The organism is Pseudomonas sp. 91RF (assembly GCF_003576265.1).
Lineage (GTDB): Bacteria > Pseudomonadota > Gammaproteobacteria > Pseudomonadales > Pseudomonadaceae > Aquipseudomonas > Aquipseudomonas kribbensis.
The window spans coordinates 1-55,656 of record NZ_QWFC01000050.1 but is presented as its reverse complement, the minus strand read 5'-3'; the positions used below and the strand labels follow the sequence as shown (position 1 = coordinate 55,656).

Sequence of the window (55,656 nt, the reverse complement as noted above, 5' to 3'; positions counted from 1 at the left end):
TCCTCCACGCCCAGCGCGACTGGGACGAGAACATCGAACACGACCAGAAAATCCGCGTCGGCAACGAACGCCACGACGTCGTGGAAAAAAACAGCTACACGGAATTCAAGGCCGAAGAACACCACACCGTCTACGAAGACCGCAAAGTCGAAGCCCGCGCCAACGACCACCTGACCGTGGGCGTGAACCAGCACATCAAGATCGGCACCGGGCAATTCATCGACGCCGGCCAGGAAATTCACCTGAGCAGCGGGATGAAGGTGGTGCTGGAAGCTGGCGCTGAACTGACGCTGGTCGGCGGTGGCAGCTTCATCAAGATCGATGGCGGCGGCGTGACCATGAGCGGGCCGGCGATCAACATCAACTCGGGGGGTGGACCGGGGAGCGGCACCGGTGCGGCGCCGTTGATGCCGGGTGTGCTGAAACAGGCGGATGCCGATAAGGCGGGTGCTGTGCTGACGCCGGCGCAGATCAACACGCTCAAGCGTAATGCGCCGTTTTGTGAAGAGTGTGAGAAGTGTAAGGCGGGGGCATGCGCGATCTGACTGTCGAGAGATTCGCATGGACAAACCGCGCATCCGACTACGAAAAAAAGAGAAACAACTGTGACTCGCTTCGCGGTGATATTCCCGAGCAAGACCCGGCCGACCCTGACAACATTCAGCGGCTCGCCAGCGAAGCGAACACATACTGCAAAGGCACAGATCAGCAACTGAAGCAGTTGAAAGAAAAATACGCAGAAAACGAAAGCGTGCTGAAAAGGCTTTCGGGTTACGAAGAAAACATTGAAGCGGACATGAGCCAATAGGCTCACCCATCAAGGACGGTTGTTGTGGCATCTGAAAAAATCACTCCCCAGGCCTGGCTCTCCGCGCACCCGCTCAAGGCGAACGAACGTCTGTATCTGATCGTCAGTGCTGCCAGCGATGCCGAAGCGCTGAAGACCCTGTATCAGAGCGAACCGTCCGTCCAGGCCATCCCCGTCTGGGGCGGAACGCCCTATTCCACCTGGCAACCGGTGATGCCTTACGTCGCCGAACTCAAGGCCAACTCGGCCTTCCTGCCCTGGATCACCGAAACCGACGCCCTCGACTGGGGCTGGCTGGCCGTCTCCCGTTCAGAACCCAACGAAGTCTTCGAACACCTGCGCAGCCTGACCCAGGTGAAGATGCCGGACGGGACCGAAGTGTTTTTCCGGTTCTGGGATGGGCGGCATATCTATCCGATTCTTGAAGGGTTGGGTGAGAGTGCCGGGGAGGTGCTGCCGGTGTTTGAGCGGTATCTGATCAATGGGCGGAGCCTGGAAGTCGGGCCGAGGGTGGTGCCGAAGGCGAGGGATTGGCCGTGGTGGGAGGTGCCGAAGAAGTTGCTGGATCAGTTGGCGAAAGAGGATCACACGACGCTGGTCGGCAACTTGATGCAATGGCTCGAAGAAGCACGCCCGGATCTCTACAGCGCATGGCCCGAGAACAACCTGAAACTGAAAATCACCCGTTTCGTGCGTCGCCCGGATGCTCCGGACAACCTTAAAGAAGCACTGTTAAACCACCTGATTCTGGAGCAAGGCTGATGGATCGCGTTGCCTTTGTTGACAACCAACTGAACACCTTCAAGGACAGTTTGAAGCTGTATCAGGAACAGACCAAAACCTGGTACGCGAGAGCCGCCGACAAGGCCAGTCGGGCAGCCGACCTGCCTTCCCTTTTGGGCATGGAGCGAGTGATCAAGGTTGGCAACACCAGTAAGTCGGTGAGCATGACCGACGGCGACTTCTCTTCGAACGTGGCTCAATGCCCGTTGAAGGGACCGCTGCTGATCGAAAGTAAATTCGAATCGGTTTATGACATTCCCATCGGCGATATCGAAGTCGAGATCGTCGCAGTGGAAGGTGGTGCAGTCAGCAAGGTCAAACTCGATCAGCAAGGCAAGGCCAGCTGGACCGGCGGAGTACCCGGCAAGTTCTACAAAATCCGTGTTCACAACGAAGTGACGCCTGCGCAGATCGACGCTCTGTTCAGCTCCTATAGCGGCGTAACAGCAGACCTTGAAGGTTTCCTGCGCAAGGAGTGGGCCGGGTTCAAGCCGCAATGGTCGAATCTGTCGGCCTCGGGCACAGCGATGGCGATCGGCAACGGCATTCTTGAAGGTGGCTGGGAGGCCATCAAAGGCGTGTGGGATGGCATCAGTCTGGTGCTCGACATTCTGCAAGACCCCAAGAAGTTTGCAAAAGATCTCGGTGCCGGCGTCCAGGACCTGATCAAAGTCGCCGAAAGCTCGCCAGACATCATGAAAAAAGCCATGTTGCTGGCCAGCGACGAAGCCGCTTTGTTCCTGCTGGTACGCAGTGCCGTAATCTGGTTAGCAGGCTTGCCGCCAATGAAAATGGCCGGCGACGTTGCGAAGATGACCACGGCCATTGTCGTCGGCATCGCGATCGATATCGTGATTGGCGTGGTACTGACCATTGCGGCTGAAGGCACAGGGGTTATCTACCTCGCCGCACGACTGAAGAAGTACGGTGAGCTTGTCATCAATGCTGTCACCAGCTTCGTGAAGTCGCTGTTCAATATCATCAATGGCTTTATGGAGTATGTCGCGAAGTACACCGCTGTTGCGGCACGCGGGGTGACAGCCAAGGTGAGGAACGGCGTCTCTCAGCTGCGCTTCGACGGGAAAAAGAACGCAAAACTGGGTAAAGGCAAAGTCGGTGACGACGCTTCCAAACAGGCAAAGTCGCCCGCAGAAAAAAGTGCCGAGCCTGCCTCGGAAACCTGCACCAACGGATGCCCGGTATCGATGGTCACCGGCGAAGAGCTGCTGACGCTGACAGATGGCCAACTTGATGGCTTGCTGCCGTTTGAATGGACGCGCCTGTACAGAACCAGCGCCGTGGAAATCGACTGTGGCCTGGGCTACGGCTGGAGTCACGCCCTTGCCCACCGCATCGAAATCGTGGGCGATGAGGTCATCTGGACCGACCACGAAAACCGCTCCACACCGTTCCCGCTTCCAAGCGAGCAACGCCCGGCGATCACCAACAGCCTCTCGCGTGCAGCCATTTTCCTCGGCGATGACCCGTCCGAACTGGTACTAGCCCAAGCAGGTAAACGCCCATCGTTCTACCACTTCCGCTTCAACAGCAAAGGCGCAACCCTGATCGCCATCAGCGACAGCTATGGAAATCGCCTGCACGTCACACGGGACATCCACGGGCGCATCAAACGCCTCGACAACGGCGCAGGTCGTGCCCTGCTTTTACGCTACGACCGCAAACACATTGTGGCTGTGGACTATCAGCAGTTTCTTCCGGCGGACAATCTTGAGGATGCCTGGAACACCGTCCAGACGCTGATCACCTACACCTATGACACGCAACACCGGTTGATTGAAGCAAAGAACGCCGCCGGGGAAGCCGAGCGTTATCGCTACAACGATCAACACGTGATTCTGGAGCGGCAACTGGCCGGCGGCGCGAGCTTCTTCTGGGAGTGGGAGAACGAAGGCAAACTGGCTCGATGCATCCACCACTGGGCAAACTTCTCGCAGATGGACGCGCGCTACGCCTGGGATGACAAAGGCAGCGTGACCGTTACCAACGCCGATGGCAGCGAAGAGGTTTACACCCACGACGATCAGGCGCGATTGATCAGCAAGATCGATCCGGATGGTGCCGAGCACCTCAAGGCCTATAACGACAAAGGCCAATTGGTCGCAGAAAAAGATCCGCTCGGCGCCGTAATTGAATACCGGTATGACGATGATGGATTGATGACCGCTGTCATCCCTCCTGAAGATGAAGCCACCACGTACGAATACAGCAACGGATTCGTCAGCGATGTTCACCGTGGCAAAGCCAGCTGGAAGTATCAACGCAACAGACAGGGTGATGTCACTCAGCAAATCGACCCGGATGGAAATTCGACGTTCTACAGCTACGACCGTCAAGGACGTCTGCTGGAGATCCGTCACCCGGATGGCAGCCGCCACCAACTGGGCTGGAACAACCTCGGTCAATTGCTTGAGGAACGCCTGCCCGATGGTGGTCAACGCAAATACCGCTACGATGCGTTGGGCCAGCAGATTACTCGGCAAGAGGAATCTGGTGCCATCACCCAATATCAGTGGGATACCGCCAACCGCCTCGCACAAATTATCTTGCCGGGCGGCGCAACGCGCGCGTTCACCTACAACGCCTACGGCAATGTCACCGCCGAACGCGACGAACTCGGCCGCGTCACCCGTTACGAATACGCCGATAAACTGCACCTTGTCAGCCGTCGCATCAACCCGGATGGCAGCCAGCTGCGTTACCGCTACGACAACTCGCGCCTGTTGCTGACCGAGATCGAAAACGAGCGCGGCGAGCATTACCACCTCGACTACTTCCCGAATGGCCTGATCCAGCAGGAAACCGGCTTCGACGGTCGTCGCACCGCATACGAATACGACCTCAACGGCCAATTGCTGAAGAAAACCGAATTCGGTGAAGACGGTAGCGAGTTGGTAACTGAGTACCAACGCGACACCGCAGGCCGGTTGCTGGTGAAGACCCTTCCCGACGGCGAAGAAATCCACTACAGCTACGACGCCCTCGGCCGCCTGGTCAACGTCGACGACGGACACTGGCCACTCGCCTACGAATACGACCTGCAAGATCGCCTCGTCACCGAACACCAGGGCTGGGGCACCTTGCGTTATGAGTACGACAGCGTTGGCCAGCTCAAGCACTGTCGCTTGCCCGATGGCAGCAAACTCGACTACCGCCACCAACCCGGCGGTACGCTCAGCGGCATCGACCTCAACGGTTCGCGCCTGACCTCTCACCAGTTCAGCGGTGGTCGCGAACAGCAACGGCAGCAAGGCCTGTTGCTCAGCCAGTATCAATATGACGAACAGGGTCGCTTGCAGGCCCATAGCGTCAGCCAGCGCGACAAAAACCTGTTCCAGCGCCGCTACAACTACGACGCAAACGGCAACCTCGCCGGTATCGACGACAGCCGCAAGGGCAACCGCAGCTACCACTACGACCCGCTCGATCGATTGATCAGCGTGCGTGGCGCGACACCGGAAAGCTTCGCCCACGACCCGGCCGGCAACCTGCTCGGCCAGAACAACGAAGGCACAGCCAACCTCGCCAACGTCAAAGGCAACCGCCTGATGATGCAGGGTGATCGCCATTACGACTACGACGCCTTTGGCAACCTGATTCGCGAGCGCCGTGGCGCCGGACAAAAACTCGTCACCGAATACCGTTACGACTGCCAGCATCGTCTGGTCGGTGTCAGCCTACCGGGCGGTAGCGCCGCGTCCTACAAATACGACGCCTTCGGTCGCCGCATCGAAAAAACCGTCGACGGCCAAACCACCGAATTCTTGTGGCAAGGTGAACGCCTGATCGCCGAAAGCGCGGACAACCGTTATCGCACCTACATCTACGAACCCGGCAGCTTCCGCCCGCTGGCCATGCTCGACGGCGAAGGCCCGCGCAAGGCAACGCCGTTTTACTACCAACTCGATCATCTGGGCACACCGCAGGAACTCACTGACTACAGTGGCGAGATCATGTGGTCCGCGAAGTACCGCGCCTACGGTAACCTCGCAGCGCTCGACGTCAGTGAAATCGATAACCCGTTGCGATTCCAGGGTCAGTATTTCGATGCCGAGACAGGGTTACATTACAACCGGCACCGCTACTACAATCCGGGTACTGGGCGTTTTCTGACTCCGGATCCGATCAAGCTTGCGGGTGGGTTGAATAACTACCAGTACGTGCCTAATCCTACGGGGTGGGTGGACCCTTTAGGTCTGACCACAACACAAGCCCAGTGCCCAGGAAAAAAGAAAGTACCCGTAAACCATAAGCCAAGCGGAGATTTGGACTGGAATGGTGTAGATAAAAAAGGGCTCAGTCGAGCAGACCATGTGAGGAGGCATGGTGCTGATGACCCTACTCGACAAGTTCCTCATGGGGTATTCAACGAGGAACCAATATCAGCGACAGAAAATGCGTGGGCGATTGCAAAACGTGACGGCATAACCCCTTACGTAGAACAACCAGGGAATGGTAATTGGATCTACGATGTCCCTTATCCAAATGCGGGATTCAAAGGTGGCATGCCAGGAGCCGCAGATGGCCACCCGGTTCTGAACTCAATTAGAATCGTGGTTAAGGCTAATACAAACAATGTAGTCACCGCGTTTCCAATGTGAGGCTTGTATGGAAAAAATTTTTTACGCCGCAGATGCATATGTAAGTACATACGCACAAGGTGCCGACCTTCTCATTATAAAATCAGCAAACGGCACCTTATATGGCGCCTCCTTTGAATTTGACATATGTACAAAGGACATCGAAAAAGTTGCCATAAAAAAGGGTGAAATCTTTAATGAAGCCGACAAAAAATTTGAAGAAGCAGAATGGATGGAATTCACCGACGATATTGGAACCACTCCAGCCAGCTGGTTGGACATTATGGATTCAGGCCTATCCAACTTCATCTCCGGCTATCAACTTGAAAGCGAAATGACAATTCACAAATTCAAAACCTAAGCGAAAGAAGGGGACAGATTTATTATTCGCGGAAGAAAATAAATCCCCCCCTTCTCACGTTCGAGGAAAAAATGACAGCGCAAAAACATATCCCACGAAGTGTATAGCATAGGCTTGACGGGATAAGCTACGACAACATCGCGCAAGAGCTAGAATCCGAAGAACTGTCAATAAGAAAATGGATTTCAGTGCATGCCATTTACAAGTATTCCTTCACCAACGACCCAAACCAATATTACGATTTCATCCACCAATCAAAAAGCTCCCGATACGCGGCTGTAATATTTACAATCCCTACCAAAAAACGGGGACAAACTTATTTTTCGTTACACCAGTAACACTAAACATCAACCCGGGTTTAACCACCACAAAGGACTGTCTTTTGATACATCTAACACGCCTCCTAACCCTATTTCTCGCACTGATTTTTTCAGTTCACGCAACTGCCCTATCTCTACGCTCAGAGCACCGTTCCGACGGTACAGTTGCTTTATTACTGACAAATGATCCCTCTTCGCCAAGCCTCCCGAAACTCAACGATGATCCGGCGATCCGTTCCGCATTGGTTGATTTCCTCGGTTATGCAACAGGCAGCTATACAAACGACAACACAATGATCGTGCAACAGGTTCTCGAATCGCTGGATTCAGAACTTTCATCTTTTGACGAAGGAGTTCCTGCCGGAAAAACCATGATCACGGCGATGAACGACGGGAACAACGGCCTCGAGCGGGCTGCATTGCTGCTGGATGAAAAGGGTCAGCTGGTTGCGGTCGGACTGGTAAACGGACACTGCACAGTAAAATCCCGAGAAGAAGCGTTGACCTGCAATGATCTGCCGGACACGGTGTTGACTATTTTCCAGCCCAAAGGCTCGAAAAAAGATGATGCCGCTTCTCTTGTAACCTGGAGCAAACAGTTACCGCCCATGCTGGCCATCCGCGCCGAAAGTGATGACCCGGAAACACGGGCCACTGCGCAGAAAATTGCGGCTGTCGAATATGTTTCTACAGATCCGGAAAAAGGGGCGTGGACCACCTCGCAACTTCCCGCCGACTTCCCCAAACCCATGCTCTCGATGCTTCCTCAACGGGCTCACTTGATCGGAGCCGGAGCACATGGCGAATTCACGACACCCGGCATGGAAGGCACGCCCATGGAGGGGGACTGGGATGAGATGGCTGGCCGGCCTCAACATGAGTTCGAGGTGATCCTGCGTACCTATACCGACTACGCAAGCGTACTGGACTTCTACAAGCTGCAAGCCAAAGACGCCGAGATCAGCGGCAACGACAAAAAAGCACTGGTCGAAGGTTATATCGGTGGCGCGACCTACAAAGTGGAAATACGCAACAAGGAAAAAGAAGGCACCGTAATAACACTCTCAGCCTGGAAACAGGAAGTCTGATGACTAACAAGGGGCGACCCCTGTCGCCCCTTGTCGCTTACCACTTCAAAGGCTGTTTAACGCCTCCTCTGCCCCTGGAGCCGAGCGTTCAACTGCCTTGAGTATCCAGAATTTCGCCTTGGCTTTGCTCTTGGTCAAACCACCTCTGCCTTGTGCGTACATGTTTCCCAACGCCAATTGGGCCTTGCCATATCCAGCATCGGCCGCCTTGCGATAGAGACTGGCAGCCTCGCGTTCATTGCGCTTCGCTCCACGGCCCTGTTCGAACATCCGAGCCATTTCATACTGGGCGTATTCATTTCCCTGAGCCGCCGACTTGCCAAACCAATCGAAGGCACTGGCTTCATCCTTTTCGACACCACGTCCTTCAGCCAGGACTTCTGCAAAATCAAACTGTCCGGAAGCATTCCCCGTCTCGGCGAACTTACGGAACCATTTGGCTGCGGCTACATCATCCTGTGGACCCCCATCTCCTTTCTGGTAAATCATCGCCAATAGCATATAGGCATTGGGATAACCGCCCTCTGCGGACTGGTGGTAGTAGGCCAGAGCCTTGTCTATATCCTTGAGATTTTTTATCGAGCGACCACCACGATGGTAAATCTGCGCCAGTTGGAATTGCGCTTTCGCATTGCCCTGCTCAGCTGCTTTCAGACTCCAGTAAACCCCAGCGTCCTCACCTTCTACGCTCCAGTCTGAACTCAGTTCGTGGGCAAGTTCGGTTTGTGCCTCGGCATTACCTTGTTCTGCGGGTTTGCGAAACCACTCCTCAGGCATGCCAGGTGAAAATTGTTCCACCACACCGCAAAGATCCTCCTGAATGGCTTTGCCAAATTCCAGTTGTGCTTGCAGGTCGCCCTTTACCGCGTCCTCATGCAAGCGCTCCGAGTTAGGCGAACAAACCCCGCCCTTCATCGCGTCGTACAATGCTCGCGGCGGCTGTGCCCACGTGTTGCCAGCGTTGAACAGAATAAAAAACGCCACGCTGGCAGGGATAAACGTCTTGAAACTACGGTTCATTGAAACGTCCTTGTGAATCGATCAAAGTAAAAACAACTACAAACAATAGATTTACGTCACCTCAAAAGCCTCCTCTTCAACCTCATACTTAACCACCACCCGATTCCCATACAACTTCTCCCTCTCCACCAACGCCCCCACCTGCCCCTTCTCCCTCACCTCCCGCCAAATCTCATTCTCCCGAAACACCCTTCCCCCCTCCCGCACAAACCGGTGCCCCAACTCAAACACGTGATACCGATACTCCCGTTCCCGATCACACAACAACTCCCCCTCCAGTTGCGTCTCCCCCACCTTCAGCTTCAGCTGAAAGCTCCGATCCGTCGGGTTGTGCAGCACCAGGTCGATGTAGTTGTAGAAGATCGCCGCGCCGGAGCCGAACGGCAGGACGCGGCCGTCGTCCGGGAAAGGGTCGAAGCTGTGGTTGGCGCGTTCGATGACGACCAGGGGTGAGTGAATGGCCATCCAGTGGATGAGGTTGCTGAGTTGGCAGATGCCGCCGCCGATGCCGGTGCGGGCCTGGCCGAAGGACAGTTCCATGCCTTCGACGTAGCCGCGTTGGCGGGTCGGGCGGCCGACGAGGCGGCAGAAGGAGAAGTATTCGCCGGGGGCGATGGTGACGCCGTCGATGGCGGCGACGGCGAGTTTGAGGTTGATGACTTTGTTGTGTTGCAGCGCCGGGTCGGAGTCGCCGAGTTTGCGGATCAGTTTGGAGGTGTGTTTGAGGTAGCGATACGGCAAGCGCTCAGGCGTCGCGGCGGGCCGTGCGTAGCGTTTGCTCGAGCAGTGCCAGGCGATGTGGCGGAACAGTCTTTTTTGCCACACGCGCAGCCAGTAGAGGGCCGGGTGGTAGAGGGAAAGTGGTTTCATCCGTGGCGAACGGCGCGGGCCGTTGTCTTCCTTGATCTGAAAAGGGCGGCGCATCTTACCGTGGAATATCGCCGTGTGCGCTGCTCGCGCAGGCGTCGCAAGCCGTTACAAGTCGGCCGACGCCGAGCGTTTCGAAATTAAGTTTGAACTAAGGTTGCGTCCCTACCATCCGGGCCACGAAGCAGCGAGTGCGAGCGTTGATTGCCGCACACAAAGCCATTCATTTCGATGTGAGCCCAGTCCATGAGAGAGTTTGATTTCCCCTCGGCACAACAGCCCGCGTTCAGTCTTGTATTGGTCAATTACAAAACCCCGGAAATAACCCGGATGTGCCTGGAGTTTCTCCAGGAATACGTCAAGGAACAGCAAATTCCGGTGTGGGTGGTGGACAACGATTCTGCCGACGAAAGCCTGGCTTACTTGCGCTCCCTGGACTGGATCAACTTGATCGAGCGCCCTTCCCCTTGCAAAGAAGCCGGGCATATTGCTCACGGCAAGGCACTCGATCTGGCACTTGAAAAGGTTGAAACCGATTACCTGTTTTTACTGCACACCGATACTTTCGTATTCGACAGCACTGTCTTTTCAATAATGATGAAAGAGTGCATGCAATCTTTGGATACAGCAGCCGTCGGTTGTGTCGAACAGCTTGACCGGGGTGTTTTAAGAGACACCTGGCGCTTGTCTTCGCGTTACTTCAAACACTATTTCCGGCGAGCAAAACTGCAATTGGGCCTGCGTTCCCGGGAGCCAAAACCCTACCGGGAAACCCACCTGAAGAGCTTCTGCACCTTGTGGAATGCCCGGTTGATCAAGGCTCATGGTCTGCATTTTTCGATGGATGACCGGGTCCCGGGATACACGCTGCAGGATCGATTAAGCAGCCTTGGTTACGGCATCAGATTTCTTTCGCCGCGGACGATCTTCCGCTACCTGGACCACATCCAGGCCGGCACCGTGGCGGCTGCCGGTGGCTACGCGAAAACCCACCGCCGCACCACCATGTACCAGCAAACACTCAAGCGTATTCAGATGCAGCAAGGCATGCGGCCTGCCAAATCCTGAGAACAATAAAAAAGGGCGACTTCACAGTCGCCCTTTTTTATCCGAATTCTTTAGTCCTCTCTCCGGAGGAGGTGTCCGCCCAGTGTAATGGCCTGGCAATCCATGCACCGGTAAAGAGCCCTGACACTGGGCGAACGGGAAGGATTTTAATGGAAGTTGGCGGATATGTCGTGCTAATTGAGGATGAAATTTATGTACTAAAACGTTAACGGATATTGATCACCGATATTTCCCGAGAAACTTTCAGAATTATCGGATCCGTTCACTTTATATGACTGTTCTCATACCACTACTTGTACAAGAACAGTCACGCTGTAGAGTTAATACTCAGCTTTCATGTTCACTGGTCACTTTTAATACATCGGTGTAAGTGACCACGACACTCTGCCCGATTTTCAGATCTTTCAGCTTGGCTTGGATTTCAGGCTTTTCGACATTGAGGGTTTTCGACTGGCCCGAAGGGTTTTCCAGGGTGACCTGGTTTTTCTTCAAATCAATTCTGGTGATTTTCAGTTGTACCTGAATCTGGCGGAATGCTTCACCGCCAGGGTTGCTGCTGCCCACGGCGTTGCGCAGCTCGCCGGTACGCTCGGTGGAGCCAGGCAGACCTTTATCCACGTCGGTGTCCAGGAAAGCCGCCACGGAACGGGTGACTTGAATGTCGACCTTGTCGCCAACCTTCAGGTTGGCGAGGTTTTTCGCCTTGTCGCTGAGCTGAACATGCACCTGGCGACCTTCTTCGCCTTCAAGGACAACCTGATGATTGGCCGGATCAACCGCCAGGACTTTGGTGGTGACCTGATCCTTCTCGACAGTCGCCGACAAAGGTATATCGGCCGCGAACGCCGTGGAGGCGGACAGGACAGTGGCGAGGGCAATGGCGTGCGACAGTGATTGAAGCTTCATAAGCGGTACGTTCCCTGTGATGGATGGCAGCACACGGCGCATTCGGCGCCGTGCGTGCCAAGGAGCATAGACGCTGATCCGCCGTCGCTCTTGGCACAGGGTGAATCAGTACCCGGTCATCTCCAGATAACCGCGCCCGCCCTGACTGCCGCTCAACCGCACCGGCCCTTCCCAGTACGGAATACGCAACCCCATCCAGGCGCTTGGATTGATTGCATCGAGGGTGATCTGCAGGTTCTTTTCCGGAATCCCGATCGACCAGCGCACTGGCATCGAACGACCCGCAACCTTCGCGGTTTCCTGCGGCGTCAGTTTGATCTGGTCAGAGTGCAGCGTTTCAGTCTGGCCATCAGCGCCAATCCAGGTGCCGGTGAGGTACGGCGCGCCCTCCTTTTGGCGCATGCGGTAAAGCATGACGTGCGCGCCGTCATCAAGGTGCAGGGAGAACCAGTCCCATCCCGTCTGGTTGGCGGTCAGCGGTTGGCTGCTCCATTCGCGGTCGAGCCAGGCCGGGCCGTTGACGGTGTAGGTCTTGCCGTCGATTTGCAGGGTGCCGCTGGCCTGGAAAAACGGCTGGCTGTAGTAATACGACGCCTGGCCCTGTTCGGATTTCTGACTGAAACCGTGATCACCTTGCAGCACCAGCGGACGGCTGGACGTCAGCCGCAGTTGGTAGCTGAAGTTTTTGTCCTTCGCGCTGAGCTGCATGTCGCCCAACGGATCGCTCGCCTGACTGACGAAGCGCCAGTCGTCGATCCACGCCTCGAACGGCACCGCACTCACTCCCGCCTGCCCGACGCCGCCACGGGCATACCGCTCGGCGGCGTGATGGACGCTGGCCGAGGTCACCGCCGCATGACCGAGCCAGATCGTTTGATTGGCCCAGCCCGTTTGCTCCGGCGAAGCATTCAACGCGCTGCGAAACAACGTCCACTGCACGCCAAAGTCATTGCCCTGGGCATCCTTGAGGTTGGCGGTCACGTACCACCACTCGATACGAAAACCGTCGTGGGCGCCGTGATCCGCCGGAAAGCTGAACACCCGCCCCGGCACCACCGGCGTAAAGGCCTGCGCCTGAGCGCCCATCCCGGCGAAGCCTTTCTGCTCCGGCGCCGGTTTGTCGCAGCCACTGAGCAACAGCGCCAGGCACACCACGGCGAAGTTAATCCTCATGGGCAAACGTCCTCAACAAGTCCGCCGGTTGCGTGCGGTACAGCGAATACAGCGGCCACGCCGAGGCCAGTAGCGTCGCCAGCAGCGCCAGCCCGGTCAGTTGCAGCAACTGCAACGGAAACACCCGCAACGGCAGGCGCCAGCCAAAGGCCTGCACATTGATCACCGCATCCAGACACCACGCCAGCCCGATGCCCAACGGCAACGCCAGCACCAGGGTCAGCACCGCCAGCAACCAGGTCTGGCCAAGGTTGAGCAGCATCAGTTGCCGCCGCGTCACACCCAAGGCCCACAACGGCGCCAATTGGCCGAGGCGGCTCTGGCTCTGGGTCAGCAGACTGATGAACAACGCCACACCGGCGACCGCCAGCGTCAGGCTGTTGAGCGCAGCCGTCGCGGCAAAGGTCCGCTCAAAAACCTGCACCGACCAGCCCTTGAGCCGCGCCTGATCGACGATGCGGCTGTCGTCGAGCTGGAAGCGTGCCTGCAAGGCGCTGAGCAATGCCGGAATCTTTTCCGGCTCGATCCGCAGGTTGAAGCGATTCGGCGTCAACTGCGGCCAACTGCGCAGCAAATGATTGCTGTTGACCAGCACATGACCCTTGGGATTGCCGTAGTCGGCGTAGATCCCGACGATGCGCGGCGACCATGACAGACCCGGCGTGGGAATCGTCAGGTGATCCCCCGGCCGCACCTTGAGCCGGCGCGCGAGTTGCTCGCTGAGCATCACCGCATCATCCGTGGCCAGCAAAGCCCAAGGATCGTTGCCCCGGGCTTCGAGCAGCGGCCAGTGCTGACGATAGTGCGGATGGTCGATGATGCCGAACACCTCGGTCGGCCAGCCTTGCAGCGTCACCGAAACCTGCCAGTTGGGCAGGATCGCCGTGACACTCGGCTGTTGCTTGAGCCAGCTGTACAGCTCGCGGGCCTGAGCCGGATTGTTCGGGTTCAGATAGAGCTCGGCAGTGAGCCGTTGTTCGAGCCAGTCGTTGAAGGTCTGGCGGAAACCGGCGGTCATGCTGCCAGCGCCGATGTTGGCTGCCATCGCCAGCAACAGCGCCATCAACGCCAGACTCAGTGCCGGCAATTGCTGTCGGCAGTCGGCGAGAAACCACTGCCCCAGCACCGAACGACGGCGCCCGAGCAAACCGTTCAACAGCGCACTGAGCACCACCGGCAGCGCCAGCGCGGCGCCGAGCAACAACCCGGCCATCAACACAAATCCGCTGGCGAGACTGTCGCCCAACACCAACGCGATCAACGCAATCGCCGCAAACACTCCGGCCACCCAGCCCTGCCGACGCAACCAACGTGCATGCTGTTCATGCCAGGCCTGCGGATCGGCCACCGCCAGCAACGGCAGCCGCGCCGCTCGCAGCAGACTGTTGGCCCCGGCCAGCAACGCGCCGAGCAGGCTCAAACCGATACCGCTGAACCACCACCAGGGACTCAGGCGCAACTGCCCCGCCACTTCCGCGCCATACAACCCGCGCAGGCTGGCGGCGACATCCGGCAGCAGCACACTGGCCAGCCAGTAGCCGCTGACGACGCCAAACAGTCCGCCGATCAACGCCAACGCACCGAGTTCGACGATCAGGCAAGCGATCAGCATTCGCGCACTGACACCGCAGGCACGCAACGTGCGCAGCAGCCCGCGACGCTGCTCCAGCGCCAGACCGATGGCGGCATGCACGATGAACAGGCCGACGACAAACGAGAGAAAACCAAGGGCATCGAGGTTGAGGTGAAAGCTTTCGGTCAGCCGCGACAGATTGTTTTCTTCGCCGCTGCTCTTTAACTGCAACTGGCCTTTGAACGCGGCCGGTACGTCGGCATGAAAATCCTTGGGCAACAGCAGCCGCGACAGTTGATCGGATTGTTCGAGCACGCGTTGAGCGACACCGATGTCCACCAGCAGCACGCCGGGCGCCATGTCTTTTTGCGCCCGCAGCGGCGGCAACGTCTGGCCGGTTTCGGTTTGCGGTGTCGCACCCTCGGTCAGATTCAACGCTTGCAAGGTGTCGGGGGAAATCCAGGTGCTGCCCGGCGGGCTGAAGAATTCGACGATGCGCTCGATCGGCATCGCCTGCCCGGCCACCGCACTGTCGGCCGGCAGCGACACCGGTTCGATGCCCATTAGTTGCAGGCGCTGGGATTCATGGCCCTTGAGGATCAGACGGCCTTGCAGCACCGGCGATACCGGCCAGCCCTGACGGCGCAGATCGACAAACCACTGCTGGGAAAACGTCGCGCCATTCGGCGCACTCAGGCTGGCCTGGGGTTCGCCGCCGATCATCTGGCTGGCGCGAGCGTAACTGTCCCGCGCCTGACTGTTGAGCGCCTCGACACCGGTCAACAGGCTGGTGGCCAGCCACAACCCGGTGAGCACGCTGAAAAACTGCACCGGGTGTCGCCGCCAGTGACTGAGCAAGGCGATCAGCGTTTGCCGGAAAACCCTCACGTCAAACGACCGCTGGACAACACCACCCGCTCCGCCAGTCGCGCGGCCACGCGCTGACTGTGGGTGACCATCAGCAACGTGGTCGGCGTGTCGTCGAGCAACTCCAGCAACAGCCGCAGCACCTCGTCGCTGGTCGCTTCGTCGAGGCTGCCGGTCGGTTCATCGGCCAGCAACAATTTGGGCCGCGACGCCAGCGCCCGGCCGAGCGCGACCCGTTGCTGCTGACCGCCGGAAAGTTGTTCGGGATAACGCTTGAGCAGATCGCCCAACCCCAGACGCTGTACCAGATGATTCTGCCAGCGCGGGTCATGGCACCCGGCAAGTCGCGCCTGAAACGCCAGGTTGTCTTCGATACGCAGGCTGCCGATCAGGTTGTATTGCTGGAACACCAGACCGATTTCCGTGCGCCGCCAGTTGGCCAGTTGCGCTTCGCTCATTGCGTCGAGTCGATGTTCGCCGCTGCGGATGCTGCCGCTGTCGACTTTATCCAGACCGGCGATCAGGTGCAGCAGCGTGCTCTTGCCGCTGCCCGACTCGCCCATCAGCGCCAGACTGCTGCCGGGCTTGAGCGTCAGGTCGATGCCTTGCAACACAGGCAGCGGGCCTTGGGGGGTGAGGAAGCTTTTGAAGACGTTTTGAACCTGGAGCATGCCGCCATCCGATCGATCCGTGTCGGCCAAGGATAGCGGATACAAGGAATGGATCTGAACTCTGCAGTGTCTGATCCGCCCTCATCGCGAGCAGGCTCGCTCCCACAGGGAACCGCATTCCAAATGTGGGAGCGAGCCTGCTCGCGATAAGGCCAGCCAAAACAACCAATAAATCACTGACCCACCGCCACACTCGTCGGCGCCTCACCCGGCGTGACGATGCTGTTCAGGTCGATATGCTTCCACTCGGGCCTGGCCCCCAACCGCGCATTGAAGCGGTAGTTGAAGGTGAATTCGTCCGTCGTCGGCACGCTCAGCGGTTTGCCGTAGACCGACTCGATCCCCGTCAGGTCGTAGCCCATCAACTGCAGCAGGGTCGGGAAGATGTTGTAGTGACTGGAGCGGTCCTTGTTGGCCGCCAGTTGTGCCGACCAGTCGAGGGTGTGCAGCTGATCGCCCTGAATCACCACCAGCGGCACCAGTCCTTCTTCTTCCACCGGATCGCCGCCGCAATGGGTGTTGAGCCCCGGGTTGCCACGTTCGTGCAGGTCCTGGCCGTGGTCCGAGGTGTAGATCAGCAGCGCGTTGTTCAGGTTGGCTTGGGCAAACACCCGCGAGAAAAACTCGCCGACATTCCACAACACGGTGTTCTTGTAGGCGTTGCGGTACAGCACCCAGTCATCCGGCTGGCCGTTGAAGCCGTCGCGCTTGCCGGTGTCGGCGATTTCGGTGAACTGGCCGCGCGGCAAGGTCGGGCGATAAGCCATGAAAGCGTCCGGGTATTTGTCATGCACCGGGAAATGCGCGCCGACCTTGTTGATCACCACCAGCTCCGGTTTGTCGTCGTTGAGCAGCTCGATCAGCTTGGCAGCGGCGGCCATGTCGCGGTCGCGGACGCTGGTCTGGTCGAATTGCACGAATTCGTCGATGTCCTTTTTCTCGGTGTCGGTCATCAGGTTCTGCAGGTTGCCGCCGGTGCGCTGGGCGTCGATGTACACGGTGCGCAGGCCGGCCTTTTTCGCGTATTGCCAGATTGACGGCAGCGTACTGTTGATGCGCATGTAATCGGCGCGGGTGCCGCCGTAACGCAGGGTGACGTTGGTGTCGGCGCTGCAATTGGCGATGGACGCCGCATAGCCGTAATTGAAGATCTCGACGCCGGGATGCACCTGCTTGAGGTTGCTGTGCACGCCGAACGGCGCGTTGATGTCCAGGTAATTGCCGGAAATGCTTTCGTCGATGATCAGCACGATGTCGTGGCCCACCGCCGGGCCGTTGCGCGCCAGGGTCACCGGCTCACGGGGGCCGACGGTGTTGTGCAGCGCCTCGTAGCCAAACAGGTTGAGGTAGGCCAGCGGCGTGTACATGATCGGCAAACCCCGTGCGCCCTCCCCGGCCCGCACGAACAGCACGGCGCTGAGCAGCAACACCCCCAGCACCGGCGCCGCGACTCGCAACGCGTTGGGAACCGGAATCGAATGACGGGGCCGCTGGCCGATGCCGACCAATAGCAAAAGACCGTTGAGCACCCCGTGGACGATCGCATCCCGGTATTGGTACGCCGCTTCCTGGATGAAGCCACCCGAATACACCAGCGAGACAAAACTGCTGTACGTCAGGTAATCGGCGGTGACCCGTGTATAGACATCAAAGAACACCGCCGAAATAAACATCGCCAATGCGAACAAGTGCCGAATGAAAGTCTGCCTTATATACGCCGTTAGTAGTAATGCGAAAGTCAGCGCCAAAAACATCGCGCCAAAAAGCAGTACTGCCGGACCGATACCCATGGCGTTTAAACGTTCAAGGTAATAATCGGAATAAAGCAATAGATAAATAACTAAAAGCAGTTCTTTCAAATATCGAAACATGGCGGTTCCGGGGCGCTGCCGACGGGGCACGGTCAATGAATTGTCGGTCAATTTCTGACACTAGCACCGCGCTATCAAAGCGCAAGAATTGTCGGACTTTTGCCAAAAGCGTCAAAAAAACATTGACTCATTACTGACACACCCAAGTCTCTACAGCCCTTGAATTTTGCGGCCTACGACCGTTTATCGTTTTCTTTGAATTGTGAAAAACATGTCAAGGACGGGACAAATCCAGATGCAGCAAGTACTTGATGGCTATTAGCCCCCAAAAACGGGGGTGTTATACACATGCAACATGTCATTTTGCTGACACGCTTTTCCCACCCTGCGCTATACCCCTTTTGACAGTTCCAATTCGATCTTCCTCCACCGTCTTACGAGGCACGCCAATATGGACGTGAGCGTATTTGGTACGGGCTATGTTGGCCTGATACAAGCTGCGGCACTTGCCGATATCGGACATCGAGTACTGTGTGTCGATATAGACCCGAACAAGATTAAACAACTGCAACAGGCAGTTCCGCCTATCAGTGAACCGGGTCTGTCGGCAACTTTGGAAGAAAACATCAAGGCCGGGCGCTTGCTGTTCACCACTCAGGCCAGCGATGCCGTTGAACACGCCGAACTGATCTTCATCGCCGTGGGCACTCCGGCTGACGAAGACGGTTCCGCCGACCTCAGCCACGTGCTCAACGTGGCACGGCAGATCGCAAGCTTCATGGAGGCCGATCGCACCCTGATCATCAAGTCCACGGTGCCGGTCGGCACGGCGGATCAGGTACTCGACACCGCCAACAACGAACTGCGCCGACGCGGCAAAAGCGGCCTGAACGTGCGGATCGTGTCCAACCCGGAATTCCTCAAGGAGGGCAGCGCCCTCGCCGACTGCATGCGCCCGGACCGGATCATCGTCGGCACCCTGGACCCTGAAGCACGGGAACAGTTGAGCGAACTCTACGCGCCGTTCTGCCGCAACCACGAAAAACTGATGTTCATGGACAACCGCAGCGCCGAGCTGACCAAGTACGCGGCCAACGCGATGCTCGCCACCCGCATCAGCTTCATGAACGAACTGGCCAACCTCACCGAATTGCTGGGCGCCGACATCGAAGCCGTGCGCAAGGGCATCGGCTCCGACCCGCGCATCGGCTATCACTTCATCTACCCCGGCTGCGGCTTCGGTGGCTCGTGCTTTCCCAAGGATCTGCGCGCCCTGCTGCACACCGCCGAGCACAACGGCATGCCGCTGAAGTTGCTGCGCAGTGTCACCGACGTCAACGATACGCAGCGGCACATCCTGTTCAGCAAACTGAAAGCGCAGTTCCCCCAAGGCCTGGCCGGCAAGTCCATCGCCATCTGGGGCCTGGCGTTCAAACCCAACACCGATGACATGCGCGAAGCCCCCAGCCGTTATCTGATGGATGCCCTGTGGGCCGAAGGCGCCAGCGTGCAGGCCTACGATCCTGAAGCCATGTCCGAATGCCGGCGCATTTACGGTTACCGCGATGACCTGCACCTGTGCGCCACCCGCGACGACACTCTGGAAGACGCCGACGCACTGGTGATCTGCACCGAGTGGAAGAACTTTCGCGTGGTGGATTTCGAACTGCTGGCCGACAAGCTGCGTTCGAAGGTGATCATCGACGGGCGCAATCTCTACAACCCGGAACAAGTGGCGGCCGCCGGCTTGCACTACAGCGGCATCGGTCTGCGGCATATCGCGCCTGACGGGTTGCGGTCATGAAAATCCTCGTCACCGGTGCGGCCGGGTTCATTGGCGCTCATTGCGTGTTGCGGCTGATGCGCGACGGGCATCAGGTCATCGGCCTGGACAATTTCAATGCCTATTACGACCCGCAGCTCAAGCATGACCGCGTGCGCTGGGTGCGCGGCCAGGTCGGCGATTTCCAGATCGCCAGAGTCGATCTGGCCGACGCCGCCGCGGTCGATGCGCTGTTTGTCCGCGAGTGCCCGCAAGTGGTGATCCACCTGGCGGCGCAGGCCGGGGTGCGTTATTCGCTGGAAAATCCACAGGCCTATCTGAACAGCAATCTCAGTGGTTTCCTGAACATTCTGGAAAGCTGCCGGCACCACCCGGTCGAGCATCTGATCTATGCCTCGTCGAGTTCGGTGTACGGCGCCAACCAGCACACGCCGTACACGGTGCATGACGACGTCAATCATCCGCTGTCGCTGTACGCCGCGACCAAAAAAGCCAATGAGCTGATGGCCCACAGCTACAGCTACCTGTTCGGCATTCCCTGCACCGGGCTGCGCTTTTTCACGGTGTACGGGCCCTGGGGCCGGCCGGACATGTCGCCGATCCAGTTCGCCCGGGCCATCACCGAAGGCCTGCCGTTAAAGCTGTTCAACTACGGCCTGCACCAGCGTGATTTCACCTACATCGACGACATCGTCGAGAGCATTGCCCGCCTCACGGTCCACCCGCCGCATACCCATCCGGAATGGGACCGTGAGCACCCTGACGCGGGCAGCAGCATGGCGCCGTGGTGCCTGTTCAACATCGGCGGCCACCATCCGGTGGAGCTGAAAACCTACCTGGCCCTGATGGAAAAACACCTCGGCCAGAAAGCCATTGTCGAGCTGCTGCCCCTGCAACCGGGTGATGTGCTCAACACCTGTGCCGACACCGACGATCTGGCCCAGGCCACCGGGTTCCAGCCCCGGATAGAGCTGGATGAAGGCCTCGGGCGTTTCATCGCCTGGTATCGCGATTACTACCCGACTGCCTGTCGCCCACGCGCCGTTCGCGGCTGAACACCAGCGGAGGACTCCATGACTGGACATGAGAAAGGTGTACCGATCCAACATCTGGTTCGTGACAAACGCATGGATCCGGAACACCGAATGCGCCTCGACGCGGCCATTCACCGCCAGGGGCAAGGCTGGGTGACCGGACGCGAGGGTGGTCGGCCATGGCAGCTGTCGCGCACCAACCGGGTGCTGGCCTGCTTCGGCGCGCTGGTGATTCTGGTGATGATTTCGCCGCTGCTGATCGGCCTGGCACTCGCCATCAAGTTCACCAGCAAAGGCCCGGTGATGTTCGTGCAGAAACGCACCGGCTATCGCGGCCGCAAGTTCGGCATGTACAAATTTCGCACCATGGTCGCCAACGCCGAAGAACTGAAAGAGTCGCTGCGCCACCTCAACAAGCACGGTGCCGACGCCATCGACTTCAAGATTGACCAGGATCCGCGCATCACCCGGATCGGCGGCTTCCTGCGGCGCACCAGCCTCGACGAACTGCCCAACCTGATCAATGTGGTGACCGGCGACATGCGCCTGGTCGGCCCTCGTCCGACCTCGTTCAACGCCTACCGCTACAAGGACAAGCACCTCGCCCGTCTGGCGATCTACCCCGGCATGACCGGCCTGTGGCAGATCTCCGGGCGCAGCAATATCGACTTCGACCAGCGCGTTGAGTTGGACCTCAGCTACATCGCCGAGCAGAGCCTGTTGCTTGATTTGAAGATCCTGTTGAAAACCCCTTTCAAAGTATTCAGCGGCCACGGAGCAAGCTAATGGACGGTTCAACCAACAAAAGCCTGAGCATTGCCAGCCCCAGCGAGTCGAACCTGACGTCGACCGTGCTGGACCTGGATCTGCGGATCCTGTTCCTGACCGCCGCCAACCCCGGCGCCGGCACCACCACCAGCGCCCTGGCCATGGCCAGTCAACTGGCACAGATGAGCAGCGGACTGGTGTTGTACGTCGATGCCAGCCAATCGGCGAACAACCTCACCCAGCAACTCAACCTGGGCAAGGAGCGCGGTCTGCGCGACCTGCTGTTCAACCCCGACAACCCACCGCTGTTGCAGGACTGCGTGGTGCAGGTGTCGAGCCTGCCCTTCCATGTACTGCCCAACGGCCGGCCGATCCGCACCATGGACATGCTCACCGCCGAGCGCCTCAGCCCGTTGCTCGACCAGTTGGGCAGCCAGTACCGCTTCGTGGTGATCGACGGCGATGCCGTGTACTCCGCCGCCGACACCCTGGTGCTCAGCACCCAGGCCGACGGCGTGGTGTTCGTGGTCCGTGCCGAGGACACCCGCTGGGAAGTCGCCCAGGCCGCGGTGCAACGGCTGACCCAGGCCGGGGCGAAAGTGGTCGGCAGTGTGTTCAACCGGCGCAAGTACTACATGCCCAAATGGCTGTACAAAAACCTGTAAGCAACGCGAGGGATGACGCAATGAACGCCAAGATACTGGTTCTGCTGATGCTGCCGCTTGCAGGTTGCTCCAGCAACTCCGAAACCCAGACCATGCCGGTGAATATCCTCACCGCCACCCCGGCCAACGCCCAGGCCACCGACATGCCGAAGGTCGAGCAGACCCTGCGCCCGCAGGATGTGCTGGACGTGATCTTCCACATCAGCACCAGCGGCTCGGATGCTTACCGCGTGCAGTCGGGTGACCAGATCGGCCTGAACTTCACCGCTGCCAGCCAGCTCAACGGCAATCAACTGGTGCTGCCGGACGGCACCATTAATCTGCCGGGCGCCAACACTTCGGTGAAAATCGCCGGGCTGACCAGCGATGAGGCCCGGGATGAAATCCAGCGCGCCTATCAGCGCAAACAGTTGTTCCAGCCCAATCGCAATCAACTGACCGTGCAGATCATCAGTCCGCTGACCAACGAGCAGAACCTGAAAAGCGCCCTCAACCACCCGGCCACCGGCATGAGCCGCGAGATCACCGTGGGCACTGACGGCTACGCGAGCTTCCCGGAAATCGGCGCCGTGCCGCTGCAAGGCATGACCGTCAATCAACTGGAAACCTTCCTCAACAAACGCTATGCGCAACTGCCGGGAAGGATGACCGTGGACGTGCTGCTCAAGTCCACCGCCGGCAACGAGATCTATGTGCTGGGTGAAGTCGGTCAGCCAGGTTCCTATCCGATCCGCCGGCCGGTTTCTGTGCTCGAAGCACTGACCCTGGCCCGAGGCACCAACGTCAAGGCGCGTCTGGACTCGGTGATGATCATGCGGCGCAACGGCAATCAGGTGCAGGCCGTGCGCTACGACGTCGAGAAAGCGCTGGCCGGCGACGCCTCGCAGATTGCCTACCTGCAACCGGACGACATGCTCTACGTGCCGAAGACCAAACTGGCGAGTGCCGGTGATCTGGCCCGGCAACTGGCCGACGTAGTGCTGTTCCAGGGCGTGGGGTTCAGCTTCGGCTACCGCGTCGACAACAAGGGCAGCAACAACAACTGACTCTCGGGTGACCTGACATGAATCCAAAGGAAAACTACCTGCATGAGTTCTTCAGGATCTTCTTCGCCAACAAGCGACTGGTGAAGCGTGTCTTCCTGATCTTTGCAGTGATCGCGCTGGTGCTGCCGATGGTGCTCAAACAGAGCTTCGATATCACCGCCCAGGTGATCGTGCAGTCGAAAAAACTCTCCCAGGGCGATGCCACCACGTCGCTGACCGTGGACAACGCCACCTTCATCCCGCCGTCACTGGCGGACATGGAGACCGAGAGCAACATCCTGCGTTCGCCGGCGCTGATCCGTCAGACCATCAGCGAATTGCGGGACAAGGGTGAATACACCCCGCCCCCCGGAATGTTCGCCAAACTGATCGGCGATCCGTTCCGGCGCTACATCACCTCGCCCCTGCGTCAGTACCTGATCAACCCGCTGCGCAATCTGCTGGGGCTGGAGACCGATCCGGTGCGTGACACCGTGCTCGACGGGCTGACGCAACAGGCCATCGACAGCCTGAAGATCGAGACCCTGCCCGGCTCCAACGTGATTTCGATCGTCTACAGCTTCCCGGATCCGCATCAAGGCACGACTTTCGTCGCCGCCCTGCTGCAGAACTATCTGGTCAGCCGTCAGGCGCTGCAATCGATCGACCTGCCGCAGTCCTTCTACGAGACCAAAAAGCACCTGTATCAAGTGCGCCTCGACGGCCTGGAAGCCAATCGCCAGGCCTTGCTGGAACGTGTCGGCGCGGCGGATCCGAAGGAAGAAATCACCTTCCGCCTGAACGCGATCAACACTGAAGAGCAGGCACTGAACCTGTATCAGGATCGCCTGCTGCAAAGCCAGCGCTGGCTGGAATACCTGAAAACCAGCCTGGCCGCCGCCAGCAACAACAAGCTCAATGACTACACCTTCCCCTACACCTTCACCACCACCGTCGACAACGTGGCGTTCGAAGACCGGGAGATCAAACAATTGGGCGAGCAACTGACCACCCAGGTCAGCCGCTACATGAACGATCTGGCGGTGTTCCAGCCCGGCAGCGAGCCGATGCTGTTGACCCGCGAACAGATCGCCCGCACCCGCCAGCAGTTCCTCAAAGTGGTGAGCAACCGCATTCAGGAACGCACCAACGATCTGGCGGTGGTGCAACAGGTGATCGATCAGAAGACGGCGCGCATCGCCGAGTTCAAGTCGCGCATCCATGACCTGCAGCAGACCCAAAGCAAACTGCGGCAGATGGACACCGAAATCGACGCCCTGCACGCCGCGTTCTCGACCTACGCCCAACGCTTCGCCGAAAGCAGCACCACCCGCGCGTTGAACGACGACCTGTCGAACGCCCGGGTCCTGAGCCCGCCGTTCGAGCCGACCGAAGCGGCGTTCCCCAAACCGCTGCTGATCATTCCGTTCGGTCTGTTCACCGGTCTGCTGCTGGCGATTGCCCTGGTCTACGTGCGTGAGTTCTTCGATCACCGCTTCAAACACCCGGCGCAAATCAGCCACGAGCTGGGCGTACCGGTGCTGCTGGTGATCAACGATCAGAGCACCCAGCCCGGCAATCCGCACAAGAACTGGACCGTGCCAAGCTTCGTGCACTGGGTGCGCAATTGAACACGCCGTCCTCCCCGAACGCCGCGCTGCCGATCATTCATTTGCTCAGCAGCGGCGGCTTCTACGGGGCCGAGCGGATGTTGCTGGATCATTGCCTGGCGACACCGGGGCAGCATCAGGTGCTGTTTCTCGATGCGCCAGCAGAGCTGATCGAGCGCTTTCGCGAGGCCGGCGTCGATGCGCAAGGTTGCGCCGGACTCGGTGCACTGCTCGGGCATCTGCGCCAGCGCCGGGCGGAGCGTCCGTTGATCAACACCCATAATTTCAAGGGCCTGTTGTTCGGCTGGGTGGGCGCTTCGCTGTTGCGTCTGCCGCTGGTGATCACGCAACACGGTTTCACCCCGCGCAGCCGCAAGCAGAAGTTCTACACCTGGCTCAGCCTGCAACTGTGCCGCACTGCCTCGGTGGACCGGGTGGTGTGCGTGGCCGAAAGCATCGCGGTGCTGCACCGCCAGGCCAGCGTGCGGGCGGAGAAGCTGCAAGTGATCCCCAACGGCCTGCCGGCAGCGGTCGCTCAGCAAACGCTGCAAGCTGAAAATCCGCGCTGGCTCGCCGGATATGTCGGCCGGCTGAGCAGCGAAAAAGGCCCGGACCTGTTTCTCGATGCCCTGATCCCGCTGTGTCATCAGCACACGCAGCTCGACGCTGTGATGCTTGGTGACGGCCCGGAACGCGAGGCGTTGCAGGCGCGGATCGACGCCGCCGGGTTGCAGCAGCGCATTCGTCTGCCGGGTTATCAGAACGATATGCGCCACTGGTGGCAGCGACTCGACGCGCTGGTGATCAGTTCGCGCACCGAAGGCACACCGATGATTTTGCTCGAGGCCATGCAGACCGGCGTGCCGGTGGTGGCCTTTGCGGTCGGCGGGATTCCCGATGTGCTGGAACACCGGCACAACGGCCTGCTCGCCGCGCCGACCGACAGCAACGCCCTGGGCCGTCAGCTCGACACGCTGCTGAGCGACAGCGGGCTGGCGCGCAGGCTGCGGGACAACGCAAAACGCACACAACAGGACCGCTACGACCTCAAGGCCCTGGCCGAACGCTGGTCGCAGCTGTACATCCGCACGGCACGGGAGGCACGCGCATGATTTTCCCGCTCTCGATCGTCAGCTTGCTGGGTCTGGTCTGCATAGCCTTGCTGGCCAGCCCCTGGCCCTATCTTGCGCCGGGCGCGGTGCTCGGTCTGGTGGGGTTCGCCGTGCTCTACCGCAAGCCGACCTGGGGCCTGCTCGGCATCGCCGCGCTGGTGCCGTTCGAGGGTTTCTTCAAGGACAGCTCGCTGTCGGGCAGCAAGCTGATCGGCGCGTCGCTGGCCGTGATCCTGATGCTGCAACTGGCAATGCATCAGATTCCGGCGGAACGCCTGCGCAGCAACATCTGGCGTTACCTGATCTGGTTCATGGTTCTGTACTTTCTGAGCCTGCTCAACACCGATGACATGGGCATGTCTCTGGGTCATCTGCGCGAACTCAGCGTCGGTCTGATCCTGTTCGTCATCACCTTGCTGATCGGTCGCGAATTGAACCTCGACCTGTTCGCCCGCCTGGTGACGCTGGCCGTCAGCGCCACCTGTGCGATGGCGATGTTTTCGACCAAATTCCAGGATCAGGGCCGTGCCGCCGGCCTGCTCGAAGACCCGAACGCCTTCGCCATGCTGATCGCCTTCGCCGTGCCGCTGGGCCTGCTGCTGATCATTCGTAGCCCCAACCTGTTGCACCGGTTGTTCTGGGGCGGTTGCTGTCTGCTGCTGCTCGGCGGCATGACCAAGACCGAATCGCGCTCCGGGCTGGTGGTGCTGGCGTTGAGTCTGGTGATCGGTTGCTGGCACTACCGCGCGCAACTGACACGCATCCGCCCACGGCACTTGGGCTTCGCCATGCTTGGCCTGGCGATCGTGATTCCGCTGGCGATCTATGCGATGCCCGCCGGCTATCTGGCGCGTATCCAGTCGCTGAGCGTGCTCAGTGCCGGCGCCCGTGGCCACGATGACGAATCCCTGGGGCGCCGCGCTTCGTACATCGTGGTCGGCAGCCAGATGATCCGCGAGAACCCGCTGCTCGGTTCCGGCCCCGGCACCTTTCCCCTGCATTACGCCACCACCGGATACGCCAAGGCGTTTTCCGCCAACCGCAAGATCGGTGACCTGTACCGCCGGGCCCACAACACCTACCTGGAAATCTTCAGCGAACTGGGGATTCCTGCCGGGCTGCTGTTCGTCGGCATGCTCGGGCTGGGCCTGTACAACCTGATCCGCGCACGCCGCGCCTGGATGCAGCGCCGCGACTGGGAACAGGCCGACATGATGACCCACCTGGGGGTGGGCTTCCTGTCGCTGACCCTGTTTCTGATGTTCCTCAGTGCACCGAACCAGAAGTACGTGTGGATCATGCTCGCGCTCACCAGCGTCCTGCGCCTGAAGGCCGAGCAAGCACCGTTGGTGGAGACCAGGGCATGAGCCGGATCAGTGTCGTCATCCCGATGTACAACGAGGGCCGCCACATCGGCCGCACCCTGCTGGCGGCGCAGAAAGCCGCCCATGCGGCCAATGTCGAGTGCGAACTGATCGTGGTCGATAACGGCTCCAGCGATGACGGCCCGCAGATCGCCCGCCAGTTCGGCGCGCAAGTGCTGGTGGTGCCGGGCGTGTTGATCGGCGCCCTGCGCAATCGCGGCACCGCCGTCGCCACCGGTGACTGGCTGGCGTTCATCGACGCCGACATCGAGATGCCCGAAGACTGGCTCACCGGGCTGTTCGCCCTCGAAGCCGAGGGCCACGCCGATGTGTTCGGGCTGGATCTGCACACCCCCGCCTCTGCACCGTGGTACGCCGTGGCCTGGCAACGCCGCACCCTGCGTCCGACCAGTCACACCGCCCACGCCGTGGACTGGTTGCCCAGCTCCAACCTGCTGATGCATCGGCGCTGGTTCGACAAGGTCGGCGGGTTCAACGAGTCCCTGCGTACCGGCGAAGACAAGGAGTTCACCCTGCGCCAGAGCGAACAGGGCGCGCGGCTGCTGTCGGTCAACGAATCCGTGGCCCTGCACTGGGGCTACGAAATGAACTGGCGCGAATGGATGGGCAAGGAAATGTGGCGCCAGGGCAGTCATCTGCAACTGCTGCGCACTCACGGTTTCAGTTTGCGCCTGCTGCGCTTTCCGCTGTTGTCGCTGGCGGCGTGGCTGCTGGACCTGCTGGCGATTTCCGCGCTGCTCAACGGTTTTCCCCATCACGCCGCGGTCATGGTGTTCATGACCACGATCCCGGCGCTGGTTCTCAGCATTCGTCAGAGTCGCCGCCAGCACGATATCGGCCTGACCCTGCAACTGTGGGGCCTGCATTGGGTACGCCTGCACCTGGCCGGCGCGGCGTTCATTCTCAGTCTGTGTCATTGGAACGCCAGGAGGCCTGCCCGTGGCTGAGTTCATTTTCTGGATGTGCCTGTTGCTGCCGGTGTACGCCTACGTCGGCTACCCGCTGCTGCTGACGCTGCTGGCGCCGCTGTTTCCGGCGTGGCGCCACAGCCCGGCGCCACCGCTGAACATCAGCATCGTGATCGCCGCGCACAACGAGGCACGGCATATCGAACACAAGCTGCGTTCGCTGCTGTCCCAGGATTATCAGCCGGCCACCCTGCAAATCATTCTGGCCAATGACGGTTCCAGCGACGACACCGTGGCTTGCGCGCACAAGGTGGTCGACCCACGGATCACCGTGCTCGACCTGCCGCGCCAGGGCAAGGCCGCGACACTCAATGCCGGCGTGGCCCTGGCCACGGGCGACATTCTGGTGTTCACCGATGCCGACAACCAGTGGTCGCGGGAAACCCTCGGCTACCTGCTCGCGCCCCTCAGCGATCCGCAGGTCGGGGCCTGCGCCGGGCACATGGTGATCCCGGTCACTGGCGGTGGCTTGAGTGTCGGCGACAGCCTCTATCGGCATTACGAAGGCTGGCTGCGCCGGGTCGAGAACCGCACCGGTTGCATGGTCTCCGCCGACGGTGCCCTGCTCGCCCTGCGCCGGGAACTGTTCGAAGACGTACCGGCGGAAGTCAACGACGACTTCTTCATCAGCACCTGCGCCCCGGTCAAATTCAAACGCATCGTTTACGTGCCTGAAGCGCAAGTGATCGACCACGGCGTCGATGAAGCGGACAAGCAATTCCGCCGGCGCCAACGGGTCACCGTCGGCGGCCTGCAAAGCCTGGCCCAGCGCAGTGAGCTGCTCAACCCGCTCAAGCACGGGCTGTACTCGATTGCGCTGATCAGCCACAAACTGATCCGGCGGCTGGCGCCGATCCTGTTGCTGCCGCTGCTGCTGAGCAATTTCTGGCTGTGGGACGACCACGGTTTCTATCGCCTGAGCCTGATCGCGCAACTGATCGGCTACGCCATCGCGATTGCCGGTCTGCTGGATTCGCAACACCGCTTACCCAAACCGTTCCGCCTTGCGGCATTCCTGCTGGTGACATTGGCGGGCATGAGCATCGGCCTGTGGCAGTTCCTGCGCGGCCAGCGTTACGCCCAGTGGAACCCTGACCAAAACCGTTGAGAGGGCTCAAGCCATGGCGATCAAACAACTGATAAAACGCACCAGTGGCTGGCTCTATCTCAACTCGCCCGTGGGACGAAACCAGTTGCACGGCGCCGGGGTGATCCTGATGTTGCACCGGGTGCTGTCCAATGACCGCGCCGCCGACCTGCCGCATCGCAACGAACTGTGCGTCGGCCCGAAAGCCTTCGAGCATTTGCTGGTGTGGCTGCGCAGGCACTTCGACTGCGTGCCGCTGATGGAAATCCTCCAGCCCAACGCCCTGCGCCGCGAGCGCCCGCAAGTGGCGCTGACCTTCGATGACGGCTGGCGCGACAACGCGGCCAACGCCTTCCCGCTGCTGCAGAAGCATCAGGTGCCGGCGAGCATTTTCCTGTCCACGGATTTCATCGGCAGCCGCCAGCGCTTCTGGTGGGAAAGCATCGGTGAAACCCTGTGGGGCAGCCACGGCGAAAAACCGCGCATGCACCTGATCGACTGCCTGCAGGCGCTCCACCACCCGTTGCCGGTGCTGATGGACGACATCGATGTGGATCGTCGCAGCCTGACGTTGCTGCACTATCTGCAAAGCTTGAAGAACACCGACCCTTCGATCCTCGAACGCCTGACCAACGAATGCCCGCCAGAGTCACTGCCCCAGGCGCTCGACTGGCATCAGGTGCGGGCGATGGAGGCTTCGGGTCTGGTGCGTTTCGGTCCTCACGGTGCCAGCCACGCGATCCTCACCGGTCTCGACGATGTGCGCCTGAGCGAAGAAATCAGCCGCAGCCGCGACGCCCTGAACAACGGCTGCAACCGGCCATTGCCGGTGTACTGCTACCCCAACGGCGACAACGACGCGCGAGTCCGCGAACAAATTGCCAATCACGACTATCCGTTCGCCCTCGGCACCGGCACCGGCATCTATCGCGGCGCCGGTGATCCACTGAACCTGCCGCGCTTCGGTGTCAGTCAACGCACGGCGCGCAACCCCGAGCTGCTGTCGTGGCGGATCTTTCGCGGGGCGCGACCATGAGTCGAAGCAGTTACCTCAAGCACCTGGCGCTGAGCATGGGCACCAAACTGGCCATGATCGCCCTGCGCCTGCTGAGGAATGTGTTGCTGGCGCGAATCCTCGGCCCCAGTGAACGCGGACTGTTCGCCCTGCTCAGCACCCTGCCCGACCTGATCAGCGCGGCCACCAGCGGTGGCTTGAATTCCGCCGTCGGTTACCAGGCCGCCAAGCAGCGGCCGATGGGTTTGCTTCTGGCTCAGGTGCTGGTGTTCGGTTGCTTGCTGGCGGGGTTGTTGACCTTGCTGGTGGTGGCGCTGGTGCGCGAGTTCGGCAGTGAACTGGACGTCACCGTACAACTCGGTCTTCTGGCCTGGCTGTTGCTGCTGGCGGTGCCGTTGACTGTGCTTAAGAGCGGCTTGCTGACGTTGCACAATGCGTCCGGCGGCGTGGTCGCCTTCAATGCCTTGCGTCTGGTGGAATCCCTGGCGCCGCTGCTGTTGTTTCTCGCGCTGTTCTGGATGTGGAAGGAAGCGGCCCTGGAAGCGGCGCTGATCAGCTGGCTGGCGGGAATCAGTCTGGTGGTGCTGGCCGGTTGGGTCTGGCTCAAACGCGCGCAGCCGTTGCAGCTGCAATGGGATCGCGCCAGCCAGAACGAACTGCTGCGCTACAGCGCCCGCAGCCATCCGGATCTGCTGTTCCAGCAAGTCATCCTGCGTTCCGATTACCTGTTCATCGGCGCCCTGCTCGGCAGTACCGCGCTGGGTCATTACGCCATGGCCAGCGCCGCCGCCGAACTGCTGCTGATCGTCCCGGAAGCGGTGACCACGCCGCTGATGAAACGCCTGCTGCAACAGGACGAAGGCATGGACAAGGTCACCCCGCTGGCCCTGCGCCTGACCGCCACGGTGATGCTCGGTGCCTGCCTGACCATGGCGGTAATCGGCGAATGGCTGATCGTCACTCTGTTTGGCGTTGCCTATCAACCGGCGTATCCGGCGTTGCTGGCGTTGCTTCCTGGCCTCTTGGGCCTGTGCTACGCGAGCATTCTGCGGCTGGATCTGCTGGGCAAGAATCGCCCCGGCAGCGTATCGCTGCTGATGGGCCTTGGCGCCCTGCTCAACCTGGCGCTGAACGTGGTGCTGATCCCGGCTTACGGGATTGTCGGCGCCGCAGCGGCATCGTCGATTGCCTATCTGGCGGTGACCGTGGCGATGCTGGTGTTGTATTGCCGGTTGAGCGGCGTGCCGTTCTGGCAAACCCTGATCATCCTGCCCGCCGACATCGCGCCGATGTGGCTGATGCTGCAACGTCGGAAGGCTGCATGAAAAGTCTGGCCCTGCTGCTCGGTCTCGGCCTGTCGCTGGACGCCTTTGCGGCGTCGATGCGCTGGGGCGACATTCGCGACGGCAGCCTGTATCTGCAAGCGGATCACCCCGACACCGTGACCGTGCGCTGGGCGCCGGCATGGCAGGCGGACGCCAACGAAGAGCACCTGTACCTGCTCGACGGCCAGGGCAAATTGCAGGGCGAGCGCTTCATCAAGGCCAGCGAAACCCGTGGCAGCCAGAGCTGGCCGTTGGCGCCGGGCGCGGCGAGTTATCAGCTGGAAATCCCCGGCTACAGCTTTCGTAATTACCGGGTCGAGCACGACGAAAACACCGTCGCACTGTTCGCCCCGGCCAAGGTGCATTTCAGCGCGGAAACCCGTGACGGCGATGAGTTGTTTTTCAAGATTGCACCGGGTGAACACGCGGTGCTCGCAGGCAAGTTCCACGGCGGCGTCAGCGCCCTGCAAGCGCAGCGGGTCGACGACGGCCAACAGCTGTCACTGGCACTGAAACCTTATCGCGCCTATTGGCAATTCGATCAGGTCGCGCTGCCGGTCAGCGATCGCGAACAAGTCTGGCGCCTGCGTCTGCAAGGCAGTGGCAAAGCGGCGTTCTGGCTCGATGGCACGGCCAATCTGTTCGCGCAAAACCCGCAGCAGCTCAAACCGCTGCGCGAAGACGACGGCCAGACCCGCCTGACCCTGCACGACAAAGTCCTCGGCCGCACGCCGGACCTGGGCATCGCCCTGCCCTACGTGATGCCGCCGCCCGCCAGCCATGCCGCCCTCGATGCGCTGAAACCGACGGCCGCCAGTTACTACAGCTTCGTCGATGTGACGGCGAAGAAGCCGCAGTTCGAAGATGCGTTTCGCCAGGTCTATCAGGACCGTTTCGGCATTCGTCAGGACATCACTTTGCTTGCCGGCAGCCAGCGTCAAGCCGACTTGCGTGCCGACGTGCAAAGCAACGGCGGCCTCGACGCCTGGCTCGCGAGCACCCGGCTGCTTGGCGGCAAAGGCACGCACTACATCGGCTTTGCCGACGAGCCCAATCTCAATTATTCGAGCTACGAGCAATACCGCTCGATCTTCACCAGCATGGCCCGCCAGGTGCGCAGCGATCCGGCCAACGCCCGGGCCGGTGTGCGCATCGCGATGCCGGCCAGTTCGCGGCTGGTGAACGGCCCGTTCGCCGACAACGCCGCGAGCAAACGCGGCATCGACTGGGCCCGGCGTCTGCTGGGCGAGTCCGCCGATCAGGTCGATGCACTGGCCTGGCATGAATGGATGATCCGCGACCTGCTCGCCACCCGTGTGTACCGCGACAGCGTGCGCCGCGCCGCCGATCTGGTGGGCCTCGATGCCAAGGGCCAGCCACGCAAGGCCTTGCTGCTGGATCAGACCAATCTCTCCAGCGGTTCAAGCCTGAGCCCCTACGATCAGGAAACCCATTACACCTCGCTGTGGTGGGCCTCGGTGGTGATCAACGCCTCCCAGGACGGCTTGCTGACGATGCTCAACTGGTTCCAGGCCGCCGATGAGCCGGAGTATCCGAAAGGCATGCTGCGCGTCTCGGCGGATGAACAACACTTCGAACTCAAACCCGTGGGCCTGGCCCAGCAGTTCATCCAGCAACACTGGTTGCACAAGGTGCTGTGGCTGGAAAACGATGCCTTCGAAGTCGATGTGCTGGCGATGGCCGGCGACGATCAGCGCGGCTTGCTGGGTGTGAACAAGGGCACGCGGTTGCAGCGTGTCGATCTGGCGGGCGCCAAGTGCCCGTTGAACAACGGCGCCCTGCGCTACTTCGGCGCCGACAACCGCAGCCGCGACGCGCCCTTCCGTTGCCAGGACGGGCGCGTGCGCTTCGAGCTGCCGGGGCAGACCCTGTTTTCCCTGAGCTGGCGCACTTGATGATCCGCCCGTTGATGTCCTGCCGCGCAGGCCACTTGCCGCGCGATGCCACGTCATCAGGAGTAACGACCATGAACGTTGTGACAAAAATCAGCGAACACATCAAACAAAAAGGCCTGCGTGCGACGCTGGCGAAGGTGTGGAAACACTACGTCTTTTCCCATCAGGAACTGCTGTGGATGGAGCGCGACCTCGTCAGCCCGGTGCCGCCCCACAGCCTCAAACCGTATCCGCCGCTGCGGGTGGTGAAGATCACGCCGGACAACGCCAGCGCCTTCGCCCGCTACTTCGGTGACCGCGTGGGCACCATGGCGGAGCTGGCCAGTGAAGGTCACACCGGGCACATGCACCTCGACGATCACGGCGATGCGGTGGCCTTCATCTGGGGGAGCGCCCGGGACTATTTCGACCGCCACTATTACGGCTGCATGTTCCCGGTGAAGCCCGGCGAGTTCTTCGAGTTCGGCGGTGAACTGACCCGTTCCTATTGGGGCACCGAACTGTCGGTGGACCTGCAACTGGAGCTGTGGAAAGCCATGGCTGCCCAGGGCTGCGACAAGGTCGTGGATGTCTGCGAATTCCACAACATCCCGGCGCTCAAGCTGCACCTGCGCATGGGTTACACCGAACAGGGCCGGATCATGAACGTGTACACCCTGTTCGCTCGCTGGCGTTTCTACCGCGAAACCCGCTACAGCGGTTCGCGGCTGGATGCATTGCGCAAACCTTCCCGTCCCTCTGTCACAGCAACGGCGACCTGAGCCTATGGCGCGATTCGAATGGCGCACCTCGTTGTGCGCCCCTGACTTCCCGGCAGCGGCTTACGAAGCACTGCGCCTGCGGGTGACGGATCACACGCCGTTCAACAGCCTCGGCTGGTTGATCGCGGCAGAGCAGACACTCGACGCGAACGAGCATCTGCACATTCTGCTGGGCTGGGAAGCGGACGAATTGCGCCTGTGCCTGCCGCTGGTGGCCGGTCGTGAACGCTTTGGCGGGCTACCGTTTGCGGTGGTGCATCACCTTGGTTATCCGCTGGCGGATCGTCTGGCACTGCTGTCTGTGCTGACGGCCGACGAGATGCGCCAGGCGCTGCTGCTGATTCGCCAGCGCATGCCCCACGCCTTGCTGCAACTCAACGAACTGTCGGAGCCTGCGGGCGAGGAAAGTGTCCTCACGCAATGGATGGCCCGCAGCTCCAACGCCGAACGACGCCTGAGCTGTCGGGTGCCGGTGCACCTGATCAGCGATGCCGATCATCAGGAAGTCTCCGGAGATCCGCGCTACAAGCTGCGCCGCGCGCGCAAACGGATTGCCGCCTGTGGCGCGGTGGTGCGGCGCATCACGCCCGATGCCCTGACCATGGGCCCGCTGTTGCAAGCCATCCGCGAAGTCGAAGCGGTGAGCTGGAAAGGCGACGAAGGCGTCGGCATCTTCGCCACCGAACGCAGCCGCCGCTGCATCGAAAACGCTTTCACCGCCCTCGCCGCCCGGGGTCTGGTGCGCGTCGTCACGCTGGAACTGGACGGCCGCTGCATCAGCTACCGGCTCGGCCTGCTCGAACAGGGACGGCTCTACGATTACAACCTCGCCTTCCTGCCGCAATACGCCGATCTGGGCAGCGGTCGGGTGTTGCTGGAGGAATGGATTCGCTGGGGGCTCGAGGACCACTGGCGCTGGATCGATGCCTCGCGGGTCAGCCTGGAAAACTCCAGCCACCAATTGCACGAACGCATGACCGGACAACTGGAGCACTGGCGCTGGAGTTTCTATTCCTGGCGGCCGAGCGGTGTTTTGCTGGGGCTGGGATTACGTCTCTGGCAGCGGCTAAAACCGAAGCTACAGCAGTGGCGCGCACGGCAGGTAACGACAAAACCGGCGTCCGTCGTAAAACCGGCAACCCACCCCACCACGGAGGGCGAACATGCCTCGCCAAGTCATAGTCAACGCTGACGATTTCGGCCTGAGCCCGAACGAAAATGCGGTGATCTTCAGCGCGTTCCAGGCCGGGGTCATCAGCTCCGCCACGGCCATGGCCAACATGCCGGCCTTCGAAGCGGCCTGCGCGATGGCTCGTCATCACATGCTGGAAGGTCGAATCGGCCTGCATTTCAACCTGACGTACGGCCGGCCATTGAGTCAGGCGATTCTCGCCCGTCCCACCTTCTGCGACAGCCACGGGGTTTTCGATCTGAGCCTTGCGCGGCACAGTCTTTGGCTGGGTCGCGAAGATCGTGAAGCGGTGCGGGAAGAATTGCAGGCGCAGTGGCAACGTTGTGTGGATCACGGCGTGCGCCCGAGCCACATCGATTCACATCAGCACGTGCACAACATCTGGCCGATCGGTGAGATCGTCGCGCGCTTCGCCGCTCACCAGGGCGTACCGGTGCGACTGGCGCGCAATCTGGGACAGAACCTCAGCCTGCCGAAGCGCCTGTTCAAGGGTTTGCTCAACCGTCGTCTGCAAGGCCTGGCCGGTGCGACCGCAGACTATGTCTGCACCCCGGTGGATCTGCGCAACGAGCCTGCGCCGACCGACGGTGTGCTGGAAATCGTTGCCCACCCGAATCAGCTCGGGGCCGATTTCGGTGATGCCTATCTACAACCCGAAGAGTCCCTGAGCCGCGTGCTAGAGCGCCGGCTGCCGGGGGTTCCACGGGTTTCCTACGCCGACTTGAACAAGGATTTTCTACGCGGTGCCGCGGCACTCGACTGAGTTACACAACTGGCAACACTTTCGAAGATGGCACTTTGAAATGTACTTGCCAGCTTGATCTATACCCACAAAAGCCAACTACAAAAACACCCGGGCTTCGGCCACGGAGGGCATCATGAGCGTCATCGAAAAGCTGCGCGAACGCATCAAGCAAAAAGGCCTGGGCCGCACGTTTTCCACTTTGTGGAAACGCTATGTGTTCTTCCATTGGGAACTGCTGTGGATGGAGCGCGACCTGATCAGCCCGGTGCCGCCACACAAGCTGCGCCCTTACGAAGGCCTGCGCAAAGTCGACATCACGCCACAGAATGCCGGCGCGTTCGGCAAGCATTTCGGTGACCGTGTGCAGACCATGGCCGAACTCGCCAGCGAAGGCCACACCGGGCACATGTACCTGGACGCCGACGGCCACGCCGTGGCCTTCATCTGGGGCAGCACCCGGGATTATCACGACCGCCACTATTACGGCTGCAACTTCCCGGTCCAGCCTGGCGAGTTCTTCGAATTCGGCGGCGAAATGACCCGCGCCTACTTTGGCAGCAGCCTCTCGGTGGACGTACAAGTCACCCTCTGGCAAGCCATGGCCGCCCAGGGTTGCCACAAGGTCGTGGACGTCTGCGAAACCCACAACATCCCGGCGCTGAAGCTGCACATCCGCATGGGTTATCACGAACAGGGCCGCGTCACCCACGTCTATGGATTGTTTGGAAAGTGGCGGTTCTTCCGCGAGACGCGTTATGAGGGTTCGAGACTGGAACCGCTGCGCAAACCGGGACGGCCGGTGGTGACGGCGGCTGCGCAGGCCTGAAATGATGAAGGCGGCCATTCGGCCGCCTTCGTGCGCTCAATTCGGTCTTCAGTTTTTCACCCCCACCCACGTAAAACACATCGGCATCTGCGCCTCGCGGTTCAGGTACTGGTCATACGCCTCTTCCCGGTTCGAATGCGGGTATTCCTTGAAGTGCGCGATGTTCAGCCCGGCGTCGAGGGCGGCGGTGAAGATGGCGCCGAGGTTGTGCACGAACCAGTACGACGGCGCCACCTGTTGCTCGACCTTGCCGACGTAGACGATCGGTTCCTGCTGCACGAACGGCTCGCGGCGAAAGTACGAGGTCGCGAGGCGAAACGGATCCTCGGCGTCGGGATCGACCATTTCCAGGAACGGGTGAGTCTCGTAGATCACCAGTTGCCCGCCCGGTTTCAGGGTCGAGGCGACATGACGGAAGAACTCGCCGATGTCGGGCATCCAGTTGAGGACACCGATGGTGATCAGCGCCACGTCGAAGCGATTGCGCAGTGATTCGGGCAGGTGGTAAATATCGGCTTCGATGAATTCGGCCTGGTGCGGCGAACGGCTGTTCAGCACGCGGGCCTGTTCAAGAAATGCCGCCGACTGATCGACCCCGACGACACTGCGCGCACCCAGCGCGAACAGCGAGAGGCTCTCGCGGCCGTTGTTGCAGCACAGTTGCACGACGTCTTTTCCATCGACGCCAACCTGTTCCAGCAACCCGCGCAGGGTTTCGTCGAGGCAGGAAAAACCGGTCTGGGTGACCTCGCTCAGCAAGGCCTTCCACTCGGCCGATTCCTGATGGTGACGGGCCGAATCGTTCCACGCCTGACGATTGCTCTCGATGGCGTTCTTGTTGTTTGGCACTTCCATGGCGCACTCCGCACGATGCTCCTGATTGAGCGGCCCGAGTCTAGTTGAGCGCGATGATCCAGGTTGTTGCGAACTTGTAAGCCAACGGGCGGCTATAGTTAATAGCCTTGGGGAAAACCGCTTCCACAGGTGCCGCCATGCAAACGCTCAACCGGCTGCTGTTATCCGTCTGTCTGCTCGCCGCCACACAGGCGCAAGCCCTCGACAGCAACTTCAATTACTACGGGGCCGACCAACCCTTCGCCCACCCTGCTCCGCCGTCGCTGAATGCGCAGCCGCCACGAGCGTTCGATGACACGCCGCCACAGGATTTCATCGTCATCCCGGATCGCCACGTGTTCCATGACTCACAGTTGCCGACCGTGGCCGATGCGACGGTGCGGGTGTTTATCCGCACCTACGATGCCGAGCGCGGCATCTACGTCAATGACGAGGTGCTGGACCCGACGTGTCTGCTGGAGTGCCTGAGTCCGCCGAACCCACGAACCAACGCGGTTTACCACTGACGCTTGTCCGGTCGCGCCAGGCCGAGCTTCTCGATGCGATAGCGCAGCATGTCTCGGCTCAGGCCCAGCAAGCGGGCGGACTTGGTGACGTTCCAGTCGGTCTTGTCGAGCATCTTGCGCACCATGTCGCGCTCGACTTCCGGCAGGTTCATCGACTCGGTGTTGCTCGCCGGGCGCGGCTCGAAGTGCGGCACCTCGTGATGCTGGTGCAGCGACGGTTCGTCCACCAGGCTCATGCACACGTTCAACTGGTGCGCGGCGATGGTGTCGCTCGGTGCGAGCAACACGGTCTGTTCGAGCATGTTGCGCAGTTCGCGCACGTTGCCCGGCCAGGTGTAATTGAGCAGCAACTCTTCGGCCTGCTGGCTGAAATGCAGGTTGGGTTTGCCGTAGCGTTTGCCGTGGCTGGCGAGAAAATGCCGGGCCAGCAGCAACGCATCGTCGCCCCGGGCATACAGGCGCGGCACCTTGATCGAGATGATCCGCAGGCGAAAGAACAGGTCGCGGCGAAACTTGCCCTGCTGGACCATTTGTTCGAGGTTGCAGTTGGTGGCGCTGATCACCCGCAGATTGACCTTGCGCTCCTTCACCGAGCCGACCCGGCGAATGGTGCGATCTTCCAGCAGCTTGAGCAGTTTGGCCTGCAGCACCAGGTCCATCTCGCCGATTTCGTCGAGGAACAGCGTGCCGCCGTCCGCCGCTTCCACCAGCCCGACGCGGCGGTCCTTGGCATCGGTGAACGCACCTTTCTCATGGCCGAACAGCTCCGATTCCACCAGGTTGGCGGGGATCGAGGCGCAGTTGAATTCAATGAACGGGCCTTTGCTGCGTACACCATCGAAATGCAGCGCACGGGCCACCAGTTCCTTGCCGGTGCCGGTCTCACCTTCCACCAGCACCGGCGGCAGGTCGCCACCGGTCATGCGCCGCTCGGCTTCAAGCAACTGACCGATGGTGTTCTTCAGATGCAGCATCGGCTCTGATTCGCCGATCAGCGCCTGCACCCCGGACTTTTGCGCCTCACGCTCCTGATAGAACGACAGCGTACGTTCCATCCGTTCGGTGGCCAGGGCCTTGTCCAGCAGCAGCTTGAGCTCCGGCAACGCGACCGGTTTGGTGACGTAATGAAAGGCGCCCTCCTTCATCGCAACCACCGCGTCTTCGACGTTGCCGTAACCGGTCATCATGATCACTTTCAGATCCGGCGCGCTGATGCGCAGCTTCTGGATCAGGTCGTGACCGCTCATGCCCGGCAGCGAGTTGTCGGTCAGCACGATGTCCGGCATGAAGCTTTCCAGCTGCCCCAGCGCGTCTTCAGCCGAATGGCAAACCGTCACCTCGAAGTCTTTGCGTTCCAGGTAGGTCTGAATATTGTCGGCCAACAGTTCGTCATCCTCGACCAGCAGAATGCTGTGTTCCATATTCCCCTCCCGATGCCACTTTAAAGTTGAGACTGACGCGGGTTCCTTCCTGCTCGCGGCTGGCCAGCACGACCGAGCCCTGAAAACGCTCCATGATTCTTTTGACCAGTGCCAGGCCAACCCCGAGGCCGCCCTGCTTGGTGGTGAAAAAGGGTTTGAACACCAGTTGTTGCTGCTGCGCGTTCATGCCTTTGCCGGTGTCCCCCACCGTCATGCAGACCTGGCCGGCGTGGGGTGCCTCAATCTCGACACTCAGCACGCCGCCCTTGGGCATGGCCTCCAGGGCGTTGGCAAACAGGCTATTGAGAATTTGCGTCAGCAGCACCTTGTGGCTGACCACCGGCGGGCAGTCCTGCAGGTTGAGTCGCACCTCGACGCCGTTGCGCCGGATCAGCGCCTCGAACGCGCCGAGGGAATCTTCCACGGCGGCGCGCAGTTCCAGCGCCTCGCCGTCGTCACTCATCGGCCGCAGCGAAACCAGCAACTCCCGGACCCAGCGCGACATGCGGTCCACCTGGCTGATGATGTCGCCGATATTGCGCTGGGCGCTCTGGCTGGCCACTTCCTGGGCCAGTTCGGCACTGGAGCGAATGGTCGCCAGCGGATTGCGCAGGCTGTGGGCCACCGCCGAGGACATCTCCCCCAGGGCGACAAAGGTTTCGTTGCTGATCAGTTGCTGTTGCTGACTGTGCAGCAAGGTCGAGGCACGCCGCACGATCCAGAACAGGCCCAGGTAGATCGCCGCGCCGCCGAGAATCGTCGCCGCCCAGATCGAGGCAAATCCGCGGTCGATGCGATCCACCAGATCCGCCGGTTCCTTGTAGATCTCGACCATGGCGATGACTTTGCTTTTGTCGGCGTTGAACATCGGGATGTAGTTCTCGATGAACAGGTATTTGGGTTCGCGGGAGAGTTTCTGCTCGGGTTTCTCGTCGTCGATCTTGTGATAGCTGGAGGACACCGGCACTTTCATTTCGAACGACTCGTCCAGCTCGTCATCGTCCTCGAACTTGACGCCAATGAGTTCCGGGTTGGTCGACCAGATCACCGAGCGGTCCAGGGCATAGACCGTCGCCAGCAGCACATCCGGCAGGTGTTCGACGTGATCGAGAAACTCGGCCCGCGCCGCGCCATGGGCCAACGGATCGACGTCGGGAAAGTTTTCGTCCTGACGCGGGTCAAGCATTTCGCCCATGGTGCGCAGCGGCGTGATGCCGGCATGGCGCATTTCCGCATCGCCGATGGCCTGGACGAATTGCGCGGTGAGCAGCGCATCGCGTTCGACGCTTTCGGTGACCACGAAGCGCGTGGAGATATAACCCAGCCCCAGCGCCACGGCGGCAATGATGAAAAAACTCGCCAGCGAGAACCAGCGCAGCAGATTGAACTGCGCGCCCCAACCCTTGATGGCGGTCGCCGCAACGTTCGGCGCCGGTGTTTGTTGTTCTTCCAGTCGTTGCATGGGGGTGCCCTGGCGTTTTTTTGTATCGAACCGGTTACAGCCACCTCTCGAATGAGTGTAGGTGGCTATCACCGCAATACAGGACTCAAAGTCGCTAATTGGCCGCTAGCGCATACGGCTCACCGTTTCGCTGCTCGCGGCCGCACGGGTTGGCGTCAACGCCCCGTCTGCCAAGGGCTGCGCGGTCGGGTGCTGACGCTCGGTTTCATCGCGCAGAAAGTCGATGATCGACTGCACCGACTGTTCGTCGAGGCGCAGGTTGGGCATCGGGATCCGCTCGTATTCTTCGAACAGTTGCAGCGCAATCGGGTCTTTTTCTGCCAGTACCCGGTCCGGCTCGCGGATCCAGCGATTGAGCCAGGCCGGGTCACGCTGGCGGGTCACGCCGATCAGGTCCGGGCCGATGTTGCGCATGCCGATGCCTTCACCGTCCTGCGGGCCGAGGCTGTGGCAGGAGGCGCAACGGGTGCGGAACAGTTCTTCGCCATTGCTCGGCGGACGAATCTCCGGCGCATTGGCGTAACTTTGCTCGATGCTCGGCTGCTTCCAGTTCTGCAGGGTGTTGGCCAGTTGATCGGCGAGGATCCACGGGTTTTCGAACGGCGAGGCTTTCATCCAGCGCCCGGTGCTCTGATTGCCGACGATCAGGCTCAGGTTGTGATCCTTGGTGCGGCCGTTGTCGACGCCTTCGATGAACAGCCCGAGTTTCTTGCGCAGGTCGGTGACGTCTTCGAATTCGCCGGTGAGGAATTTCCAGCCGGGGCCGACCTTGAAGCGTTGCGCATAGGCCTTGAGCACCTCGGGTGTGTCGCTCAGCGGGTCGATGCTGATCGAGTAGAAAAAGATGTCCTGCCCGACCCGGTCCCCCAGCAGTTTCTGCACCTGGCGCAGGCGTGCGGTTTCCAGGGGGCAGGAGTCGCTGCAGGAAGTGAAGATGAAGTTGATCACCACAACCTTGTCCTTGATCAGGTCATCGAAAAAGCGCACCTGCTTGCCGTCCTGATCGGTCAGCAGGGTATTGGGGAAATAGTCGCCACCCCACGGGGTGGCGGATTCGCTGGCACCTTCGGGCAGCGCTTGATGGGCGATGAGCACCTGACTGCCGAGCAGGCAGGTGACCAGCACCAGGATCAAGTGCATGCCCAGGGCGCGGGAGCGCGGCGTTGGCCGGGTCATGTCGGCTCCCTCCCTGCTCATGGCTTCACGACCACTTGCGGGCCGAAGCCATCGCCAGTGCGGAAGGTCGGCAGCGCGGCGGAGTTGACGTAGCGCACGCCATCCCAGCTCGGCAGCGGAGTCGGCATCAACTGCAGTTGCCCGGGTTTCTCGAGGTCCCAACGCAGCAGCATCGAGTTGTCCTCATGCTGGGTGTTGTGACAGTGCTCCATGTAGGTCCCGGCAAACTCGCGGAAGTTGATCGCCATTTCCACGCTGTCCAGCCCGTCGGCTTCGGAGCCGATGCGATAGACATCCTTGCGTGCCCATTTTTCCCATTCAGGCGGGGCCTTGCCGCCACGGCTGAGGATGATCCCTTCCTCGAAGTGCACGTGCACCGGATGGCTCCAGCCCTTGCCGCCGAGTTTGATGTTCCACACCTCCAGGGTGCCGAATCCGGCGGTGCCGGCATCGGTCGGGCCGCTGGCCAGTTTGGTTGACGCGTTCAACCGGCGCGGGTCCATGTGGAAGCCGAAGCCGCCATCGGTCTTGACCGTCCACGGTGCTTCGTCGGTACCGTCGCTGCGGCCGAAGGTGAAGGTCCGGTGACGGGCGTTGGCCAGCAGCGCCTTGTCGGCGGCGTTGTCGCGGTGGATCTTCAGCGGGATCATCACCATGCCTTCAGCCTTGCCCGGTTTGGCCGGTTCGTAGGCTGCCGGGTCCATGGCCAGGTCCTGGCCGGTGAAAGGCTTGACGTTGAGCTGCAAGACCTTGCCCACCGCCGGATCGCCCTTGTCCCATTGCGGGCCTTTGCTGGTCTGCTTGATCACCGCCAGGTACTTCTCGGAGAGCACGTCGGACAGCGAGATCGTCTCTTTCGGGCCTTTGCCGTCGTCCTGGGCCTGGAGGTTGACGAAGAACAGCTTGTCGCCCGGCTTGATGCCGTTTTTCGAGAAGTTGACGATGATGTCGAACCGCTCGGCGATGCCCTGGGTCGGCAGGATCGCGTTGTGGTTCTGTTTGTCGCCGTCGGCATCCAGGTCCATCGAGCCGTCGAACGGCACGCTGTGCTCCATGATGTTGCCGTCGTTGGCGATCATGTGGAACGGTACGCGGCTGTAGGAAACGCCGGAGTTCTTCGGCCCCTGGAATTCACCGCTGGTGCCTTTGATTTCCCGTACCAGCGCAAGCTTGAAGTAGCGCGAGACCGAACCGTTGAGGATGCGGAACCGATAACTGCGGGCGCGCACGTCGAGGGTCGGTTTCCACTGCCAGTTGACCAGCACCTGATCGCCGATGAAGCCGTCGGTGTTGAACGGGTTGAACCACAACTGGCCTTCCTGATCCCAGGCCTTGTCGGCGAACACCAGGTTGACGTCGTAGTCGCGGTTACCCCACGGCAAGGCGCTGCCGCTGGGGAAACGCAGATTGACCCCATCGTTCACCGATTCGTTGCCGCGATCCAGGGCACTGTAGTAGTTCATCATCGCCGCGTTGCCCTTGTAGACATTCTGCGCGGTGAAATCGAGCATGTGGTCGTGGAACCAGTGGGTGCTCATGGTTTCGCGCCAGTCGCCACGGATCTTGATGGTGCCGTGGTCGCAGGTCTTCTTCGCAGGCTGCAGGTCGTTGACCCACAGGGTTTCCCCTGGCGCGCACGGGAACGCCGCGCGCGGATCTTCGGCCTTGGTGTTGATGCTGTCGTAACCGGCGAGCTGGATCGGCCAGCGATAGTCGTAGTACTGGCCGGGGAAGAAAAACGCGTTGGCATAGCCGTCGCTTTCCGCCGGCGCGTGGCCGTTGTGTTCGTGGGTGGTGATGGTGTGCAGGCCGAAACCACGGTTGGCCGACGGATCGATCGGCAGGCCGTTGTAGTGACGCATCATCACCGGTTGGCCGTAGCGCACCATCAGCAGTTTCGGCGGCAGCGTGCCGTCGAAGGTCCACACCGAGTTGTGGTTCTGCACCGGCATCGCCGGGTGGAAACGTGCATCGACACCCTTGGCGGTGCCATCCGTCGCCGGCACGCCGGCAACGTTGTGGTACAGACCGCCGGGACCGAACTCGCCGACGGCATAACCGTGCATCTGCCGGCTGTCACGCAGACCGCCGTTCAGACGCGCACCGGTCTGCACGGTCTTGTAGGCGACTTGCGGGTAGAACTCGTTCCAGCGCTGGTGAGCCCAGCCTTTTCCCGGTGGCCGGCCTTCGGCGGACGAGCCGATATGGCGATTGAGGAACAGCTCGATCTGCGACTGCCACGGGTTGCGGTCGACGACGTTGGAGAACTGGCTCGGGAACGGTGTCAGCCCCGGTTGCCGCAAAAACGCGTCCAGCGCGGTGCCGGGTGGTGCGCTGCGGGCGACGCTGCTCGGGTCCTGGGCCGGCGCCGGGCCGATGGCCGCAGGCGGAAAACCCAACGGTGCGGCCGGGGTGGTCGGGTCGAGTTTTTCCGGACCGAACTCTTCGAACAGGACGATTTGCTGGGTAAACGGCTGAGCGCCAAACAGCGGGCTCGGCTTGCCGTTGGTGGGGTAGTTGAAACTGGTCTGCACGGCCGGTGGCAGGATGTTTTCCGAACGCGTGGTGTTGCGCGTGCCTTTCACCCCGTCGGGCAGATCGAAGGAATCTTCGTTGGCTTCGGGCATGGTCAGGATGGCGTTGAGGGCCGCCGGTTCATCGGCCGGCTCGTCGTAATATGCGGACGGGTCGGAGGCTTCCGGCTGGTTTTCGTCGTCGATCGGGCTCGCTCGGACTCCAGCCATGTTGCCCAGGGCCAGCATCAGAAAGACGCTCAAAGGCGTCAGCAGAAACAGCTTTTTGGGGTCACGCGTTGTTCTGTCCATCACCAGCCGCCTCATCAAAGGAAGGGGTGATGGTGTTTTGCAATTAGCTCGCCAACGTATTAATCCCCGCCGAAACAGGCTGTTACAGACGCTGTTTCATTCCCCACTCCCCGGTGACCGGGGCCTGACACCCGCTCCTGGGGAAAAGTTCACCCCATTTACTGGATGAGCTGAAACGCCAGACGAACGGTGGTGCCCTCGCCTTCGCGGCTGTCCAGAGTAACGCCGCCGCCGAAACGCTCCATGATCCGTTTGACCAGCACCAGCCCTACGCCGAGGCCGCCCTGCTTGGTGGTGAAGAACGGCCGGAACGCCATGCTGCGCTGTTCTTCGTTCATGCCTTTGCCGGTGTCACTGAGCATGACGCTGACGCCGCCGTTGTTTGTGGGTTCTAGCGTAATGGTCAGCGTGCCGCCCTTGTCCATCGCCTCCAGTGCGTTGGCCAGCAGGCTGTTGAGGATTTGCGTGAGCTGCACCGGCTGGCTCAGCACCATCGGCGTCTGCTGCGGATGAAACACCACGTGCACGCCCGCCTTGGCGATCTGTTGTTCGAACGCCACCAGACTTTCATGCAGCGCCGCCACCAGGTTCACCGGCTCTGGCTCGTCATTGAGCGGTCGCAGCGACTGCAACAGTTCGCGCACCCACTTCGACATGCGATCGACCTGACCGATGATGTCCTTGATGTTCTTCTGCGCCGGCCCCGCGTCGAATTCCAGGGCCAGTTCGGCGCTGGAACGGATGGTCGCCAGCGGGTTGCGCAGGCTGTGCGCCACCGCCGAGGACATCTCGCCCAATGCGACAAAGGTTTCATTGGCAATCAGTTGCTTCTGCTGCACAGCCAGCAGGATCGCCGCCCGTCGCACGATCCAGTACAACCCCAGATAAATCAGGCCGCCGCCCAGCGCGGTGGCCAGCCAGATCAGCGCCAGACCGCGCCCCATGCGGGCGATCAGGTCTTTGGGTTCCTTGTAGATCTCGACCATCGCCGTGACGTTCTTGCCATCGGCGTCGAACAATGGAATGTAGTTCTCGATGAAGATGTAATCCGGCGGCACCACGAACTTCTGTTCTTCACGGCCCTTGTCGACGTTGTGGTAACTGGCCGACACAGGAATCTTCTCGTTGAACGCACGATCGAGGTCTTCATCGGCATGGATACGGGTGTTGACCAGTGCGGGGTTGGTCGACCAGATCACCAAGCGATCCGGCGCGTAAACGTTGGCGAGGATCACGTCCGGCAGATGCTCGATGTGATCGAGAAATTCGCCCCGGGCGCTGGCCCGGGCCGCCGGGTCGACGTCGGGAAAGTCGCGGTCCTGGCGCGGGTCCAGCAAGTCGCCCATGGTGCGGATATTGGGAATCGAAACGTGGCGGACCTCAGCCGATGCGATGGCCTGGATGAACTGTGCCGTCAGCAAGGCATCACGCTGCACGCTTTCCTCGATCACGAAACGCGTGGACACCGTGCCGAGCGCCACCGCCACCGTGCCGATCACCGCCATGCTGATCAACGAAAACCAGCGCAGCAGATTGAACGGCTGCTTGCGCGAGCCCAGCCGCAGGCTGCTCTCCTCGACCGGTAGCGATTTTGACTGCATGTTCATGACGGCGACTTCCCGATACGTCCCTATAGGGTTATAGCCCACGGTTGGGTGATTGCCCGGATGCGGGGGGTGAACGGCCCCGGTGTCGCCGCTCAACGGAGTCGGGAGTGTGCTGAATGGATCAACTACTTACGACGCTACGTAGCGAACGATGCTATCGATCCTCCCGGGTGTGCCACAGGCGCAATAAGTAGATGCTCGATCCTACTATTTCGTACCGCATCTCGTAGTGCCCAACCAGAATCCTGCGCACATCGCGCGGCTCGAACTCTTCCAGGCGTTCACCCAGGCGAGGATTGCCCATCAGCATCATTGGCGCAGCGGTGAGTTGTTGAATCGTTCGCGCGGCGGCCGGTTGATTCACCGCCGATAAAAATTCGTAAAGCCTTGTGAGATCGGAAAGACCTTTGCTGGTCCACTTCAACTCCATCAGCGGGGTACCGCAAGAGGCGTATCGGTACTCAAACTGTCGGCCCATGCCTGTACGGCCTGATGATCAATGACCCGGCCAGCGTCAACATCGGCAAGCGCCTCAAGCGTCAGCCGGCTGCGTTCCTCTTCTTGGTCAATCCAGGCGCTGAGGGCTTGTTTCACAATCCAGTTGCGCGAACGCTCCAGACGCTCAGCCATCAGATCAACCTTTTCAGCCAGTTGCACAGGGACATGTGCAGTCACAGATCGGGTTTTCATTGTTGTAGCCATGTGGAGTTAACTCCTGAAAGTTGAAGGCATAGGTTGCTCACGTGACGGCAACTTATGCTCAGGCTAGCCTCGATGATTGTTTTTGCGTGGCTATGATACAAACTGAATCAAAGTTAATCACAATAACTAAGTACCTGCCACGGCGCCCGACGGAGTACGGAGGCCACCGCAGGAAAAAACTCCTTGTGATGAGTCATACAGTGAGCGGCTCCCCCACAACCCCCAATCCTGGGGACTGTCGCCCGATGGCCGCACTGCAAAAAATCCCTCCCTCACTCGCCAAGCCTTGCGCCATGGGCCTCTGCGGCCCGTTGCCAGGCCGTTGGTATGGAAGTTGTAAAGCCCCTCTGCAACTGACCCGCCCCCGAGGGGCAGGCACTTCGATAGAGGGATTAACTCATGCACCCTTTACTGTCCAAAACCGCGACCGTCCTGGTCGTGAGCGCCCTGGCCCAGGGCATTGCCCAGGCCGCTCTGTTCGCCGTCGATCCCGGGCCCTATGCCCCGGCGACCGGCGGATTTGCCAGTTGGTATCAGGACACCCACGGACGCACCCTGGACCTGTGCCTGTCCAAAGCACTCAGTTCCCGCGTACCGAGCACACCCGGCGCACCTTCGTACATGTGCTCGCTGATCCCCGCGCCGGGAGTATTCGATGACACCCAGCCGATCGTCTTCCCGGGCAATTTTCCCGACGAAGCGTTCTGGTTCACCGCCGACGGCACCGTGGTCGATGCGGCCCGGGGCATCAACCTGTCTTACGGCTCGGCCGTGGAAGCGGCGTTCAGTGGTGGCGATCCGGTGGAAGGCGACCAGATCAGCTTCGCCCGCATCCGCATCCGGGTCGATGTGCCCACCGCCGGCACCTACGTGATCACTCACCCCTACGGCGTCGAAGTGTTCAACGTGGACACCCCCGGTCGTCGCGCAATCAACATGACCCGCGACATCGGCATCGGCAGCCCGAAAACCTACGACGGCGCGCTCAAGGGTGACGTCGGGCCGTTCCTGCGCAGCGTCAACGGACCCTACACCGAAACCAATCCGGTGAGCGGCGGCGCCGAACAGTTCGTCGGCGACCCCAACCTCGAAGAAGCCGTGACCGGCAGCCCGTTCAACACCAACTTCCTGCGCATCGAAGGCCCCGGCGGAATCGATCTGCGCACCACGGTGTTTGCGGTCTCCGGCAAGTTGTCGACGGTGGTTCGGCCGACGCCGCTGATTCCGCAGCGCAGCACCTATTCGCGCAAGCCTGGCACCAGCGCGCCCGTGGCCCAGCAAGACGTGTTCGTGCTGGCGCCGCCTGCCCCGGCCACCGTGGCGGTCACCAGCAGCACGCCGGTGCTCAACCTCACGGAAGCCGACAGCACCGGCAGCTGGTACGCGCAATCACCGATCAACCCGACCTTGCCGACCACCCTGCAAGTGACCGCCGACAACCACCTGGCCATCGCCAGCAGCACCCCGACCACCCTGCCCATGCCCCTGACCGACCTGGTGGTGATCCAGCGCGCCGAGTACAGCCTGAGTTCCGGGCAACTGACCGTGGTGGCCTCGACCAGTGACGAAACCTCGCCACAAGTGCTCACCGCCACCTCCGGCACCGGCGCCGCCATTGGAGCCCTCGGCGGTGACGGCGCAGTGAAAACCCTGGCCACCGGGATCTCGCCGATTCCGCCGGCCAGGGTCCGGGTGACGTCGTCCAACGGCGGCAGCGATACCGAAGAAGTGGTCATCGTGCAATGAACGCTCACATGCCCAGATCCGCATCAGGAGGCATCATGAACAAGTGGCCACGCTTCGCGCTCAACGCGCTCGGGCTGACAATCTCGCTGACCGGCAGTGCGTTCGCGCAACTGGCCGCCGTCGATCCCGGCCCTTATACCTTCGCCACCGGGAAATTCCCGATGTGGTACCAGGACAACAACCTGCTGTCGATGGAACTCTGCCAGTCCCGCGCCGCCAGTTCGCGAGTGCCGGCTGCCACCCCGCCGGCGTACATGTGCACCCTGCTGCCGGAGCCGGGGATTTTCGACGATACGCTGCCGATGGTCTTCCCCGACAACTGGCCGCCGGAAGCCTTCTGGTTCCTGGCGGAAACCAACATCCCTAACAACGGGGCCGGTTACGGCATGGACGCTTATGTTGCCGGGGTCGAAGCGGCATTTGCCTCGGGAAACCCGGTGGACGGTGATCAGCAGAGCTTTGCGCGGATCCGTATCCGGGTGAACGTTCCCGTGGCCGGCACTTACACCATCACTCACCCGTACGGTGTGGAGACCGTCAACGTCACCACACCGGGCCGGCGGGCGATCAACATCACCAAGGATGTGGGCATCGGCGCACCGGGCAATTTCAGCGGTGCGCTCAACGGCGCCATCGGGCCGTTCCTGCGCAGCATCAACGGCCCGTACACCGAAGTAAATCCGGACACCGGCAACGTCGAAACCTTCGTCGGCGACCCGAACCTCACCGAAGCGGTGACCGGCAGCCCGTTCAATACCAACTTCGTGCGGATCGACGGTCCCTCGGCTGCCGGTACGATTCAGACCAACCTGTTCACCGTCGCCGGCAAGGTCCTCGACAACCGCCAGCAAACCCACGTGGAAATCGACCGTGCCACCTACCGCCGCACGTCGGCCGGTGTGCGTGCCGAAGTGTTCGCCAAGGCCGACAACAGCTCGACGCTGTGCTTTCGTGAAAGCCTGGCGCTGCTCCCCGGCCCACCGCCGACGCCTTGCCAGACCAGCCTGCTGAGCGACAACAACGGCTTGTTTTTCGGCCAGCGCCTGGGCAACGGAACCCTGCCATCAGTAGTGGTCGTGACTGCCACCAACCCCGCCGGCACGACGCGTCCGACCGCCGTGTCGAGCAAGCTGACCGACGTGGTAAAAATCCAGACCGCCCGCTACAGCTGGGCCAATCACAGCCTGCTGATCGAAGCCACGTCGACCGATGAAGTCGCCGTGCCGGACATGGTCGCGCAAGGCTACGGACGCCTGTCGAAGACCGGCACCCTGCAAAAAATCACCGTCGCCGACCTGACCCAGCCACCGGCTACCGTTACGGTCAAGTCCGCCGCTGGCGGGAGCGACACCGAGCCGGTCGTGGTCGTCGGCAATGCACCGGACACTGGAGAAAACCAAGCGCCGCTGTCCGTCGCCGACACCGGCAGCACCAGCTTCGGCGTGCCGATCACCCTCAACGTCCTGGCCAACGACAACGACCCGGACGGCAACGTACCGCTGACCATCACCGCGCTGACCCAACCGCCGGCCGGCCAGGGCACCGTGGCCCTGAACGGCACCACCTCGGTGGTCTACACCCCGCCAGCCGTGGTCAACGCACCACTGACCACGACCTTCACCTACAAGGCCCAGGACAGCAAAGGCCTGGCCTCGGTGAACCCGGCCACGGTGACCATCAGCGTCGCGCCGAACCGGCCACCGACCGCCGTCGCCGACAGCGTCGCCACATTGGGTGTCGCGATCCCGATCAACGTCCTGGCCAACGACACCGATCCGGAAGGCAACGTGCCGCTTGGCGTCGCCAGCCTGACCCAGCCGCCGGCAGGACGCGGCACGGTCAGCACCGACGGCACGGTGATCACCTACACCCCACCGGCCACCGTGACCACCGCGTTCACCACGACCTTCACCTACATCGCCCGGGATAGCTTCGGCGCCCTGTCGACGCCGGCCACAGTCACCGTGCAGGTGTCGCCACGGCCAGCGGCGGAAACCTTCACGATCACCACCTCGACCGTGCAGGCCCGCTCCGGCAACCGCTTCAACTGGGACTTCGCCGGCACCTCGTCGGTGACCACCGGCAACACCATCACCGTGCAGGTCACCACCCCGACCGGGCTGGTCACCCTCGGCACGACGACGGTACCGGTCACCGGACGCTGGCGGCTGACGTTGAACAACACGACGGTAGTGCCATCGGCCAATCCGACCGCCACCATCCGTTCGTCCCAGGGCACCGTGCGCACCATCTCGGTGACCACCCTCTGAACCTACGCCCCACCCGCCCCACACCGCCTGGCGCGGAGTGGGTGGGGCCGGTCTCAGCCACGATTTCAGGTTTGCGCAACACGACACACCACAGGACAACGCCATGAACACGCCGACCGCCGCCCTGCTTTGCCTGCTCGCCCTGTGCGGCAGTGCGGGCGTGCGCGCCGACGACCTGATGGACAACGACGACCTGGCGCCCTCCGCCGACCTCGGCGAACTGCCGTCCCCGGTGGGCCAGCAAGCCCTGATCGATCAGAACGGCCAGGCCAACCTCGCCCTGCTCTCGCAGAACGGCCAGTCGCTGCTCGGACGAATCGTGCAGTCGGGCAGCAATCAGGAGGCGTACATCCTGCAACAAGGCAGCGACCTGATGGCCTTGATTACGCAAAACGGCTCCGGCAACGCCGCATCCATCACCCAGAACGGCAGCCACAACCGCGCGCAGATTTCGCAAAACGGCAACAACAACGACGCCAGCATCGAGCAGGCCGGCACGGGGCTGCAAAGCGCCGTGACCCAGTCGGGCAACGGCATGAGCGTTTCGGTCAAGCAATATCGCTAAGCACTGCAATCATCGGAGAGTTCATCATGTTCAAACTGACGCCCCTCACCGCCGCCATCCTGGTCATGATCAGTGCCCAGGCCATGGCCGACGACAGCCTGTCCACCCAGAGCCAGGTCGGTACTGCCAACATCGCCGATGTGAAGCAGACCCAGGCCCCGTTCAGCAGCGCCACCCAGACCCAACTGGGCCAGGGCAACGACGCCGCGGCCGTGCAAGACCATGCCAGCAGCGTCATCACCCAGGACGCGGTCGGCGACTACAACGCCGCCTATGCCGAACAACTTTACGAAGACAACGGCACCATCACCCAGCAACAGACCGGCGCCTTCAACACCACCCACGCCAGCCAGTCGCTGGGCTTCGGCTCACCCAACACCGCCCTGCAACAACAGCAAGGCACCGGCAACTTCTCGTTCGTCTATCAGGACTCGCAGAACGGCAGCGAAGGCAAGACCTTCCAGTTCGGCGACAGCAACGAAGCCAACATCGAGCAACTGTACGAAGGCAGCGGCAACAGCTCGGTGATCACCCAATACGGCACCGCCAACTACGGCACTGCCGAACAGGTCACCCACAACGGCGGGCAGATCGGCATCAACCAGGCCGGCGAAAACAACTACGCCTACGGCGACCAGCGCAACGGCACCGGCGGCAACATCACCATCAACCAGTTCGGCAACCTCAACGGCACCGAGATCTGGCAAGACTCGCAACTGGCCAGCCAGGCCACCGTCAACCAGTACGGCGACAGCAACGAAACCGTGGTCGACCAGAGCTACGGCGAAAACAACACCGCCGCAGTCACTCAGGTCGGCAATACCAACGCCATCTATGCCGACCAGTTCGAATCGGTCAACTCGACCCTGGCGCTGTATCAAGTCGGCAACGGCAACGTGCACTACACCTACCAGAGCGGCGACGGCCACACGCTCAACGCCACGTCCGTGGGCAACGACAACAAGGTCTACGCCAGCAACTGGAAAGGCCCGCAACACGGCGGCCAGTTTGGCAGCAACCAGCGTGCGACGATCAATCAGGCGGGTAACGGCAACATCGCCAGCTTCACCCAGGACGGCGTCGGCCACATCATGACCACTCACCAGACCGGGACCGGCAACAAAACCACAGTCAGTCAGGCCGATTCCTACAACGAGCTGTACTTCGATCAGAACGGCAGCGACAACATCCTGATCTCCGATCAACGCGGCACCACCAACCTGGCCCAAGGCACCTCGAACGGCACCGGCAACAGCACCGAGTTCGACCAGTCCGGCACCGGCAACCAGGCCTACACCGCGCAGCTGTATGGCAGCGACAACATTATCACCGTGAAACAGGCTGACACCATGAACGTCGCGTACGTGACCCAGGGGGGCACCGGGAACATTGCCAATGTGGATCAGAGCGGGATGACACAGACCGCGAATATTCAGCAGTTCGGGTCGGCTAACCAGGCGACGGTGTTGCAGCAGTAAGGGTTGGGTGTTGGAAAACCGCGATCTGTTGAGGGTCGCGGTTTTTTTTGCGCTGAGGCTCGAGTGGCGTCCTACGGAAAACGTACCGTTTTCAGAAAATCGGGGACTTTTCTGACGAATTCTGGCGGTTGGCCGTCGGAAGTGCAGGCTCTAGGATTTGCCGGGACAACTTGATCCTCATGGAGCTTGGCCAACATGCAATTCATCCAGACAGCGACGACAGCCACACCGTTACCGAATAGACTTCCAGGCACCAAACCCGGAGGTTCCATGATCGACCCGTCTTTGATCGACCCACTGTGCCCGGTTGTTTCGGATCTTGATCCTGAGGAGCAGGCTGCGAGTTATGACCGTTGGTTGATCGCCAAAATACAAGCTTCCATGAATGACCCACGCCCGAGCATTCCTAATGACCAGGTGATGGCCGAAATGCATGCCCTGATGGAAGCAAAGCGTAAAAAATACGATGCAGGTTGAGTGGCAGCCCGAAGCTCGGGCTGAACTCCTGCACATTCTTGACTACATCAGTGACCGTAATTTCAAAGCGGCTAACAAGCTTTCAAACGCTATTGAAACCGCCACGGCTACCCTTGCCAAACATCCACACCTCTATCGAGTGGGGAGAACTCCCGGCACTCGTGAGATGGTCGTACATCTCAACTACCTGCTCATTTACCAAGCGGTGGGCCGGATAAATATTTTGGGCGTTGTGCACGCACGTCAGGAATATCCGTGATGTGGCGCTCGGTCACAGAATGAATGACCTCACTGAAGCAAAAAAAACGCGACCCATTGCCGGGTCGCGTTTTTTATTGGGGATGGATCAGTCCTTCAGCTCGACGTGATCCAAGGCCTGATTTACGGCCAGCTCACTCAACATGAGGATCTGCGCGATACCCAAAGCGGTCTTGCGGTGGGCGGGGTCGAGGGCGGCGGCGAAGTTGTTGAGCATTTCGCTGGCGGAGCCCAGGGATTCGCAGGCGTTGGCGAGCAGGGATTCGGTGTTGTAGGCCGGGTTGGCGAGGTACATCGGGGCGGGTTCGTTGACGCTGCCCATGATGTGGGCGCCGGGGCATAGGTAATGATCGGGGGCGCGTTCGGCAGCTTCGTGGAGGTTTTTCGAGTTGATGGGGGGGTATGGGGAGGTTGGGGCGGGTTCGGGACTGGCTTGGGGTTCGGGTGGGGTGGGGGGTGGTTTTTTCATGGTCATTTCGTCCTCATTGATGGTTGCAGCCGGCCCAATCGACTTCCAGGAAGAATGGGTGGCAGCTGTACGCGGGCTGGAAATCCGGGGAGAACGCGACCCGGCAGACATGAATGTCTCCCGCGCACAGCCGCCATAACAGCGTGCACACAATGAAGGTGCGCAAGCATACGTTATGAAAAGCGATTTCGCTTTCTCGCACATCCGGGTTTCCAGACCCGATCGCTGAATTGGCAGCGACCGAAACAGGCTAGAGCCCGCGCTTCCGACGGACAACCTGAAAACCTTGTGGGAAGGATCGTTAAAACAGACACAACTTTTAAACATTCAAGAATGGAACGCGGAGCGTCCCGGGCTGCATTCCCACGCGGAGCGTGGGAACGATCAAAGCAAAAGCAGTCTGCTTTTCGCTTCTCACCACTCAACACGATGAGCGTTAGCTCAAGTACCGCTTTTGACGTACCGGCCCCTTCGGCAGGCTGAGTGGAGGGATTTATCCGGGGGTGGGCGCGCAGCGCCGTTCGACGAAGTCGAACACATCGAGAGGAGGTGCAGCGAAGCAAACCGGAGGCGATGCCCCCGGATGAATCCCGGAGCGAAGGAACCCCGAGCCCCAGCGAGGGGCCGAACGCCGGGGCCCAGACCTTTGGTTACTTTGGGGCGTTTGCCAAAGTGACCCGCTGTAAGAGCTGTCTCTTATACACATCT

46 protein-coding genes and 1 pseudogene are annotated in these 55,656 nt (G+C 60.8%); 31 read left to right on the top strand and 16 right to left on the bottom strand.

Going from position 1 to position 55,656, the window contains the following annotated elements; genetic code table 11:
- From DXT77_RS27240 to DXT77_RS27215, 6 genes and pseudogenes are all read left to right on the top strand, one after another.
- A pseudogene (locus DXT77_RS27240) lies at nucleotides 1-545 on the top strand (type VI secretion system tip protein VgrG); the annotation flags it as partial.
- Nucleotides 533-808, top strand: coding sequence for a hypothetical protein (locus tag DXT77_RS27235; protein ID WP_178083499.1), 276 nt, complete (start codon nucleotides 533-535; stop codon nucleotides 806-808). The pseudogene DXT77_RS27240 and the gene DXT77_RS27235, both read left to right, overlap by 13 nt.
- A gap of 24 nt (nucleotides 809-832) precedes the next feature.
- The gene (locus DXT77_RS27230; protein ID WP_119429872.1) at nucleotides 833-1,570 is read left to right on the top strand and encodes a DUF4123 domain-containing protein; all 738 of its coding nucleotides are present in this window, start codon (nucleotides 833-835) and stop codon (nucleotides 1,568-1,570) included.
- Nucleotides 1,570-6,210 (top strand): RHS repeat-associated core domain-containing protein, encoded by a 4,641-nt coding sequence (locus DXT77_RS27225; RefSeq protein ID WP_119429871.1) that lies wholly within the window; start codon nucleotides 1,570-1,572, stop codon nucleotides 6,208-6,210. The genes DXT77_RS27230 and DXT77_RS27225 overlap by 1 nt, the downstream gene beginning before the upstream one ends.
- A 7-nt stretch (nucleotides 6,211-6,217) precedes the next feature.
- Nucleotides 6,218-6,550 (top strand): hypothetical protein, encoded by a 333-nt coding sequence (locus DXT77_RS27220; RefSeq protein WP_119429870.1) that lies wholly within the window; start codon nucleotides 6,218-6,220, stop codon nucleotides 6,548-6,550.
- Nucleotides 6,551-7,163: 613 nt separating this feature from the next.
- Nucleotides 7,164-7,958 carry a hypothetical protein gene (locus tag DXT77_RS27215; protein ID WP_256663055.1) on the top strand — a complete coding sequence of 265 codons (795 nt, stop codon included), beginning with the start codon at nucleotides 7,164-7,166 and terminating at the stop codon, nucleotides 7,956-7,958.
- A gap of 45 nt (nucleotides 7,959-8,003) precedes the next feature.
- Here the strand turns inward: DXT77_RS27215 and DXT77_RS27210 are convergent, their stop codons facing one another.
- Both DXT77_RS27210 and DXT77_RS27205 read right to left on the bottom strand, forming a co-directional pair.
- Complete coding sequence (locus tag DXT77_RS27210; RefSeq protein WP_119429868.1) at nucleotides 8,004-8,978, bottom strand: tetratricopeptide repeat protein; 975 nt, start codon at nucleotides 8,976-8,978, stop codon at nucleotides 8,004-8,006.
- A gap of 51 nt (nucleotides 8,979-9,029) precedes the next feature.
- Nucleotides 9,030-9,848 (bottom strand): VanW family protein, encoded by an 819-nt coding sequence (locus DXT77_RS27205; RefSeq protein ID WP_119429874.1) that lies wholly within the window; start codon nucleotides 9,846-9,848, stop codon nucleotides 9,030-9,032.
- A 243-nt stretch (nucleotides 9,849-10,091) separates the two neighbouring features.
- On the opposite strand from DXT77_RS27205, the gene DXT77_RS27200 reads away from it, so the two are divergent.
- Nucleotides 10,092-10,913: a glycosyltransferase family 2 protein gene (locus tag DXT77_RS27200; RefSeq protein ID WP_119429867.1), complete on the top strand. Its 822-nt coding sequence runs from the start codon at nucleotides 10,092-10,094 to the stop codon at nucleotides 10,911-10,913.
- A 327-nt stretch (nucleotides 10,914-11,240) separates the two neighbouring features.
- On the opposite strand, the gene DXT77_RS27195 is transcribed toward DXT77_RS27200, so the two are convergent.
- From DXT77_RS27195 to DXT77_RS27175, 5 genes are all read right to left on the bottom strand, one after another.
- A complete protein-coding gene (locus DXT77_RS27195; RefSeq protein WP_119429866.1) occupies nucleotides 11,241-11,819 on the bottom strand; it encodes a hypothetical protein in 579 nt (192 codons plus the stop codon).
- Nucleotides 11,820-11,924: 105 nt separating this feature from the next.
- Nucleotides 11,925-12,992: a lipocalin-like domain-containing protein gene (locus DXT77_RS27190; RefSeq protein ID WP_119429865.1), complete on the bottom strand. Its 1,068-nt coding sequence runs from the start codon at nucleotides 12,990-12,992 to the stop codon at nucleotides 11,925-11,927.
- Complete coding sequence (locus DXT77_RS27185) at nucleotides 12,982-15,453, bottom strand: ABC transporter permease (RefSeq protein WP_119429864.1); 2,472 nt, start codon at nucleotides 15,451-15,453, stop codon at nucleotides 12,982-12,984. Before DXT77_RS27185 ends, DXT77_RS27190 begins: the two co-directional genes overlap by 11 nt.
- Nucleotides 15,450-16,103: an ABC transporter ATP-binding protein gene (locus tag DXT77_RS27180; RefSeq protein ID WP_119429863.1), complete on the bottom strand. Its 654-nt coding sequence runs from the start codon at nucleotides 16,101-16,103 to the stop codon at nucleotides 15,450-15,452. The genes DXT77_RS27185 and DXT77_RS27180 overlap by 4 nt, the downstream gene beginning before the upstream one ends.
- Before the next feature lie 173 nt (nucleotides 16,104-16,276).
- A complete protein-coding gene (locus tag DXT77_RS27175; RefSeq protein ID WP_119429862.1) occupies nucleotides 16,277-17,974 on the bottom strand; it encodes a sulfatase-like hydrolase/transferase in 1,698 nt (565 codons plus the stop codon).
- A gap of 391 nt (nucleotides 17,975-18,365) precedes the next feature.
- Here DXT77_RS27175 and DXT77_RS27170 point away from each other — a divergent pair, with 391 nt between their 5' ends.
- From DXT77_RS27170 to DXT77_RS27090, 17 genes are all read left to right on the top strand, one after another.
- Complete coding sequence (locus DXT77_RS27170) at nucleotides 18,366-19,718, top strand: UDP-glucose/GDP-mannose dehydrogenase family protein (RefSeq protein ID WP_119429861.1); 1,353 nt, start codon at nucleotides 18,366-18,368, stop codon at nucleotides 19,716-19,718.
- A complete protein-coding gene (locus tag DXT77_RS27165; protein WP_085712112.1) occupies nucleotides 19,715-20,752 on the top strand; it encodes an NAD-dependent epimerase/dehydratase family protein in 1,038 nt (345 codons plus the stop codon). The genes DXT77_RS27170 and DXT77_RS27165 overlap by 4 nt, the downstream gene beginning before the upstream one ends.
- 18 nt (nucleotides 20,753-20,770) lie before the next feature.
- Nucleotides 20,771-21,517, top strand: a complete 747-nt coding sequence (locus DXT77_RS27160; RefSeq protein WP_085712111.1) for a sugar transferase — start codon at nucleotides 20,771-20,773, stop codon at nucleotides 21,515-21,517.
- Nucleotides 21,517-22,164 (top strand): CpsD/CapB family tyrosine-protein kinase, encoded by a 648-nt coding sequence (locus DXT77_RS27155; RefSeq protein ID WP_085712110.1) that lies wholly within the window; start codon nucleotides 21,517-21,519, stop codon nucleotides 22,162-22,164. The genes DXT77_RS27160 and DXT77_RS27155 overlap by 1 nt, the downstream gene beginning before the upstream one ends.
- Nucleotides 22,165-22,184: 20 nt before the next feature.
- Nucleotides 22,185-23,210: a polysaccharide biosynthesis/export family protein gene (locus tag DXT77_RS27150; protein WP_085733202.1), complete on the top strand. Its 1,026-nt coding sequence runs from the start codon at nucleotides 22,185-22,187 to the stop codon at nucleotides 23,208-23,210.
- A gap of 17 nt (nucleotides 23,211-23,227) precedes the next feature.
- Nucleotides 23,228-24,820 (top strand): Wzz/FepE/Etk N-terminal domain-containing protein, encoded by a 1,593-nt coding sequence (locus DXT77_RS27145; RefSeq protein WP_119429860.1) that lies wholly within the window; start codon nucleotides 23,228-23,230, stop codon nucleotides 24,818-24,820.
- Nucleotides 24,805-25,911 (top strand): glycosyltransferase family 4 protein, encoded by a 1,107-nt coding sequence (locus tag DXT77_RS27140; RefSeq protein ID WP_372238698.1) that lies wholly within the window; start codon nucleotides 24,805-24,807, stop codon nucleotides 25,909-25,911. The genes DXT77_RS27145 and DXT77_RS27140 overlap by 16 nt, the downstream gene beginning before the upstream one ends.
- Nucleotides 25,908-27,278: an O-antigen ligase gene (locus tag DXT77_RS27135; protein WP_119429858.1), complete on the top strand. Its 1,371-nt coding sequence runs from the start codon at nucleotides 25,908-25,910 to the stop codon at nucleotides 27,276-27,278. The genes DXT77_RS27140 and DXT77_RS27135 overlap by 4 nt, the downstream gene beginning before the upstream one ends.
- A complete protein-coding gene (locus DXT77_RS27130) occupies nucleotides 27,275-28,243 on the top strand; it encodes a glycosyltransferase (RefSeq protein ID WP_119429857.1) in 969 nt (322 codons plus the stop codon). Before DXT77_RS27135 ends, DXT77_RS27130 begins: the two co-directional genes overlap by 4 nt.
- The gene (locus DXT77_RS27125) at nucleotides 28,236-29,372 is read left to right on the top strand and encodes a glycosyltransferase (RefSeq protein ID WP_119429856.1); all 1,137 of its coding nucleotides are present in this window, start codon (nucleotides 28,236-28,238) and stop codon (nucleotides 29,370-29,372) included. Before DXT77_RS27130 ends, DXT77_RS27125 begins: the two co-directional genes overlap by 8 nt.
- A gap of 13 nt (nucleotides 29,373-29,385) precedes the next feature.
- The gene (locus DXT77_RS27120) at nucleotides 29,386-30,387 is read left to right on the top strand and encodes a polysaccharide deacetylase family protein (RefSeq protein ID WP_119429855.1); all 1,002 of its coding nucleotides are present in this window, start codon (nucleotides 29,386-29,388) and stop codon (nucleotides 30,385-30,387) included.
- Nucleotides 30,384-31,691: a lipopolysaccharide biosynthesis protein gene (locus DXT77_RS27115; protein WP_119429854.1), complete on the top strand. Its 1,308-nt coding sequence runs from the start codon at nucleotides 30,384-30,386 to the stop codon at nucleotides 31,689-31,691. Before DXT77_RS27120 ends, DXT77_RS27115 begins: the two co-directional genes overlap by 4 nt.
- Complete coding sequence (locus tag DXT77_RS27110; protein WP_119429853.1) at nucleotides 31,688-33,607, top strand: hypothetical protein; 1,920 nt, start codon at nucleotides 31,688-31,690, stop codon at nucleotides 33,605-33,607. The genes DXT77_RS27115 and DXT77_RS27110 overlap by 4 nt, the downstream gene beginning before the upstream one ends.
- Nucleotides 33,608-33,678: 71 nt before the next feature.
- The gene (locus DXT77_RS27105; RefSeq protein WP_119429852.1) at nucleotides 33,679-34,368 is read left to right on the top strand and encodes an N-acetyltransferase; all 690 of its coding nucleotides are present in this window, start codon (nucleotides 33,679-33,681) and stop codon (nucleotides 34,366-34,368) included.
- A gap of 4 nt (nucleotides 34,369-34,372) precedes the next feature.
- On the top strand, nucleotides 34,373-35,560 hold the full coding sequence (locus DXT77_RS27100; RefSeq protein ID WP_119429851.1) for a GNAT family N-acetyltransferase: 1,188 nt from the start codon (nucleotides 34,373-34,375) through the stop codon (nucleotides 35,558-35,560).
- Complete coding sequence (locus DXT77_RS27095) at nucleotides 35,532-36,323, top strand: ChbG/HpnK family deacetylase (RefSeq protein WP_119429850.1); 792 nt, start codon at nucleotides 35,532-35,534, stop codon at nucleotides 36,321-36,323. Before DXT77_RS27100 ends, DXT77_RS27095 begins: the two co-directional genes overlap by 29 nt.
- Before the next feature lie 115 nt (nucleotides 36,324-36,438).
- The gene (locus tag DXT77_RS27090; RefSeq protein WP_085712097.1) at nucleotides 36,439-37,131 is read left to right on the top strand and encodes a GNAT family N-acetyltransferase; all 693 of its coding nucleotides are present in this window, start codon (nucleotides 36,439-36,441) and stop codon (nucleotides 37,129-37,131) included.
- Between the two features lie 48 nt (nucleotides 37,132-37,179).
- Here DXT77_RS27090 and DXT77_RS27085 read toward each other — a convergent pair whose 3' ends face one another.
- Entirely contained in the window at nucleotides 37,180-37,986 is an 807-nt protein-coding gene (locus tag DXT77_RS27085) for a class I SAM-dependent methyltransferase (RefSeq protein ID WP_119429849.1), read from the bottom strand.
- Between the two features lie 137 nt (nucleotides 37,987-38,123).
- Between DXT77_RS27085 and DXT77_RS27080 the strand changes: the two genes are divergently transcribed.
- Nucleotides 38,124-38,492, top strand: a complete 369-nt coding sequence (locus DXT77_RS27080) for a hypothetical protein (protein ID WP_119429848.1) — start codon at nucleotides 38,124-38,126, stop codon at nucleotides 38,490-38,492.
- Here the strand turns inward: DXT77_RS27080 and DXT77_RS27075 are convergent.
- The 7 genes from DXT77_RS27075 to DXT77_RS27045 all read right to left on the bottom strand — a co-directional run bounded on the left by DXT77_RS27075 (nucleotide 38,483) and on the right by DXT77_RS27045 (nucleotide 47,685).
- Nucleotides 38,483-39,913, bottom strand: a complete 1,431-nt coding sequence (locus DXT77_RS27075) for a sigma-54 dependent transcriptional regulator (protein WP_119429847.1) — start codon at nucleotides 39,911-39,913, stop codon at nucleotides 38,483-38,485. The two genes, DXT77_RS27080 and DXT77_RS27075, sit on opposite strands and share 10 nt — an antisense overlap.
- Complete coding sequence (locus DXT77_RS27070; protein WP_119429846.1) at nucleotides 39,882-41,375, bottom strand: ATP-binding protein; 1,494 nt, start codon at nucleotides 41,373-41,375, stop codon at nucleotides 39,882-39,884. Before DXT77_RS27070 ends, DXT77_RS27075 begins: the two co-directional genes overlap by 32 nt.
- 105 nt (nucleotides 41,376-41,480) lie before the next feature.
- Entirely contained in the window at nucleotides 41,481-42,551 is a 1,071-nt protein-coding gene (locus DXT77_RS27065; protein WP_256663052.1) for an SCO family protein, read from the bottom strand.
- Nucleotides 42,552-42,568: 17 nt separating this feature from the next.
- Nucleotides 42,569-45,376 (bottom strand): multicopper oxidase domain-containing protein, encoded by a 2,808-nt coding sequence (locus DXT77_RS27060; RefSeq protein ID WP_119429844.1) that lies wholly within the window; start codon nucleotides 45,374-45,376, stop codon nucleotides 42,569-42,571.
- Between the two features lie 158 nt (nucleotides 45,377-45,534).
- The gene (locus DXT77_RS27055; RefSeq protein ID WP_119429843.1) at nucleotides 45,535-46,983 is read right to left on the bottom strand and encodes a sensor histidine kinase; all 1,449 of its coding nucleotides are present in this window, start codon (nucleotides 46,981-46,983) and stop codon (nucleotides 45,535-45,537) included.
- 154 nt (nucleotides 46,984-47,137) lie between these two features.
- Entirely contained in the window at nucleotides 47,138-47,413 is a 276-nt protein-coding gene (locus DXT77_RS27050; protein ID WP_119429842.1) for a type II toxin-antitoxin system RelE/ParE family toxin, read from the bottom strand.
- Entirely contained in the window at nucleotides 47,413-47,685 is a 273-nt protein-coding gene (locus DXT77_RS27045; protein WP_119429841.1) for a CopG family ribbon-helix-helix protein, read from the bottom strand. Before DXT77_RS27045 ends, DXT77_RS27050 begins: the two co-directional genes overlap by 1 nt.
- A gap of 399 nt (nucleotides 47,686-48,084) precedes the next feature.
- Here DXT77_RS27045 and DXT77_RS27040 point away from each other — a divergent pair, with 399 nt between their 5' ends.
- From DXT77_RS27040 to DXT77_RS27015, 6 genes are all read left to right on the top strand, one after another.
- Nucleotides 48,085-49,431: a hypothetical protein gene (locus DXT77_RS27040; protein WP_119429840.1), complete on the top strand. Its 1,347-nt coding sequence runs from the start codon at nucleotides 48,085-48,087 to the stop codon at nucleotides 49,429-49,431.
- Nucleotides 49,432-49,466: 35 nt separating this feature from the next.
- Nucleotides 49,467-51,701 carry an Ig-like domain-containing protein gene (locus DXT77_RS27035; protein ID WP_119429839.1) on the top strand — a complete coding sequence of 745 codons (2,235 nt, stop codon included), beginning with the start codon at nucleotides 49,467-49,469 and terminating at the stop codon, nucleotides 51,699-51,701.
- Between the two features lie 103 nt (nucleotides 51,702-51,804).
- The gene (locus DXT77_RS27030) at nucleotides 51,805-52,266 is read left to right on the top strand and encodes a curlin (RefSeq protein ID WP_119429838.1); all 462 of its coding nucleotides are present in this window, start codon (nucleotides 51,805-51,807) and stop codon (nucleotides 52,264-52,266) included.
- Nucleotides 52,267-52,292: 26 nt separating this feature from the next.
- The gene (locus DXT77_RS27025; RefSeq protein WP_119429837.1) at nucleotides 52,293-53,744 is read left to right on the top strand and encodes a curlin; all 1,452 of its coding nucleotides are present in this window, start codon (nucleotides 52,293-52,295) and stop codon (nucleotides 53,742-53,744) included.
- Between the two features lie 270 nt (nucleotides 53,745-54,014).
- A complete protein-coding gene (locus DXT77_RS27020) occupies nucleotides 54,015-54,221 on the top strand; it encodes an antitoxin (RefSeq protein ID WP_119429836.1) in 207 nt (68 codons plus the stop codon).
- A complete protein-coding gene (locus tag DXT77_RS27015; RefSeq protein ID WP_119429835.1) occupies nucleotides 54,211-54,480 on the top strand; it encodes a type II toxin-antitoxin system RelE/ParE family toxin in 270 nt (89 codons plus the stop codon). The genes DXT77_RS27020 and DXT77_RS27015 overlap by 11 nt, the downstream gene beginning before the upstream one ends.
- Nucleotides 54,481-54,567: 87 nt before the next feature.
- On the opposite strand, the gene DXT77_RS27010 is transcribed toward DXT77_RS27015, so the two are convergent.
- On the bottom strand, nucleotides 54,568-54,948 hold the full coding sequence (locus tag DXT77_RS27010; protein ID WP_119429873.1) for a DUF6124 family protein: 381 nt from the start codon (nucleotides 54,946-54,948) through the stop codon (nucleotides 54,568-54,570).
- Nucleotides 54,949-55,656 lie beyond the last annotated feature (708 nt).

Bases quoted from the DNA above. Each gene is read 5' to 3' on its own strand.
- DXT77_RS27110 (WP_119429853.1), top strand. From the start codon at position 31,688: ATGAAAAGTCTGGCCCTGCTGCTCGGTCTCGGCCTGTCGCTGGACGCC.
- DXT77_RS27035 (WP_119429839.1), top strand. From the start codon at position 49,467: ATGAACAAGTGGCCACGCTTCGCGCTCAACGCGCTCGGGCTGACAATC.
- DXT77_RS27075 (WP_119429847.1), bottom strand. From the start codon at position 39,913: ATGGAACACAGCATTCTGCTGGTCGAGGATGACGAACTGTTGGCCGAC.
- DXT77_RS27170 (WP_119429861.1), top strand. From the start codon at position 18,366: ATGGACGTGAGCGTATTTGGTACGGGCTATGTTGGCCTGATACAAGCT.
- DXT77_RS27225 (WP_119429871.1), top strand. From the start codon at position 1,570: ATGGATCGCGTTGCCTTTGTTGACAACCAACTGAACACCTTCAAGGAC.
- DXT77_RS27235 (WP_178083499.1), top strand. From the start codon at position 533: ATGCGCGATCTGACTGTCGAGAGATTCGCATGGACAAACCGCGCATCC.
- DXT77_RS27085 (WP_119429849.1), bottom strand. From the start codon at position 37,986: ATGGAAGTGCCAAACAACAAGAACGCCATCGAGAGCAATCGTCAGGCG.
- DXT77_RS27190 (WP_119429865.1), bottom strand. From the start codon at position 12,992: ATGAGGATTAACTTCGCCGTGGTGTGCCTGGCGCTGTTGCTCAGTGGC.
- DXT77_RS27155 (WP_085712110.1), top strand. From the start codon at position 21,517: ATGGACGGTTCAACCAACAAAAGCCTGAGCATTGCCAGCCCCAGCGAG.
- DXT77_RS27050 (WP_119429842.1), bottom strand. From the start codon at position 47,413: ATGGAGTTGAAGTGGACCAGCAAAGGTCTTTCCGATCTCACAAGGCTT.
- DXT77_RS27130 (WP_119429857.1), top strand. From the start codon at position 27,275: ATGAGCCGGATCAGTGTCGTCATCCCGATGTACAACGAGGGCCGCCAC.
- DXT77_RS27020 (WP_119429836.1), top strand. From the start codon at position 54,015: ATGATCGACCCGTCTTTGATCGACCCACTGTGCCCGGTTGTTTCGGAT.
- DXT77_RS27160 (WP_085712111.1), top strand. From the start codon at position 20,771: ATGACTGGACATGAGAAAGGTGTACCGATCCAACATCTGGTTCGTGAC.
- DXT77_RS27205 (WP_119429874.1), bottom strand. From the start codon at position 9,848: ATGAAACCACTTTCCCTCTACCACCCGGCCCTCTACTGGCTGCGCGTG.
- DXT77_RS27055 (WP_119429843.1), bottom strand. From the start codon at position 46,983: ATGAACATGCAGTCAAAATCGCTACCGGTCGAGGAGAGCAGCCTGCGG.
- DXT77_RS27195 (WP_119429866.1), bottom strand. From the start codon at position 11,819: ATGAAGCTTCAATCACTGTCGCACGCCATTGCCCTCGCCACTGTCCTG.
- DXT77_RS27220 (WP_119429870.1), top strand. From the start codon at position 6,218: ATGGAAAAAATTTTTTACGCCGCAGATGCATATGTAAGTACATACGCA.
- DXT77_RS27200 (WP_119429867.1), top strand. From the start codon at position 10,092: ATGAGAGAGTTTGATTTCCCCTCGGCACAACAGCCCGCGTTCAGTCTT.
- DXT77_RS27080 (WP_119429848.1), top strand. From the start codon at position 38,124: ATGCAAACGCTCAACCGGCTGCTGTTATCCGTCTGTCTGCTCGCCGCC.
- DXT77_RS27210 (WP_119429868.1), bottom strand. From the start codon at position 8,978: ATGAACCGTAGTTTCAAGACGTTTATCCCTGCCAGCGTGGCGTTTTTT.
- DXT77_RS27065 (WP_256663052.1), bottom strand. From the start codon at position 42,551: ATGACCCGGCCAACGCCGCGCTCCCGCGCCCTGGGCATGCACTTGATC.
- DXT77_RS27105 (WP_119429852.1), top strand. From the start codon at position 33,679: ATGAACGTTGTGACAAAAATCAGCGAACACATCAAACAAAAAGGCCTG.
- DXT77_RS27165 (WP_085712112.1), top strand. From the start codon at position 19,715: ATGAAAATCCTCGTCACCGGTGCGGCCGGGTTCATTGGCGCTCATTGC.
- DXT77_RS27045 (WP_119429841.1), bottom strand. From the start codon at position 47,685: ATGGCTACAACAATGAAAACCCGATCTGTGACTGCACATGTCCCTGTG.
- DXT77_RS27145 (WP_119429860.1), top strand. From the start codon at position 23,228: ATGAATCCAAAGGAAAACTACCTGCATGAGTTCTTCAGGATCTTCTTC.
- DXT77_RS27150 (WP_085733202.1), top strand. From the start codon at position 22,185: ATGAACGCCAAGATACTGGTTCTGCTGATGCTGCCGCTTGCAGGTTGC.
- DXT77_RS27010 (WP_119429873.1), bottom strand. From the start codon at position 54,948: ATGAAAAAACCACCCCCCACCCCACCCGAACCCCAAGCCAGTCCCGAA.
- DXT77_RS27015 (WP_119429835.1), top strand. From the start codon at position 54,211: ATGCAGGTTGAGTGGCAGCCCGAAGCTCGGGCTGAACTCCTGCACATT.
- DXT77_RS27175 (WP_119429862.1), bottom strand. From the start codon at position 17,974: ATGTTTCGATATTTGAAAGAACTGCTTTTAGTTATTTATCTATTGCTT.
- DXT77_RS27060 (WP_119429844.1), bottom strand. From the start codon at position 45,376: ATGGACAGAACAACGCGTGACCCCAAAAAGCTGTTTCTGCTGACGCCT.
- DXT77_RS27090 (WP_085712097.1), top strand. From the start codon at position 36,439: ATGAGCGTCATCGAAAAGCTGCGCGAACGCATCAAGCAAAAAGGCCTG.
- DXT77_RS27100 (WP_119429851.1), top strand. From the start codon at position 34,373: ATGGCGCGATTCGAATGGCGCACCTCGTTGTGCGCCCCTGACTTCCCG.
- DXT77_RS27135 (WP_119429858.1), top strand. From the start codon at position 25,908: ATGATTTTCCCGCTCTCGATCGTCAGCTTGCTGGGTCTGGTCTGCATA.
- DXT77_RS27030 (WP_119429838.1), top strand. From the start codon at position 51,805: ATGAACACGCCGACCGCCGCCCTGCTTTGCCTGCTCGCCCTGTGCGGC.
- DXT77_RS27070 (WP_119429846.1), bottom strand. From the start codon at position 41,375: ATGCAACGACTGGAAGAACAACAAACACCGGCGCCGAACGTTGCGGCG.
- DXT77_RS27040 (WP_119429840.1), top strand. From the start codon at position 48,085: ATGCACCCTTTACTGTCCAAAACCGCGACCGTCCTGGTCGTGAGCGCC.
- DXT77_RS27025 (WP_119429837.1), top strand. From the start codon at position 52,293: ATGTTCAAACTGACGCCCCTCACCGCCGCCATCCTGGTCATGATCAGT.
- DXT77_RS27095 (WP_119429850.1), top strand. From the start codon at position 35,532: ATGCCTCGCCAAGTCATAGTCAACGCTGACGATTTCGGCCTGAGCCCG.
- DXT77_RS27215 (WP_256663055.1), top strand. From the start codon at position 7,164: ATGATCGTGCAACAGGTTCTCGAATCGCTGGATTCAGAACTTTCATCT.
- DXT77_RS27120 (WP_119429855.1), top strand. From the start codon at position 29,386: ATGGCGATCAAACAACTGATAAAACGCACCAGTGGCTGGCTCTATCTC.
- DXT77_RS27180 (WP_119429863.1), bottom strand. From the start codon at position 16,103: ATGCTCCAGGTTCAAAACGTCTTCAAAAGCTTCCTCACCCCCCAAGGC.
- DXT77_RS27115 (WP_119429854.1), top strand. From the start codon at position 30,384: ATGAGTCGAAGCAGTTACCTCAAGCACCTGGCGCTGAGCATGGGCACC.